The organism is Paenibacillus thalictri (assembly GCF_004307995.1).
GTDB classification, from domain to species: domain Bacteria; phylum Bacillota; class Bacilli; order Paenibacillales; family NBRC-103111; genus Paenibacillus_AF; species Paenibacillus_AF thalictri.
Genome location: NZ_SIRE01000004.1, coordinates 346,029 through 403,699 on the forward strand (window position 1 = coordinate 346,029; position 57,671 = coordinate 403,699).

Consider the following 57,671-nt stretch of genomic DNA (forward strand, 5'->3'; position numbering starts at 1 on the left):
AAGATGATCTGCAGTGAATGAAACGGAGCCGCTTCGGAGGGCTCCAGTAAGACGGCTTCCAGCCCTGCGCCCGCATATTCGTTTTGGCAAGCTTGCAGTATGGCCAACCATTCCGTAGACATCGTCACAGCTCCCGCCCGCTTAGTTTAGTTTTTTGGCAATCATGGACGGGGTCGGCGATTTGCCTTTCTCCCGTTTGAGACCGATATGTTGAATCAGATCCATGTAGTTTTCTTCATCTCCGACTACCCCTTTTTCGTAGATGATATTAGCAAGTTCCGTAATGATATGAACGTAGCATTGATCAACGGAGTTGAAACCGTTTTGCTGAAGTTTCCCATCCCGCTGTTTTTCCTTCTCTCCTTCAGGCACCTTGTCAAGTTTCAAATAACGGTCGACGACCTCGTGTTTGCGGGCCCGCTTCTTGTAAAACTTGTAGATCGCAACAGCTCCGGCAATCGCGCCGGCGGCGCCAAGCAGTATCCAGCCGATCGGACCTGAAGCGGTCAGCAGCAAGATGCCGCCGGTGAGCAAAGCCGCTCCCTTGACCGCAGTGCCGACGCCGACGTTACGGTTGATTTCCTGTGTGCGCACCCCAACGTCGGCAGCCCGCTCCAGAACGGCATCGCCTTGCGTATTCATGTTTTGCAGCGCATTTTTGCGCTGCTGGCTTTTGATCGCCGTGGCCGTGCCGCCGATCAAGTTGATCGCGCCGGTGGCGATAGCCGCCCCGCCTGCGGCCGCCGTCGCGGCCGAAGCCGCCGTATGGCCAAGTGCGGCACGCGCCGTTTCCACCGTTTGCGAGGTCGATTGGGCAATATCCGCCAGCCCTGCGCCGACGCCAACGCCAACGGTATGTGCTTTATCAAAAGTCGACATGCTGCTGTCATAGTTGTTCACTGCGTTGCCCACGCTGACCGCCGCACCCAAGGCGCTTAGTCCCGACGAGAACGGAGCCAGCACCAGCGCAGAGGCAGCCCCGCCGGAGTCTCCGGCCAGTTTGGCCACAGTGCTGCCAGCCCCCGCGGCGCTGACGGTTGCTCCGGTGCCGGTAATGCCGTAACCGGTGTAATCAATGTTGGTATCCTTGTTGTAATTGTCCATCTTCATGCCTTTAGCTTCACGGGCGGCCGTTGAGAAAACATCCCAGTCCACCCGTTTTTTAAGCCGGCTGCGGGTTGATATTTTTTCCGTAAACGCTTTGAAATCCGGCTTATCGGTTCCGGCCATCTTCTGAATGGCGACCTGCTTTTGCGGAAGCGACAATGTCTCGAAAAATTGCATCAGCCCGGCTTTGCCTTGCTTATTCGCTTTATAATTAAGCCACAGCACAATATCTTTGTACGGCACAAGCAGGCCGGAGACGTCGATTGCCGCGGCGCTCTGCGGAGCTTCGTCTTTTTCCCCGCCTTCTTCGTTCTGCGATTCGGCGGGCCCCGCTGCTTCCTCCAGTTTCACGGGCTCCACGGATGCAACGGAAGCCGTAAATCGGGTCCAGTCCACTCGTTTTTTAAAACCAAGCGTGCTTGTCGTCATCTTGTCTTTGACAAGCTGCTCCGAGAACTGTCCGGCTCCGCCCATCACCTGCAGCGCCGCTTTCTGCTGCTCGGTGGTCAAAGCGGCAAAGCGCTGATACAATGCGGTCTGTCCTTGATTTGCGGCCTGCGCCTCCAGCCAGCTTGCCGCCTGACCATACGCATCACCCAGCCCGGCCGAGGCGGGGCTTGCACTTTGTACCGGAGCAGCGGCGGCTCCTCCCGCTTCAGGCTCCGCTACGGCCGCTACCGACGCGTCCGCGCCTCCTCCTGCTTCCGGCTCCGCTGCAGACGTTACCGGCCCGGCGGCCCCTCCTGCTTCCGGCTCCGCTGCGACCGCTACTGGCGCGGCGGCTCCCCCTGCTTCAGGCTCCGCTGCGACCGCTACCGGCGCGGCGGCTCCCCCTGCTTCAGGCTCCGCTGCGACCGCTATCGGCGCGGCAGCAGCCCCTCCTGCTTCCGGCTCCGCTACGACCGCTATCGGCGCGGCGGCAGCTCCTCCTGCTCCTGGCCCTGCTGCGATCGCTACTGGCGCAGCAGCAGCTCCTCCTGCTTCCGGTCCCGCTGCGACCGCTACTGGCGCGGCGGCGGCTCCCCCTGCTTCCGGCCCTGCTGCGATCGCTACCGGCGCGGCAGCTCCTCCTGCTTCCGGTCCCGCTGCGACCGCTACTGGCGCGGCGGCTCCCCCTGCTTCCGGCCCCGAAACTGCCGCTACCGATGCGGCGACATCATCCGATGTCGGCTCCGCTACGGCCACGGCAGGAGCCGCAGCGCCTCCCTCTGCAACCGGCGCTGCGGCTCCTTCTGCCGCCAGCTCCGCTGCTACGGCAGCCGGAGCGGCCACGCCCTCTGCGCTTGGCTCCGCTACTGCGGCAAGCAGCGTAGAAGCAGCAGCGGCAGTATGCAATTGGTGCTGCTGTCGAATCGTTTCAACCAAATGCTGCACAGCCTCATTGCCGTGCGTCCGCTGCATCATGGCAATAACAGCCGATGTTTGCGGCGCTGCAGGCGCATGCGAAGCAGGAGCTGCAGCCGCGCTAGCCGGGGCAGCCGCTTCGGATTGATGGGTATCAGTTGACTTGGCCGCCATGCTTGATTTCCTAACAGGTAGCATCACGTACGCCTCCTTTGCTCATTTTCATGGTCTAAGCAATTGCGCATCCGAACGCTCGTAAACTTAAATCATGCTGACTGCAGCTTTATTCGGCGTCGCCATCGAGCTTTTTTAAATAAAGCAACTTGCCTTCTCCCGAATAATAATAATCCGGCAAGCGGCACATGAACACAAAACCGTTTCGTTCAAACAATGCCCGGGCGCTGGCATATTCCGGCAAATCGCAGGTGAAGGTCTCCACATAACGCCCTCCGTTGGTTAAACAGTGCTTGAACATTTCATCCAGCAGCCGCCAGCCCAGCTTGCGGTGCCGATAGTTGCGGTGCACGCCGAAATACTCCAGACGATATCCGCCGCTGCGGTGCTCGTTCTCAACGAAAATAATTGCCGAGATGACCTCACCTTGCTCTTCCGAATACCAGCAGCTGACATGCCCTTCCTGCAAGCTGCGAATCGGCAGCCATTGCAGCTGCTCGGTTTCGCCCGGCGTAAACCGCTGGTCGTCGAAACAGTGCTCTCCGAGCAGAAAGTCGGATACCCTTCCCGCTTCCGTAGCGCTTTTAACCGGCTTGATAACTACCGGCAATTGACTTGGTACCTCTTGCTTTGCCTGCTCATTCATAGCGGCCAACCTCCGCATTCAAGTTCACTTAAAGTGCGAGTTCAAAAAGTTCTTTAAGAAATTTTAAGCGCACTGCTCCAGCCTGTTGTTACCCCTTGTTGAAAATATTCGTCACAAGCAAAGAAATATAACTTAGCGGTCAGGTCGTAACGATTTTTCTTCACTACCGCGACGAACTGTTCCCTTGCATCATAGAACCTTCCATTTCGGTACAGCTCAACGGCCGTCTCAAACTGCTGCTTGGTCTCATGCTTCAGCTTGCGTATGTGCTCCGGATCGGCCTCGTACAGATCGTACAACTCGATGGTCTTGTGCTCGTTGTCAATTTGCAAGCCTCCCAGCTTACGATAGTTTCCGGGCAGCCGTCCGCCGCATTCGCGCACCGTTTCCTCCGTTAGCAGCACGGTAACGCCCAGCTTGGCGGATACTTTCTCCAAATCAAGAGCTATCTGCACTTCGCCCGATACGACACTGCCTTCCATCCGCTGCTCTTCCCCGATGATTCCAATCATGACATCGCCGGAATGGATCGAGATGCCGATGTCGATGGGCTCATAACCTGCACGGCTGCGTTCATCGTTATAATCCTGCAGCGTCGCCCGCATTTTGACAGCCGCTTTAATGGCGTAGTTCGATCCGTTTGGAAACATCGTCAGCATCCCCGGCCCGAGGTATCGGCTTGTAAAACCGTTGTACTCGCGAATGACCGGACCAAACTTTTTCAGAAAAGAATTAATAAACCGGAAGTTCTCCTCTGTCGTAAGCGTCCCGGAAAATTCCGGAAACTGCCGCATATTGCACACAAGAATGGTCATTGTGCGGTTCTGGTATTCTCCGAGGTTCACCTGGGTCATGTTATTGCGCCCCAGCACCTTCAGAAATTGCTGCGGCACAAACCGAAAATACGATTCGCTGAGCTTGGTCACTTCCTGTATATACCGGCGGATCGACTCCGCCATCATATTAAACCGGTCGCCAAGCTCGGCCACCTCATCCCGCGTGCGGATCTGCACCTTGACGTCCCATTCGCCGCTGGCGATCAAATTCACATTGCGGCGCAGCTTCTGTATCGAAGAAAGCAGATACACCGTCATCAGCGTAATGACGACCAGCAGGATCAAACCGATCAGCGAAATGATTTTCAGGACATTGGTCATGATCTGCACGTTCATCTTGTTGATGCCGGCCATATCTTTACCGGTCTCATAAATGCCGATGATCTCCCCTTTGCTGTTAAACAAAGGCCCCAGCGCAAACATCCATTGTCCGCTTGAATCCTCCCATTCGCCCGATACGACAGCTCCTTGTTCGAGAACGCGCCGGTTGTCGCTGCTCAAAGCGAAAGGCTGGAACATCGTGACGCTGTCGTCATCATCCATCACAATATATAAACTGCCGTTCATATAACGGTAAACAGTACTGTACAAACCGCTGCGATCGCTGCCGGCATGCGAGAACAACTCGTTAATGCGCTGTTTGATCGCCTGATAATCGCCGCTCATATAATCCCGCGGAGACATCAGCCGCTCCAGATTGTCGCCGTTCACCAAATATTTGCCGTTGCCTGCAAGCAGTTCCAACTGCCTTTGCGTATCGTTGCGCATCTCGCCTGCAAAAGAAGAATAGACGGAATACGATAAACCGATCATGGACATCAGCACCACCGGGATGATGACGGCCAATTGCTTCACAAGCAGCGAAACCTTCCGTTTCAGTAAGTGCACATAGACGAAACGGATATCGAGCAGCAAAAGCAGGAGCATCAAGGCCATTAAACCCCAGTAACCAACTTTAAATCCGAGCAATTTCCACGAATAATAAAAACTGCTATGGACCGTTGAGATGCTGCCGTCCGGCAGCAGTTGAACCAGATTGTCGGCGGTCGTAATTGTAATCAGACCGTTCGCCACCGTCACATCGGTAAAATCTCCCCATTCCAAATCGGCATATTTGGAACGCAATGTCTGCAGCGTCAGCAGCGACTGCGGCGGCTCATCCGGCTGTTCGGCGTTCAGGCGCATGATCGCCCCGCTATGGTGATCGATATAATATACATTTGCATGGTCACGTGTGTAGATAGCTATAGGGAAATTAAGCGAATTTTGAGAACCAAGCGGATAGATCTGCTTGGCTTGCCCGTTTGTAACGGAAAACAACGAGCCCTTCTTGGTGGTAAAAAAGAACCTCCCCTGCTCATTGCCCGTTAACTCGTTCAAATAACGATTCTCCGGCATGGAGATGGTTGTTACCGTCTGCGGTTCGGCTCCCGTTTCTGCTTCTGCAGCCGACGGCAAGCGCAGCAAAGAGGCCGAATTGTGATCTTTCAGGAAAAAGTACAAGCTGCCGTCCTTAATTGATAGAGACTGGATATTGCCTACGCGCAGCAGGCGATCCTTTTGCGCCGTGGCGGAAGTGTACAAAGTGCTGGTACTTGAACCGTCTGCGGAAATGCGCAGTATCCGCTCCCCTGCAACATTCAGACCAAACGAGTCCAAAGTGGTCACCAGCACATAAGCGTTGCCCGCATCGTCGGCGGCGATGCTGTTGAACATCTGCACGGTGTTCGGGCCCGCATCGGTGTTGCTTGAGATCGAATACACGAGATCGCCGGATGACGTCATCTTCTGCAGCGTATTTTTGGACTTCGTCACCATATATACAGATCCCTGCGGATCCGTAATGGCTCTGGAAATATTCGTGTAGGCCGCTTCACGCTGCAGCGGATTTGCCGACCATGCGTCGCTGTAGACAAACAGGAGAACGCCAACGAGTATCGTGGCTGCGAGCAAAAAGGAAAATTTGGTTTTCACGGATACTCTCTCCTTACTTCCAATAAGGCATCATGATTCCTTGCCGAAGTTCCTCGTTCCAATACGTCTCGACCCCCATAATTTGGCTGAAGAAGGATAACGGTACATAGGTAACTTGCTGATAAGCAAAAGGAGCGGACGCCAGCTCCAAGGCTTGTCCGCCCATGACGAACTTGCCTCCGGGTTCCAGCCAGCCCGTTTCTCCATCGCCTTTTCTCAGCCCTGCCACAGAAGCGGCTGCGTCCCACTCCACCGTATAACCTAAGCTTTCGGCATACGGACGAAGCGGCAGGTATACTTCGCCGCCACCCGCCCAAACCGGCGGCTGCGGCAGCGAAATCGACGGTTGCGGCACATAGACCACCGCCGTCACGGACAGGCTTTCTATTTTGCGGCCATCCGGAAGCGTATCGGACGGCAAAACCGCCGATGGAGCCGGCGTTCCAGCCCCTTGTTTGACGGCGTAATCCTGCCAGCCCGCAAGCCATTCCTGCAGCAGACTCGCGCTTCCGGCGGATAAATGCTGTATTGCTTTGGTCATATGTATGATATCAATGGGTTTTCCATTGCCTTGTTGATATGTATCTATCAGAGAGCGGCAAAACGTTTCCTTCGCCTCTATTAAACGCAAGCCCGCCTCCAAATCAGTCGCCTGAGCCGCTGCGAGCCCATCTGCTCCCGCAAGACCGAACCGCTGCTGGAGTTTTGCGGATTGCACCGCTTGCTTCGTTAGGGCTTCGGCCTCGGCGGCCGGCTGCACCGTTTGAACCCATAAACGGCCAAGCTCATCCATCCACGCGGACTCATCCACAGCAGCTGCTGCCGGGTCCGACGCATGTTCCGGCCCTTCTCCGGGACCAGCCTTCATCATTGTCGAAAAATAACCGGACAACTGCGCATATGACGCCTCTTTGCTTTCAACGGCCTGTTTCAAGCGTTCGGCCGATGTCCGCTGCCTTTCACTCATGCTTGCGGCTGCGTCGCTTGTCGCCAGTCCGAATTGAGCCAACTGCCCGGCTTCCGTGGTGAGGCGCGTCATTTCCGCCACATAAGGCTTGATTCGTTCGACTCGTTGAGAAGCAAACATATAGGAGACAAAAAGCCCACTTCCGCTCTGCGCCGGCGCCGCCGCTTCGCTAGCCGCAATATCCTTCCCCGTATCGGCGGACTGCGCGGCAAAAGCAAACCGTTCTCCGCCGCCAAACAGGGCATACAGCACGATCACAAGCAAGAGCGGTCTAACAGCCAGCTTTCGACAACTCATCGGCTCTTCACTCCCTTTAGGAAAAAAATCCAACTAAACCCTATAATACTATAAAACTAGCGATTTGTGTTTTTTCGCTGCAGTTTATTGCCGGATGTTTGTCCAAATAGTAGAATAAAGTAACAATAATTCGACAATGTAAAGGAGTCGCTTATGGGTCAGATGGTATGTATGGGGGCAACCCTTCAGTGCAGTTTTGGCGCAGCACCAAGCACTCTTGTGGTTTTGCCGGCGAATCGGGTCACGACGGCAACGCCAATTGCCAATATTATGGATAACAAACCGCTAGTTAATATTTTGCCCTTCGGCATGTGTAGTTCAATGGCCAATCCGACTGTCGCTTCCGCAACTGCGGCTGCGCTTGGCGTTCTTACACCTATGCCCTGCATTCCCGTCACTGCGGCGCCTTGGGTACCCGGAGCCCCCACCGTGCTTGTGGGTAATATGCCGGCACTGAACAACTCTTCCAAATGCTTATGCAATTGGGGAGGCACCATTCAAATCGTCAATCCCGGACAAATGACGATCCAGATTCCTTAACTTCATGCGATATGTCCTGATATGCGATTGGTATCAATCACAATGAAGGAGCTGTGCCTGTGATAGCGAAAATTGTCATGCCGTTTATTAACCCGATCCAAAAAAGAATTATCCGGCCTCTTAAACAGGCGAAAGGCTGGCCCAAGCTGCTGGCCAAATGGGTCAAGCAAAAATTCAAGGAAATATTGGGGCAGAAGGAAATTACCAAGGCCAGCTATGTAGCTGTCGGCAATTATTATATTGCCAAAAAGCTGATCGTCATTGTGCTGATTGTTATTCTTGCACTTTACTTTTTTATTTTTATCAAACCACCCGAATTCGTGAACAAGCTGCTGCAAAGAAAAGCGTCCATTACCGCGGGCGCGGGCGACCCCGCTTTCACGGGCAAGGCGCAAATGCTCGCGGCTGACGGAGCCCTGCTGTTCGACGGCGACCTGGTCGACGGCAAGTTCTCGGGTATAGGCAAGCTGTATGCCAAGGACGGCTCGTTGTTATACGAAGGCGGATTTGCCGGCGGGCTGTATGAAGGAGAAGGCAAGCTGTATCGGCCGGACGGCTCGGTACTCAAGCAAGGTACCTTCGCCAAAGGCAATCTGCAGACGGGCAGCGCGTACGGTGAAAACGGGGCCGTACTTTATACCGGCGCTTTTGTCGGCGACAAATACGACGGACAAGGCACGCTTTTTTTTCCGAGCGGCGCCATGCAATACCAGGGCGATTTCAAGGCGGGCATCGCCAACGGAAAAGGACGCCTGTATACCGAAGCGGGGGCACTGGCTTATGAAGGCGGGTTCAGCAACGGGCAATACAACGGCGACGGCATGGAATACGACAAAGAAGGGAAGCTGCTATACCAAGGCCAATATCTCGCCGGGCAATACAACGGCAAAGGTAAAAAAATGTTCCCCGGCGGGGTCATGCAATATGACGGAGAGTTCAGCAACGGGCAATTTGCCGGGGCCGGAACGGAATATTACAGCAGCGGCATAGTCAAATATAAAGGTGTGCTGCTTGCGGGCACCTATCAAGGCGACGGCGCCTTATTCGCCGCCAGCGGCGCCCCCCTCTATCAGGGAGGTTTCCAAGGAGGCTTATATCAGGGGCAGGGCCGTCTGTACAACAGCAACGGGTTGCTGGAATACGAAGGCCAGTTCGTAGGGGGCCAGCTAAACGGGCCGGGAACCTGGTACCGCGAAGACGGCACCGTCATTTTCAAGGGCTTTTTGGTCAACGGCGAACCTTCATTTGCGTCTTTCCTCGGCATGGCTCCGGTGAAGCTGGAGGCCACGCTTGGCAAGTCGAGCGGCGTGGAGCCGATTGCCGCCCCTTCATTGCCGGCTAAGGACACGGCCGCGGCGGAAGCGGATAAAACAGCCCCTCCCGCTGCAGCAAATGCAAGTGGCGGACCAACATCGCCGGCGGTTACCGCCGATCCGGCAGCAAACGCCGCTTTGCGCATGAAGTTCCAAGACCTGCGCCTCGCTTTTGTCGTCGCGATGGATGCCGGCGGCTCCGGGGAAGCAGCCGTACGCGAGGTGCAGTTGAGCAGCGGCACGGCGCTGGATAGGCTTTCCGCTTGGCTCGAAGACAACCGCAAGACGGATAAGAGCATTGTTTATGTCGGGGATAACACGTTCCACCTGTATATGTGGAAGGGCATCTCTTATACCATCTATCTGAACGGGCAAGGACAAGCAACGAGGGGTACTGTGACGGCGGACAGCCCGTAAGAGGCTGTCCGCGGGATTGCGGCGGAACGCTCCATTTCACGAGGGACGGACATGAGCGCCGTAATTCAAACAAAATCAGAGCTTTGCCGATTGTAATGGACACCCACGCTCTTATTCGGCCTAACATCACGATTTCCCTGACTTTTTTGAGCAAATAAGCGCGACCCTGTCCGTTGAAAAGGCAAATCTCGATTTTTTTGCCAAATAAGTGCGTTCCCGACCGTTAGCGTTGGAGCATGACGTTTCGTATGTCAGTGGTCTTCAGAACCGCCACTCGGCGGCCGCCTCATATGGTCCGCTTGAAATCGACAGGCACTGGGGAATTCGGCCCGGAGAGATATGTCCCATTACGTTGAACCTGCGGATTTCCGCAGGTTGTTCCTTTTGGACGAAAAGGACTATAATAGGACAATAAAGCTTCTTACACTAAATATTTGGAGCGCGAACCATATGCGCTTATACCAGAAGGAGTATGGACCCGTGACTATGGATCGCACAGCCGCTAACCCGGCTTCTCCGGCGATGGAGCAAAGCCGCGCTGGCGGACACAACTACGAGGCGCCGCATGCACGCGGGCGCAGCGGCTCCGAAGCGCAGCAGCGCCGGGCGGAGCTGCCCGGGAGCGAGCGGGGCGCAGCCGGGCGGAGCGGCGGCGGCCATAGCGCGCCGGGCGCAGCGGCGCAGCACGCCGACGGCAGCAGCGCGGCCGGGCGGCGGCGCGTGCTCGTCGTCGTCGCGGTCGACGCCGAGAAGGACGCGGTGGCGCGCGGCCTTGGCGGCGACAGCCGCTTCGACGTAATCGCCGCAGGCGTCGGCCCCGTCGAGGCCGCGGTCAGCGCGACCGCGGCGCTTGCCGCGGCGACGCCGCACCGCTACGGCGTCGTCGTCAGCGCCGGCATCGGCGGCGGCTTTCCCGGCCGCGCCGCGGTCGGCTCGCTGGTCGTCGCCAGCGAAGCCGTCGCCGCCGATCTCGGCGCGGAGACGCCGGACGGCTTCAGCGGCCTCGACAAGCTCGGCTTCGGCGCGAACCGCCTGCCGGTGGACAAGCAGCTCGCCGGCGAGCTGCTTGCCGCGCTCCGCGCAGCGGGACTTGCCGCTCACAGCGGGCCGGCGCTCACCTTGTCGACGGTGACCGGCACGGCGGCAACCGCTTCGGAGCTGGCCGAGCGCATTCCCGGCGCCGCCAGCGAAGGCATGGAAGGCTACGGCGTCGCCGCTGCCGCCAGCCGTTACGGCCTGTCTTTTCTAGAAATCCGCGCCATCTCCAATGCCGTAGGTCCTCGCGACCGCTCTGCTTGGCGAATCGGCGACGCCTTGCAGGCGCTTGAAGCCGCAAGCGCAGTTTTAAAGGAGGTTATACGATGAACATCGCTTTTTCACCTTGTCCCAATGATACGTTTGTATTTCATGCCTGGGTTCACGGGCTCGTGCCCGGCGCGCCGAAGCTGGACGTCATGTACGCCGATATCGATATTACCAACAACCTCGCGGCCAACGGCACAGGACCGGAGGTATTAAAAATTTCCTACGCGGCGCTGCCTTGGGTGCTTAACGATTATGCGCTGCTGCCGTGCGGAGGCGCTTTGGGCCGGGGCTGCGGCCCGCTTGTCTTGACGCGTGGCGGATTGACCGCGGCACAGGACCCGGGTGTACTGTCCGGCCGCAGAGTGGCCGTTCCAAGCGAACGCTCGACCGCTTATCTGTTGTTCCGGCTGTGGGCGGCCGAACAAGTGCCAGGCGGCGTCGGCGAAATCGTCGTCATGCCGTTCCATGAAATTATGCCAGCCGTGCGTGACGGCAAAATCGACGCCGGCCTCGTCATTCACGAAGCGCGTTTCACCTATCCTTCATACGGGCTTTCCCTGCTGACCGATCTCGGCAGCTGGTGGGAATCCAGCACAGGCCTGCCGATCCCGCTTGGAGCCATCATCGCCCGCCGTTCTCTCGACCTAAGCGCCATCGCCGCATGGACAAAAGCATCGGTCGACTACGCTTGGGCTCATCCGGAAGCGTCCCGCGATTATGTGATGAGCCATGCCCAGGAGATGGACCCAACGGTCGCGAAAGCGCACATCGACTTGTACGTCAACGAGTTTACCGGAAATCTGGGCGAAAGCGGATATGGCGCAGTGACCGCTCTGCTCAGCCGGGCCGCTCAGGAAGGGCTTACTCCCGAATTCGATTTATCGCTGCTGAAGTAGCGATCCAGAGGAACGCAAAAACCCGCCTTCGTGTTGAAGGAGGTCACTGAAAAAGCAGCTTAAGTGAGCGAAATCATGCTGGAGAAGCGCCAGCGTTCGCTTTTGTCCCCGAATTTCACCTGCCGCATGCAGGTCCAATCAGGAAATTCGGGGACAATTGGCGATCGTAAGCATCATTCGCTCATACAGCGTTCACTTTTTCAGTGGTCTCCGTTTGAAGTGCGGGTTTTTCGTTTTTACTGGATTCAGAAGCGATTGTAATTCATCCGCTCGAACGGCAGCAGCCAGTCTTCGCTGATCTTGTTCCGCTCCTGCTCTTTGAGCAAGGTGACCATCACAATCATCGGATACCCGGAATCCAAGTCGAAAGGATCGTACTCCTTCCCCTTGAATTCCATGTTATAGTCTCCTCCCAGACAATCCTCAGCCGCTTACCTTTTATTTCTCTTCCCAATATCTCGGCATCGTCATTCTGCCTTCCGGCTGATGTTCCTGCTGGTATTCGACGCGATCCCCGCCTTCCAGACGAAGCCAAGTATCGAAGCTGCGCTCTCCTTCGCGAAGACGAATGACACGCGCTCCTTTGCCGAATTCGTAGCCATAACCTCCGGTAGCACGGCCGTAACACAAACGGATGCCGTGAAGTTCGCCGCAGAAATCGTTGAGGTGATCATGTCCGCAGAAAACACCCGCCACATCGCGCATTTCAACCATTGCCGCAAACAGCCCTGTATTAATCCGAGGACAACACACGTCTTCATATTTTGCGCCCAAACATATCTGTTCGTCCCATACTTCATTGTATTCCGGCAGCGGAATATGGAGGAAGGCAAGCGCCGGAAGCACGCTGCCGTCCGGCAATCTGCGGCCCATGGCTTCCCGTTCGTACCAGCCGATCTGGCTGCGCTTGACATAGTCCCAGCCGCCAAACGGCGAGCGGTTGCCGGAGTCGAAGCCGTACAGCAGCGCCGCAGGCTGATCCGACGCCGCACCCAGTATCTCCAGCACATAATTGCCGACGCCGGCAACATCCTCAGGCCCCGCCTTCATCAGACATCCGTCAACTTCCTGCAGCGTCTGGACCAGCTCGCTGTTCGATGCCGGTCCTTCGCCGTCATGGTTACCGAATATGGCCGTCCACAATAGCTGTCTGCTTAGGGCAGGCGCAACGCACTCGCGGATCAGCGAATAAACCTTTTCCTTGGCTTGCCCCTTCAATTTGTCTCCCGACACCAGGTCCCCGGAATACATGACCAGATCCGGCTTCTCTTCGTCCAATACACGCTCCATTAACTGAATCGCATCCCGGTCACGCTCGGAACCATCCAGATGCACGTCGGTAAATTGCACGATCTTAAACGTGCCGTCACTGCAAAATTTCAACGGTGCAGTACGCATACACTCATCCTTTCAAGACGCCCTCCATGGCGCCCGGACAATAAAATTATGAATCAAACCGTTCAACAACCGGAATCTTCATGACGGCTGACCCGTCCGCAGTGTCTCACCTGTCAGCACGCCACGCCGCCACACGGTTATTTCACTCTGCTTAATGCCGCATTATAAATACTTTCGATTTGTTCGGCACCCTTTTCCCTGCACTGTTTTACGAAATTATCCCATTCCTTCTCGATCGCGCCGTCGGACATAATGAACTTATCCATCGTTTGCGCCATGTAAGCGTCCAACTGCGTGCGCAGCTGCTTCAGCTTCTCCCGCTCATCCTTCGTAAATACCGGGTCATAGGCAAACCGGAAAGCTTGGCCGTCTTTGATCGCCTGTAAGTTTTTATCCGACCACTCGGTTGCTTCTTTCTGCATATAAGGAATTGCCGGCGTTTCGTCGGCATACAAAGCCAGCCCGGAGTACCCGGATCCAAGCATCGACTTGATGGCGCTATAGGGATCATTTTTGTCCTTGAACTGGTTATATAACTCGTCCTTCAGCTTCGCTTTGCCGTTTTCCATCGTATAATGCTCGCCTTCCACACCCCATGAGGTCAGACGAATGCCTTCCTCCGAGTACATCCAATCGATAAATTCAACGATCTTTTCGGGATTTTTCACCTTGGCGCTGACAACATACGATTCGGCCAGGTGGTCCAACTGGTACATTAAACCGCGCTTTACGCCTTTATCGCTGGCAAGAATCGGCAGCAAATCGAATTTTGCATCTTTATCGACCTTTTGCAAAGCCTGATTAAAGTTAGCTCCAAATCCGGTATTGTCCTGATAATAGAACGATTTGCCCGAACTCAGCTTCTCTTGCCAAATTTGCGATGTGGCGGTCGTGTAGTCGGGATCCAGCAGCTTTTCCTTATACAGCTTATGCAGATAAGTAATCGCATCTTTGAATTCCGGCGAGAACGGGCCAAACTTGTATTTATTGTCCTTCGGTTCAAAATATACCTTGGTTCCGTTAATGTTAGTGTATCCGCTTCCAAAGGCAAAGGCAACCGCGTTCACCAGGTTTTCCGTGCCGGTCAAACCGTTGGCGGCGCGGCTCGTAAACGGGTAGGAGTTGGGATACGCCTCCTTGAGTTTTTTCATCGCTTGATACAGCTCTTCATACGTGGCAGGCGTCGGGATATTCAGCTTTTTCAGCAGATCGACGCGAATCACCGGCACAAGCCCCGATTGCGAGGTTGCTACCCGCTGAGCCAGCGGGAAACCGTACAGCTTGCCCTCCACCTTGGTTTTGTTGATTTCCGGGTTATCGGCGATCGCCTTTTTGAAATTCGGCATCTTGTCCAAATAAGGAGTCAAGTCCAGAAAAATCCCGGTATCGGCAAAATTCGTAATATCGTCCTGCTTGACCAGCAAGACATCCGGAAGCGTATTGGTTGCGATCAGCGTCTTCTTCTTGTCGTCGTAGTTGCTTTGCGGCGTACTTTGCAGCTCCAGCTTCACATTTTTCCGCTTAAGCACCTCTTTCACGACCACAGAATCGGAAAGCAGCGCTTGCGTAGGATGCTCGAAACGCATCCAAGTAATGGAGAGCGGCTTCTCGGCTTGCGCTCCTCCCGCCGCTTTATTCCCTGCAGCCGGTTTATCGCTTGAAGTCCCGCCCCCGCAGCCCGCCAGCGTCGTGCCAAGCAGCATGACGGCACAGCCGGCGCTGATGTAACCTCCTTTGTTCCGTTGCATAAACGTCCTCCTCGAAAATGTTTTCTTCCTACAAACCTCAGTGTATGTTCGGGAGACGGCAATGAATATAAGCAGAACAGAGAGTGGCGATACACATTTCCCTCTTGCCTTTTATGATGCGTTTATCCACCCTGATGCAAAAAACGGCCTTTTTGCCTATATTCGCGCCATGGATTCAGGCCCCTATTGCTGGTCAGCCGGGCCTTGTTCTTGTTTATCGCGCGCATTCCGGTAATGAATGGGCGATACGCCTTCATATTTTTTGAACAGCCGCAAAAAGGTCGTACGGTTGTTGATGCCGATCTGGTCTGCGATATCGCTGATCTTCAGATCGGTGCCAAGCAGCAGCTCCTTCGCCTTGGCAATTCGGATCATACTGATATAGTCGGTGATGCTGGTGCCCGTCGTTTCCTTGAACATCCGCGAGATGTATTTGGCCGACAGCCCAATTTCGCCTGCAATACTTTCCAAATAAATATCTTCATGATAATGGGTTTCGATAAACTGGGTGATTAGCGAAACGACCGTGCCGGAACGCTTCTCCTCCTTGGTGGCGGTCTCGGAAATGATCGTTTCGTAGAACCTGAGCAGCATCTCCACCCGTTCGTTAAATTCACTAGGAGGAATGTTTTTATCCGCCAGCAAGGCATATTCATCATCATCCATCACATTTTGCACGCTTAGCTGCTTTTCCTGCAGGAAGCGGACCCCGGTATTCACGAATTCGGCCAGCAGCGCGCCCAGATGGGTAAAAGAAACCCCGTTGTTTTTGTTCGTTTGGATAATCCGCTCCACTTCCGTGCGCAGAGCGTCCGTGCTGCCGACTTTTAACCCGTTGACCACTTTATTCTCATCCATAAACGAATAATAAAATGTTTGTTGAATATCCAGCTCGGCCGCATCCATTACCGGAAGCACATGTCTGTCTCCCCGCATATCCAGCGCGGTAAGCGCGTCACTGTACGATTTGGAGATATCGCCTACCTTGGAGTATGTTTTGCCGATGCCAATGGCCAATTCGCAAAACACCATATCGTAATCAAACGTATTACGGATGCTGTCGATGCCCCGGTCCAGATTATCGCGGTCATTGTCCTTTTCCAAGCTCACGACGCAGACGTAGAAGTCGGTCTCATATTCCATCAGATAGCAGTTTACATGCTGCTTCATAATGCCCCACAGCACATTTTTCATCTTCTCTTGGATCAAAAGACGGTCCGGCTCGGCGATTTCACGATAGAACTTGTCGTTAAACCGGAACAAGAAGCAGCAGCACATATAATACTCCGCTTGAAACTCGATCTCCGACAATATTTCCGACACCCGGTGCTGCTGCGTCCATGGAGTGCCTCTGAACAAGCTCGTAAAAAACTGGTCCGCCAACGCGCTGGAATATTGGTTCAGCTTGCGCAAGGAAACCTCGTGCTGCTCAATCAGCCGGTTCACGCGGCTTCCGATCATATTCCATTCATCGCCTTTGCGGTGCTCGTCGTGAACGGGACCTCCCTGATCTCCGGAAAGCAAGATATCGCGAATATTTTTGATTGGGTTGTACAAATTGATGCTGAACATAAAAGAAAACGCGATACCGATTACAAACAAGGCGATGCAAATCCATACCGTCAAGCTGATGATGCCTTGAGGGTCGTTGCTTACAACATCAAGCGGCGTAATCGAATAATAGTCCCAGCCAAACGCTTCGGACGTTTGCCGCGCCACAAGCGCATGTTCATTAGGGTTGAGCGAGATATCCAGCGCTTGGCCTCGCCCCAGACCGCTTATTTTCTCTATAAATTGAGAGCCGACTCCGTTTGTATCAAGCACGGTATTACGGTTGGAATCCAGAATCATATAAGAGGTGGAAGGAAACAAGGAATTGCTTTTTAAAGAGGACGAAATCGCAGATACGGATAAGCAGGTCACCATCGCCGCCAATTGTCCGTTGACATATTGAGTCGTAACGCTAGGAATGACATCCCTTGCCGCGGATCTGTCGTAGCTGTATATTTTGCTTGGCGGCAGCAAGTCAAAAAAACTGCTTCGCCCATTCAGCTTCTGTTCCCAGTAAACCTTGTTGTAACTGTCCAATTTGTAAAACGTGCCGAAAAAATAATCGAAATCAACCATTTCTTGACTGGTGTATACCCGATCCGTGTCGGCGTACACAAAAATATTGTCGATGAAAGGGCTCAGCGTGTTTTTGTTTTCCCAAATCTCTTTTACAATCAAGGTCAAGTTGATCCTGTCTTCATCGGTCAGCGTGTTGTAAGGCTTCAGATTTTGCTGAATCGTGTGGCTGAATATAAGGTTGTTGTTGGTCGCCTGCACCATGCCCAAATAAATATCGACGGTATGCATCGAAGAAGCCAGATTCTCCGACAATTTGCGCGAGATATCTTCCTGCACCTGCTGCCGTTCATTGATATATACGATAAGCCCGATTACCGCAATGGGAATCAGGAGAGAAAAAAAGTACAGCAGCATTTTTACAAACAGCTTGTTTCCCGTGAATAACTTAAAGGATGGTCTGCCTTTCATCTTCATGCTGTCCTCCCGAAATCGATAACGCTTATTCACACTCGTAGCACCATTATAATGTAACCGTTGCCAACCGTAAAGAAATGAGACTATCAGCAAATATAGCGCGGATTATATCAAAAGGGAATGATTTATAGTATACTGTGGACGCCAACCAGATGCCGCATGGTGATGTTTATGACTATTTCATAATGGAGTGAGTCACATCATGTCATTTATTGTGTATTTCGTTCGACACTGTCAGCCTGACGACGAGAACCATCGCCACTACCCCATCCCCAATCCTCCGCTCACCGAGACCGGAATGCTGCAAACCTCCCATGTCGGCAGGCAAATTGCGGCTTGGGGCATTGACGAATTGTATTCAAGTCCGATGATCCGGGCTGTGCAAACCGCGGCGGCCATTCACGCCGAAACTGCGGCGCCGTGGCATGTATGGCCGTCCGTCAGCGAAACCGACCGCCGCGCTTGGACCAAGCTGAGAAGCGGGGAGCCCGGCAAAACCTTGCAGGCCGACGCCGAATACGCGGCGGTCTCCTCGCATGAGGGCTTGACGCTGCATTATCCGCATATCCGGTGGAATCCGGCCGAGATCGGACGGCCCGATTGGCGTATTCCGCTGCTGAATGAGACACGCGAGATGACCTATGAGCGGGCAGCCTCGTTTCTCTCTTATCTGGAGCAAACTTACGGCGGTTCACAGAAAACGGTGGCCGTTGTTTGCCACAATGCCTTTTTGTCTGTGCTGCTCACCGTGATTAGCGGGGGAACGCCAGCCGATCATAACCGCTTCCTTCATGCCCACGGAGCCATTGCCCGCGTGGACTGGTATCGTGAAAACAGCGGCGATAAGACATGGGCCACTTCGGTGCAGTTCACCGGTTATACCTCGCATTTCCCGACGGAGCTGGTTACAGGTCTTCAAGGCTTGCAAGCCTTGAAGTAATACGCTTGCTGCGGTAAACCAGACACGAAGCCCTGCGCACAAATGATAATGAATAAAAACGCGACCGGCTGATCCTATCTTGATCAAGCTGTCGCGTTTTTTTCGGGTAGCTCACTCATTTCAGCCCAAGCGCCGGCATACCTGCGCTCTCAGCCTTATATCCATCAGTTGCCGCAGCACTTCTTGAATTTCTTTCCGGTGCCGCATGGACAAGGGTCGTTACGCCCCACTTTGCGCCGCGTGGCAAAATCAATAACTTCGCCGGCTGTCCCGGAGGCGGTTATTGCGGAATCGGCACGGCGTGACATCTCGCTAGGCGCGTGGCCCTTAAGAAACCATTGCTTGGTGTTGTTATGCAGCATCACGATACGATCCATGAAGCTTGTCATTACATTCAATTCGTTAATTTCCAGCTGTGTCTGTAAAAATTGCAGGATCTGCCCCGGACTTTCACCGATTTGGATGGCATAGACACATTCCCCGACAAGCTGTTCGGCTTCTTTCAAAGGAATCTCATAATTCTTTCTTATAAATTCGACAAAAGCGGTAAAACTTGGATTGCGGTCGACGAAATCCGGCTCGCCGGCCTTGATCAGTTCAGCCGTAGTAAACGGGAAAAACGGCAGATCTTTTCTTGAGCGATGCTCATCCTTCACCTTCTCCGGATCCCATACTCTGCCCGACGAATATCCTTCCGCTCCCAGCCTTGCCTGCTGATGGAACTTCTCGGCCCCTTCCAGAAGATAAATGATCTCGCCAGTCAATTGCTCATCTGTTCCCAAATGCAGGTGTATCTGCCGGCACAGTTCTTTGAGACTCAAAGTGCCGTAATAAAACAGCAAGCCGTGGACAAGCTTGATCCGCTCCGTGTTGCTCCGGATTTGCTGCCGATACTCGGCGTTGTCAATGGCTTTAAAGCACTCAAGCACCTCCGGAGGGATACATAAGACCTTCTTCCCGTTCACCATCCCGGGGAACAAAATACCGCGGCTTTGAAAATACTCAAGCTGCCGGGATTCCAGCGGCACGTATGCGCATCCGCCCTTGTCCGCTATTTTTTTAACGATATCGTATCTCGCTTTATCGAATAAATCGAAAACGGCTGGAAGCTTCTCCGCCAGCTGCAAGGTCAATACGTCGATCAAATCCTGCTTTTTCAGCGCGCTTGCCCCGGAAACTCCCCAGTTGGTCCGAATATCGGACAGGTCGTTTTTCGACAACCTGGCAAGAATATTAGCGAAGTCAGTCGGCAGCTCCAATTCGCTCCAACGTTTCTGCTCGCTGCGTTCTTCCATTTTACGCGTCATTTCTTTTGCTTTTTCCAGCGCGTTTAATAATACCTTTTGATCTTTGCTGCTTAATTTGGTATCCATTCTCTATTCCTCACTAACATCTTTAATTCCCGGAAACTGCTTTTCCATGCAATCAATCAGGCTGCCGTAAGCATCCCTTACATCCTTTATCGTGATCAGCTCCGGCGTACGCTCGATCTCCTCGCTGGTATGAGCTTTCAGCACCCCGTCAAGCCCTTCATAATTGAACTTCAGTTCCTTATAGGTTTGGGCCAGCTTTTCCAGTACAACGCCGATCAACGGCTGGTATTGCTCCACGAATGCCACCTGCTTCCAGCTTGCTTGTCCCGCGTAAATTCCGGTTGGTCTACCCCATTTTACTACAAGCCGTTTGCGAATTATACTATATAGACCAATCAAATGCTGCCATTTGATATAAAAGGAGCGTCCATGTGATGAAGCAAATGTTTAAAAAAGCGTTACTTCCGGCTGCCATGCTCAGCCTGATGTTTGTTGTTCCGGCCGCAGCGCTGGACCCGGCCGGGGACACTGCGCAGACAGCGCCGGCGGCGCCCGCCGTATCCGCCCTGCCCGCCGCGCCGAGCGAGATGTCGTTTCAGATTCCGATGCACGATTATTGCAGCTCGGATAATCCGTTTGATTTTGGTTTCCAGCTGTCCAACGCGGCGGAGACGCCGGCCAATGTTACCGTTTATTTTTACGATAAAGACGGGGCTACCCTCAAGGACGCGGGCATTGCTTACAGCGGCATGGAATCCACCTTTGTTCCTGCGCAGCCTATCACTATGAAAGGGCATGCCACCGAGCTGTACCATATCAACTTCGGCAATAACAAAAAATGCGACGCGCGCATTTATTCAGGCAAAATCGTCGTCAACTCCGGTCAGGCTTCGCTGCTCGCCAAGGGTTGGGTCAGCCGGAGAATCGGCATAGAAACCAAACAGTTCGAGAATATTACCATTAACGACAATAAGTCGTTTGAATTGATTAAACAGCCCTAATCCTATTTATGTTAAATAAAACCGTCCGCTGTGCAGTAGTTGCATGTGCGGGCGGTTATTTGTTCATTTCCCTCAACTCATCAAGCAGCATAAGCCAAATCGCAGCATCACGAGTTTCTTGAATCGACTGTTCCTCATTATTGCCAAGCGTCATTTCGTAAGTACCGCCGTATTTTTTCATCATCCGGGAAATCTCATCAACAAGCGCATCTCGTTGTTCCTGCAAATCCAGTTCTACCGTTTCATGCTCCTGATTCTGAGTTTCATAGGTTGCAACCACTTCACGGACCGACATGACTTGTCCGGTTCTTAATGCAAACTGAATCGTTTCCGGAATTCGGTTATGCCGATTGTTCCCTTCTCTTTTAAATCCGAGAAAACGCCCTTCATCTATCCATTTATTGACGGCTTGCACAGAAACCCCGAAAGTTCGCGCCAACTCGCCGGTTGTATATACTTTGACAGGCTGGGCGTGGGTTACAACTTCTGCCATCATTTTAATCATTTCAGGCAGTTCCTTTTGAAAACCTATATTTTTGCGGGGGCTGGTCACAACAATGTAGTCATGAAGCATATTGCTGAATGCGCGATAAAATTCCGGATCGACTTGCTTAATCGTGTGTTTCAGTATTTGCTCGCTTTTTTCAACGACCAACTGCCGTTCCTTCTGTGTAGACATAAACATCACCTCCTACCTCCATCCTATCTGACTTCAACCAAAAATTTAACTAAAGTTAAACTAAAACTTCAACTCATTCTATGCGTGAGTATCTCCAACAAACACCCCGGTATTCATTTTGATACCAAAAAAGCGGCCTGGCTGGTCGAGTCCCTCCAGAGAAAGCGTCTAAAGAGTGACAATTCCATACCCTAATAGAGGCAGCCGCCCTTAAAAAGTAAGAGGCGGCTGCCTTCGGCAAGTTTATTTGATCAGCAAGTTTACTCTATCAACATGCCTACTTATCCCCCGGAACCGGTAAACCAAGTCCCTCCGCAATCCGTGTCCCGTATTCAGGATCCGCTTTGTAAAAGTGCCCTATCTGCCGGAGTTTGATGTCGTCCCGCTCGACGGGCCGCATGGCCCCTACGATCGTTTGCACCAGCCGTGTGCGCTCGTCTTCGCTTAACAAACGGTACAGGTCGCCGGCCTGCGTAAAGTGATCGTGGTGATCGTAAGCGACGCTATCGGCGTTGCCGGAAACCTCAAACGCCGCCGGTTTATCGGACGGCGATTCTTTTGGCCCGCCGAAGCTGTTTGGCTCATAATAGACGGAACCGCCGCCATTGTCGTCAAAACGCATTTGTCCGTCCCGCTGGTAATTGCTCACTTCATTTTGCGCACGGTTGATCGGCAGCGCCTGATGATTTGCTCCTACGCGATACCGGTGTGCGTCATGGTAAGCAAACAGCCGGCCCTGGAGCATTTTGTCCGGCGAAACGTCGATGCCCGGCACCAGCGTTCCCGGCGAGAAGGTGGCCTGCTCCACCTCGGCAAAATAATTTTCCGGATTGCGGTCCAGCACCATCCGCCCCACTTCAATCAGCGGATAATCTTTCTGCGACCACACTTTGGTTACGTCAAACGGATCAAACCGGTACGTATTCGCATCCTCCAGCGGCATAATCTGCACGTACAGCCGCCAAGACGGATAATCGCCCTGCGCGATCGCGTTAAACAAGTCTTCCGTATGATAATCGGCATTTTCTCCGGCAAGTTGCGCGGCGACATCGGCACTAAGGTTTTGGATGCCCTGCTCGGTTTTAAAATGATATTTGATCCATACGCCCTTACCTTCCGCATTAACCCATTTGAAGGTGTGGCTCCCGTACCCGTTCATGTGCCGGTACGTCGCCGGAATGCCGCGGTCGGACATGAGAATCGTCACCTGATGCAGCGATTCGGGCGATAACGACCAGAAGTCCCATACGGCGTTCGGATTTTTCAGATGTGTTTGCGGATGGCGCTTCTGTGTATGGATGAAGTCGGGAAACTTGATCGCATCCCGGATAAAAAATACCGGCGTGTTGTTTCCGACCAAATCGTAGTTTCCGTCCTCCGTGTAAAATTTCACGGCAAATCCGCGCGGATCGCGTACCGTATCGGCGGAGCCGCTTTCTCCGGCAACGGTTGAGAATCTGATGAATAACGGAGTTCGTTTACCTACTTCGGATAAAAATTTTGCTTTAGTGTACTGCGTAACATCGGCGGTCACTTCCAAATAACCGTGCGCTCCCGCGCCTTTGGCATGAACGACCCGTTCGGGCACACGCTCCCTGTTGAAATGGGCCAGTTTCTCCAACAGATGCACGTCTTGAATTAATGTGGGGCCGCGGGAGCCCGCCGTGACGGAGTTTTGGTTATCCCCTACCGGGGCTCCCCAACTGGTAGTCAGCTTGTTTTCCGTACCCATGAACCGGATTCACCTCTTTTGGCAAATTTCTGTTTCCTTCAGACCTGATTCCGTCCGTAAACGATAATAATTTTCAAGTGAAGCTTATTCTATTTGTATTCGGACAACGTGGCGTTCATTCTATCGCCGCGCACAAATTCCCCGGAAAATGGCAATCCCCGCACAAACAAACAGCATCTCGACTACAGGCCCCAAAAAGAGTTACAATAATACTAAACTTTAGTTCATTTAAGGAGAGGTTATGAAATACATCAGCACAAGGGGACAAGTCTCCCCCATAGGATTTATCGACGCGATTTTGATGGGACTGGCCGATGACGGCGGCTTGCTTGTTCCGCAGCACATTCCGCAAGTATCGGAAGCTACGCTGCAGAAGTGGCAGGAGCTTTCTTATCCGGAGCTTGCTTTGGAGATTTTCTCCTTATACGTAAACGATGAAATTCCGCGCGCGGATTTGAAAAAGCTGGTTGACGACAGTTACGCCACGTTCCGCGACGAAGCGGTAACGCCGGTGCGCAAGCTGGATGACAGCCGGTATATATTGGAGTTGTTCCACGGCCCGACCTTTGCTTTTAAAGACGTCGCATTGCAATTCCTGGGCAATCTGTATTCCTACGTTTCCGCCAAAACCAACTCGGTCATCCACATTCTCGGCGCAACTTCCGGCGACACCGGCGCTTCTGCGATTGAAGGCGTGCGCGGCAAGGAAGGCATCCGCATCTGCATCTTGCATCCGCATCAGAAGGTCAGCAAAGTGCAGGAATTGCAAATGACGACCATCAACGATGCCAACGTGCTTAACCTTGCGGTGGAAGGCACTTTTGACGATTGCCAGCGGATTATTAAAGATTTGTTCGCCGATGTCGATTTCAAAGTGAAATACCATCTGCGTGCGATCAATTCCATCAATATTGCCCGTATTCTCGCGCAAACCGTTTATTACTTCTACGCTTATTTCCAGCTGGCGAAGCAAGGACACAGCGGCAAAGTCAGCTTCAGCGTGCCGACAGGCAACTTCGGCGACATTTTTGCCGGTTATCTCGCGAAAAAAATGGGACTTTCCGTCGACAAGCTCGTTTTGGCTACCAACGAAAACAACATTTTGGCGCGTTTCGTAAGCGAAGGCGTCTACGAGCCGGGCGCTTTCCGCGGCACGCACAGCCCGTCCATGGATATTCAAGTGGCCAGCAACTTTGAGCGGTACTTGTTCTACTTGTACGGAGAGGACCCGCAAACCGTGACCCAACTTATGGCGCAGTTTAAGGCGGACTCCCGCATTGTCGTAACCGGCGACGCGCTGAAGCAGGTGCAGGCCGACTTTGCCGCCTACAGTGTAGGCAACGAGGAATGTTTGGACACCATTAGCGAATACTATCAAAAATACGGCTATCTGCTTGACCCGCATACCGCATGCGGTGCGGCGGCTTCCGACAAGCTGGCCGCTGAGGGCGAAACGGCGATCGTGCTTTCGACGGCGCATCCGGCGAAGTTCGACGAGGCGATTCGTCTGCGCAGCATCAGCCAAACGTATCCTGAGCAAATCCAGCAGTTGTTCGACAAACCGCAGTTTGTGACCGTAGTTGGCGGCACCAACGAGGAGATCAAGAACAGACTGGTTTCGTTTTTTTGATCGAATGTAAGCAAGCAGCAAACGATAACCCCCAGTTTCGTCCGAAGACGGCACTGGGGGCTTATTTTAATCGAACGCATGTGTGAAATTAATATCAATCCGAAATACCTCATACTGCAAAAGGACCTTAAACTCCACTTCAACATAGCAGTGGAATTAAGGTCCTTTACGTGTTAATCATGAGGTTCTCGCAAAATATTGGGGACAACCCCGATTTCGCTATCTCGATTATTTCGCAGTCAGCGTGAGGTTATTCGCCGCAACGGCCCAATCGCCTACTGGCTGAGCAATGTAAGTCACACCCGAAGCCAGCTTCGCGCCGTTTTGCAGTGCGAACGTGCCGTTCACGCCTTTGCGGGTTTGGATCGTGTACTGAGCCGTTAGCTCCGAACCGTCGGAACCGGTCAGCTTAACTTCACGCAGCACGAAAATCTCATCGCCAGGATCCTGCGTCAAAGTCACATTTAATGTCGCCGGATCCACCTGCGTTACGGATGCAATTTGCAGCGGCGCAGTTTCTTTGGCCACAAAAGTCGGATTTTTCACCGTCAGCCAATCCGAGCTCACCGTATATTTTGTGCCCGGCTGGAATTTCGCACCGCCCGGCAGCCGGAACTTCGGTTCCTGCCTGCCGTCGGTCGACTGGGTGAACGGCAGATATGCGGCTGTCATCGGTGCGCCGCCTTCCGGCGTAATTGTGACGCTGCGGCTGCGCAATGAAGAAATGATTTGGAACGGCTGGCCGTTATACATATTGTTCTCGTCCAAAATAAAGGCGTTTTTGCCGCGGCCCGGCGCATAAGCGGAAATCACGTAACCGTAGTCCGTCACTCCGTCCGTTTTCAGCACTTCGATCTCAAACGAGTCGTTGTCGACTTGTCTTGCCTCGTTCGTACGGATGATTTCGTCGTTGGAAGCCACCGTTACACTTTGGCGTCCTTTGTAGTTCAGTGTGTAGGTCGTTCCAGGCTTCTGCGTTTGCGTTGGCACGATATAAGTGGACATCGCTCCTGTTTTCAGCCGCGGCTGGTTGACGATCGCAAGACCGTTATCAAACACGAAATTTTTCATCGAAATATCGAGGCTTTCGTCATCCAAGGTCAGCGTCCGGTCAAAAACAACTTCCATCGTCACTTTATTCAGCGCGCGAATGCTAACGATTTGTGCCGCCTCGGAACGGATCGACTTCTCCGCGGTCAGCAGCAGCTGGCCGGTTTCGCCGCGGGTTGCAAGTTTATCGGCCGAATACGAGCCGGTCATCCACGATTGCACGGACAAAGCATCGCGTTCAAGCGCCTTGGCGATCACCTGGGTCAATTCCGCTTGAGTGACCGATTCATTAGGTTTAAACTGGCCTCCGTCAGCCGAAATGACACCAAGCCCAGCGGCCGTATTGGCATAACTTTGGAACCAATCCTGCGCACTCACATCTTGCAGCCCCGCGGTACCGCCCTTCTTGTTCTCCAGTTGAAGCGCCAGCACGACCATTTTCGCCAGCTCGGCACGGGTCACATTTTGCCCGGGCTTCATAACTCCATCGCCGTAACCTTGCAGCACGCCTTGCCCGACGAGCTTGTCAATCGAATCGGCATATACGCCATAATCGGCCTGTACCGCTGAGGTATTCCCTGCGGCCGATACATTCGCGTTCCCCGCTAGAGTTCCTGTCCCCACAGCCGCTACCACAGCAAAAGCAATAAATGCAGAAATACGTTTGTTCATCGTGTATGTTCCTCCCTGAATTAGATTCGCTGCTCTACAAATACTATGGTACAGGCTGAATCTAAACGGGCGAGAAACAAAACCTTAATAAATTCTAAACGGAATCGAAAATGTTTTTAAACCAGCACTTTTTCCCCATCTTCCGGTACAATCACCTGATGCTGCAAATGTTCTTCGGCTAATCTTTTGCGTAAATCCACTTTGGTTACCAGACAATGATTAATCGAATCCATATGAACGGCAACCATTTGGGTATACGGAGCATGTTTGCTCACAGCGACGACATCGTCGGCATCCATCGTAATCGGATCTCCGACGGTAAACCGCGCTCCTCCGGCGTTGACAATCGTTATATCCGGCCGGTGCGCATCCAGCGCCTCTAACACGTCGCTGCACCATATCGTATCCCCTGCGAGATATAACGTCGGCTCGCCTTCCTTTTTGAAAACAAATCCCGAAACTTGACCCATCTTCTCTCCGATTTCACCCGTACCGTGCTGTCCGTTCGTACGGATCAGCGTTACGCCTTTAAACTCCAGCTGCTTGTTAATCGAGGTCACGGAAGAAAAACCATCCAACGCCAGCGGTATCTCATCCCTCGGCTGGCATAACACCGGCGTCGCCTTGTCCAAAAGAGCCGCAGCCGCTTCATCCCAATGATCTTTGTGCAGATGCGTTACGATAACGGCATCCGGTTTCTGCAGCCGGACCGCATCAAAAGGCAGCGGAACAAGCGGATTTCTCCGATCGTTCGGAGAATTGATAATCGGCGGATTCGCCCCCTGATCGCTGAACATCGGATCGATCAAAAATTGCACTCCCCCATAATGAAGCCAAAGCGTAGCGTGACGAATCAATTGAAGTTCCACTATAATTCCACCCCTTATCCTTATTGTTGTCTCCTGGTACAATTATAGTAGCTGTCTCAAAGCCAATCTATAACATGGCGAAACAAATATCGGATATCCACTTTCACCGTGAAAGGAATTTTTCAAAGTTGAACCATCATATCATCGATGAAATTGATTTGAGCATTTTGCGGCATTTACTGAAGGACGCAACCTTGTCGCATAAAGAAATCGGGCGGATCGTCCATATGACCGGCCAGGCGGTAGGCGCACGCGTGCGCAAGCTGCAGGATAGCGGGGTTATTGAAGGGTATACATTGCGATGGAATCCTGAAAAAATCGGGATGAGCGTGCATGCTTTTATTACTGTTTTTTTAAAATCAAACACCGCCCACCCGTTATTCCAAACTTTCGTCAGTAACAACGAGCAGGTAGTTGAAGCGCACCGCGTAAGCGGCGAAGGCTGCTATTGGATACGCGTGAGGGTACAATCATCCCAGCAGTTGAACGGCTTTCTTGACGAACTGCTCCAATTCGGAAACTATAAAGTAAGTCTGTCGCTCGATCAGTTAAAATAACCGCTTTATACAGCAAAGAAAACAGCCCGCACAAACTGGAGGCCGCCGAAAAAGCAGCGCAGTGAGCGAAATCATACTGGAAAAGCGCCAGCGTTCGCCTTTGTCTCCGAATTTCACCCGCCTTAAGCGGGGATAATCCAAGAAGTTCGGGGACAATTGGCGATTGGAAGTATGATTCGCACATGCAGCATTCACTTTTTCAGCGGCCTCCACAAACTGCAGGCTGTCCTTATACCGTAAAGCGGTAACCCGCTCCCCATATGGTCTCGATAAATTGCGGGTTGGACGGATCCGCTTCGATCTTCTCCCGCAGGCGCCGCACATGAACGGTTACCGTTGCGATGTCGCCGGTCGATTCGAGCCCCCATATCCGTTCAAACAAATCTTCCTTGCTGAACACCCGGTTCGGATGCACCGCGAAAAATACGAGCAGGTCGAACTCCCTTGTCGTAAACGATACTTCTTTACCGTGAACATAAACACGGCGCGACGCCTTGTCAATCGTCAGCTCGCGAATGCGAATCTCGTCCGGCGCTGCCTTTTTGCCGCTGCCTACGAGGCGCTCATACCGCGTCAAATGCGCCTTCACCCGGGCTACCAGCTCGCTTGGGCTGAACGGCTTGGTCACAAAATCGTCGGCCCCGAGACCGAAGCCGCGAATTTTGTCGACCTCTTCTTTTTTGGCCGACACGATCAGAATCGGCACATCGCACATTTCGCGAATCCGCCTGCACAACTCAAAACCGTCGACGCCGGGCAGCTGCAAATCGAGAATGATCAGATTGTAGCCGCCATCCTGAGCACGCCGTAAGCCTTCCGTTCCGGTCACGCATATATCGGCCTGAAAACCGTGGAGCGCCAAATAATCCCGCTGCAGCTCCGCGATCTCCAGCTCGTCCTCCACGATGAGTATGTTTGTCGTCATGATTCGTCACCGCCACATTTTTTTAATGTAAAAAAGACGGAGACGCCTTCTCCCCATTCGCTTTCCGCCCATATGCCGCCGCCATGCCCCTCGACCAGCTGCCTGGCGATTGCCAGGCCAAGTCCGCTGCCGCTTTTGCCGCTTTCTCGCGATTCGGCCCGGTAAAATTTTTCGAAAATGTACGGAAGCTGCTCCGGCCGGATACCCGGACCGTTGTCGCGAATTTCGACCGTCGCTTTATCCGCATGTTCCGTCAGCTTTACCACGATACGTTTCTCCGGCTTGTCCATATATTTGACGCAATTGTCGATCAGGTTCAGCACAATCCGCCGCAGCTTCTCGCGGTCTGCCAACACTTGAATTTCGCGCCGCGGGAACTCCCCTGCGATGTGAACGCCTCTGAGTTCGAGATCGAACTGGAGATCCTGAATCACATCCTCCAGAAACCGGCTCGCTTCTACCGTCTCAAACGAATAAGGCAGCTTTTTCAAATCCAGCTTGGAGTATAAAAACAGCTCGTCCACAAGCCGGTCCAGCCCAACGACCTTGGTATGGATCGTGTTTAAATATTTGTCCATCTTCTCTTGGGTATCCGCCACCCCGTCTTGAATGCCTTCGACATATCCTTTAATCGTAGTGATCGGGGTCCGCAAATCGTGAGATATGCTGGACAACAGCTCTTTGCGGTTCTCCTCGTATTGCAGTTGAAGCTGAACAGAGTTCGTCAAACGCCGTCGCATATCTTCAAACGCCATGCAGAGCTGGCCGATTTCGTCATTACCTTGTGCCTTCACTTCAAACTGCAAATCGCCTTCCTTAATCCGTTCCGCGGAATGGCGCAGCCCGTTTAGCGGTTTGATAATCGAACGGGTAATAAATCTGAACAGCAGCACCCCGGTCAGCAGCAAAACAGCAAGCAGCACACCAATCAGGATGGGCAGCAGCTTGCGGATCATCTCGGCGAAAGGACTGCGTTCCCGCAAAACAAAGATGCTGCCGCGTTCTTTATCCGGGAACGTAAAGTCGTACTTAGCATAAGAAAAAAAACGGTTCCCGACGTTAAATGTATTGCGGATCGCGTTATTGCCCATCTCGTAATTGGGCAGCGCGGCTCCCAACTCCGGCGCATGCAGCGACGGAGAAATGAACAGCAGCTTCGACTCCTTGCGCAAATACAAGCCGGCCTGCACCATCCGCAGCTGGAAATCGTAATCCGCAAGCAGCTCATTGTTCATCAATTTGCCCGGATCTGTTTTGACAAGGGTCTTCAATTCGAGAAAGATCCGCTCCTCCGCTTCGGTCAACGGGTTCAGCTTGTAATGAGTTTTATAAAAATCGCTGAAGCTCCGCACGTCGCCCGTGATCGCCACAGTGATTAAATAGCCGGTCAGCGCAAAAAGCAGGACGGTGACGATTAGCGCGCCCGTAAACGAAAAAAGCAGTCTCAAACGTATGGACAGCGTAATCCCCCCTTGTCCTTTGCTGATTCCTATTATTTTCATATCCGAGATGAACTATGTCGATTTCTGTTATCGCGTTCCCGCTTTCTCCAATATACGCACGATCTCGTGAAATCCCCGATTTTTCGCATGGGTAAGCGGAGAAATGCCGTCTTTATCCGGGATGTTCACATCCGCTCCATATTCGACCAGCAGTTGTACGATTTGCTGATGTTCCTTGCCCCCGCGGCCAAGCACGACGGCTTCCATTAAGGCGGTCCAGCCCAAGTTGTTAATATGGTTTACGTTAACTTTCGATCTTTTCAGCAGTTCTTCGACGACCGCTACATGGCCCCGCTCCGAAGCTGGAATCAGCGCCGTGCCTCCGTAACGATTGGTCAGCGTCGGGTCCGCTCCGGCATCAATCATCAGTTTGACAATATCGAGTAGCCCTTCCGCCCCGGCATACAGCAGCGGATTATCCGAAATGCGGTCCCGCTGATTGATATCCGCCCCGGCTTCAATAAGCGCTTTCACCGTATCTGCACGGTTATTGCGCGCAGCCGCCATGATCGGCGTCCTGCCGTTTTCATCTTGAATATTGATCGCGGCTCCTTCGTTCAGCAAACGTTTTACGGCAGCGGTATCGCCGCTAGCCGCCGCTTCCAGCAGCTTTGTATTTTTATTCATCGTATCGTCCGTGTTAGCTTGCATAACGGTCACTTCTTTCGGTTCATATTGGCATCCCGTGACAGCTGAAAATAGTAGCAAAACGATGCCTGTCACATAAAAACAATCAAGAAACCGGAGCGTCCGCATACCGAATCGCCACTCCTTTTGTGTGCATATACGTTTATGCTACCATGAGATATACTATATGGATAATATTAGTTTCATTCGATTTGTATACGTATTGCGTATAGGAAAGGGGATTTCCTTACATGGATATACGGCAGCTCCGTTACTTTATCGCTATCGCCGAAGAACGGAAAATTACCGCCGCCGCCCGCAGGCTGCATATGGCTCAGCCGCCGCTCAGCCAGCAGCTCAGACTGATGGAGCAGGAGCTCGGCACGGCGCTGGTCGGACGTACGGGTAAATATTTGGAGCTGACCGAAGCCGGGCAGCTGCTTTATACACGAGCTGTCGCAATCGTTAAGCAGCTTGACGAAACCATCGAAGAGGTTAAGGAAACAGGCAGCGGACACAGTGGCAAGCTGCGGATCGGCGTGAACACGCTGTCTGACGACCGGCTTCCGCAGATGCTGAGCGTTTTTCGCCGGCAGTTTCCAAAAATCGTCTACGCCATCCGTCAAAACGAGTCCGGCCAGTTGTGCAAAATGCTGCGGGAACGGGCCATCGAGCTGGCTATTGTGCGCGTACCGATTGATTTGTCCGATTTCTCCTTCCTGCAGCTGCAGTCGGAGCCTTATTGTTTCGTGACAGCTGAAAAAGGCAATGTTTTTGCCGGTCGAACCGATATTGCGCTGACGGATATCCGCGACACACCGCTTATTTTACCCAGCATAGAAGGCATGGGCGTATACCGGCTTGTGCTCGACGCTTTCTCGCGCTCCGGTTTATATCCGAATCTGATCTGCGAATGTTCGGACATTACGACACTATTTGAACTGGTCGCCTCCGGCTTTGGTTCTACTGTCGTGCCGAAATCCGTGCTCCGGTTCCACAAAGCGCTTCCGCTGCAATCGTACGAACTCACGGATGCAAGTTTGTCCACCTCATCGGCGCTGATCTGGCTGAAAGACCATCATCTCTCGAAAGCTGCGCAAAACTTCGCCGCGCTTTGCGCGGATTGGGGTAACCGCCAAACTTCCGATTAACCCGCCCGTATTGTTTCCAAAACGCCAAAAACGGCTTTACATGAAGGAAACGGGGGACGATCGGCTGAACTGCCATGCGATATCCGATTTCGGAAATCGCCGCATTGCCGGTACATCGCCCGTCTGGCTCCATGTCAAACCGCAGCATCGCTGTTTTACGTTAAGAGATTATCCCAACCAGTGGAATATGGCATTTTTCGCCGTTTCAACCGCACGGCTCGTTTCAGAAGGGGAAAGCCCTTCCGGATTCCATAAGGCGGAAGCGGCGTTCGGTTGGGTCTGAATACGATCGCCGATAAATACTTGGGTTCCTTTAGGAACAAAAGGATACAGCTCTTCCATATCCTCGTTCGTCATACGGATGCAGCCCAAAGACAGATTTTTTCCGATCGAATCGGGAGCATTGGTGCCGTGTACAGCTAAACTTCCCATGCCAAGGGCGGCACTTCCATAAACATTCGGCTGCTTGCCTCGGGGTTCCTTTACCCGATCCACAACGGTAAAAACTCCTTCCGGCGTTAAGTCATCTGCCCCGAGCCCAACTTGCTTCTCCGCGAGCAGCGTGGAGCCCGACAATAGTTGAAGCATATGGTCGCTTTTGCCCACCACTAACCGAAAGGGCTCGAAATCCGCCATCTGCGAATTGGGGGGGCCTGTAACGTTAGGATAAAACATATCGCTAATCTGCTTAGTAGACGAGTCGAACACCCACCCGCCAAGACCGTCGTATTTCTTGACGATTTGATTGGAGCCTGATTGAATTTCTTTCGGGATGAAGCTTAAATAATTGTGCGGATAATCCGCTGCCAGCTTGTCCAGCGTATCCGGCGGGGCGCCGTTATCGGATATATAAGCCTCGAGCGCAGTACGGACGAGATTCGCCCCTGCTTCCGTCAGCGGTTTTAACCTTTGGAAATCCGCTTGGAGATAGCGGATTTTTACGTTTTGGTCATGGGCCGCATTATACTCCGCAACGACAAAAGCTTTCGTTTTCCACGTCTGATCCGCCATAGGAACCGTATTTTGTTCGGGATTGGGGCCATTATAAGCAATTCCGTAAATCTGGACATTTTGCCCGAGATTCGCTTTTGCCAATTCCAAAGCTTTGTTGTATATGTCATATTCAATGTCTTTTTGCGGCTTGTTATTGGAAAGATACATAATAAAGGGCACATCCACGCTTTCGAAAGTGATTTCTCTTCCTATGCCCCACAGCTTAAGTGCAGAGACCGTTTTGGAAACCGTACCCTTCGCCAAATACAGCCCTAACAACATAAGATTCAGCAGCAAAAGAGAGACTAGTACTATTTTCCAAAATGGCGTTAACGAAGCGCCGCCCTTATGAAAGACCGGCGGCTCGGAAACCGCCTTGGGCGAATTTTTCCTTCCCAGCTTGCGAATGGCGCTTGCCGAATCGTAATAATAAGGCGAAGGATATGTCTTCATACACTCGTTGTAATGAAACAGCGCTTTGTCCATATTGCCTCGCTGTTCATATTTTTGACCTAGTCTGTAATGCGCTTCCGTTGATTTAGGGTCCATGTAACGGATAACCTTTTCATAATACATAGGATCGTTGCGGTTGATATGCAGATTTTTTTGAAGATGCTCCAGCCCGTCAACCAAGTGACTTTTAAAACGCTTCTTAATTGGATTCACCGTGAACACCCCATTTTCTAAAATGATACATTTAGTATCAAGTAGGACATGTTTATCATAGGAGATTTTCTAAAACTCGCTATTACCTCTAGTCGACAAGTCGTTTACATATAATCTTACGATACGTTTTGTATCTAGTCAATAAGAACAATTGAAAAAACTTCTATCGAAATAACTCGAGGGTATGCGGGGTATTGGTAAATAGCGGGTCGTGAACCACAATTGGTAAATTGCATATTCATTCACACTCCTTTATAATTTTCCAGGGTTCATGCCATATTACAAGTTAGGAGAGAAACAGGTTGAACAAAGTTTACCGTCGTACGGCTCTTTTGTTGTTGATGATGATTGTGCTGCTGGCCGGTTTTCCCGTAATGACCGCATATGGAGCCGACAGCCAACGTCAGAAAACTGTTGTGCTCGGTACCAGCGCCGAGTTTGCGCCGTATGAATTTCATAAAACGATAGACGGCAAAGACCAGATTGTAGGTTTCGATATCGATATTGCGCGTGAGATCGCCAAAGACATGGGAGTGAAGCTTGTTATCGAAGATATGAGCTTTGATGCCCTGCTGCCCGCCTTGCAGAGCGGCCGGGTGGATCTGGTCATATCCGGCATGACGCCAACGGACGAACGCAAGCAAAGCATCGATTTCTCGAACAACTATTACCAATCCAAGCAAGTTGTCATGGTTCGTTCCGAAGACAAGGAGCTCTATAGGACGATAGACAACCTCAAGGGAGATAAGATCGGCGCGCAAAAAGGCTCCATTCAAGAGGAAATTGCGCAGTCCATTCCCGGGATTGTTATTACGTCTTTGGACCGCATACCGGACCTTGTTCTGCAATTGCAGACCAAACGGGTAAATGCCGTCATTTTGGAAGATACCGTAGCTATCGGTTACTTACAGGACAGGACGGTTACGCTTGCAGATGCCGTTCCTGACGATGCGCCCGTACAAGCGGCCATCGGCATTCGCAAAGGCAACAAGGAACTGCTGGCCCAAGTCAACTCGACGATCGCCCGGCTGAAAAGCGAGAACCGTATTGCGGAGATGGTAAAACAGGCGAGCCAGCTTTCTGTCGAAAAGCAGCAAGCGCCCAGCAATATATTCACAACGTTCTGGGAATACCGCAGCTATTATGCGCTTGGCCTCAGCTACACCTTGCTGTTGTCGGCTCTTGGCGTCCTGTTCGGTTTCATTATCGGCCTGCTCATCAGCCTGCTGCGGATGTCGGGCATCCGTTCCATAACCTGGCTGGGCACAACGTATGTCGAGATATTGCGCGGAACGCCGATGCTGGTGCAGCTTATGATTATCCACTACGGGCTCGCGTTAACCTTGGGCATCAATTTTACCCCGCTGCAGTCGGGGATTATTACACTGTCCTTAAACAGCTCGGCTTATTTGGCGGAAATTTTCCGTGCGGGCATTCAAGGCGTGGACCGCGGACAGATGGAAGCGGCCCGTTCGTTGGGGATGGGCAGGGGGCTGGCGATGCGCCATATTATTTTACCGCAGGCGTTCAAAACCGTGCTTCCCGCGATCGGGAACGAGTTTATTACGATTATTAAAGAATCGTCCATTATATCCGTAATTGGGATGGCGGACATTATGTACCAGGCGGGGATCGTGAAAAATATCACCTACAAGGGACTTAGCCCGTTCATTATTGCCGCGGCGATTTATTTCGTATTGACGTTCCTGCTGTCCAAGCTGCTTGGCGTATGGGAAAGGAGGCTCGGAGCAAGTGATCACCGTTAAACATTTGCGCAAATCGTACGGGAAAACGGAAATTCTCAAAGGAATCGACATCAGCATCACAAGCGGCCAAGTTGTTGTTGTCATCGGGCCAAGCGGCTCGGGAAAAAGCACCTTTCTGCGCTGTATCAACCTGCTGGAGCAGCCGAGCGGCGGTGAAATTCGATTTGAGAACGAGTCCATCACCGCCCGCGGCCACAACATTAACGCCACCCGCGAGAAAATGGGCATGGTGTTCCAGCATTTCAATCTGTTTCCGCATAAAACCGTTTTGCAAAATCTGACCCTTGCCCCCATTAAGGTGAAAGGCATGTCCACCGCCGAAGCGGAGAAAACCGCGATGGAGCTGCTGCATACCGTCGGATTGGCAGACAAAAAGAATCTGTACCCGTCCCAGCTTTCCGGCGGGCAAAAGCAGCGGATTGCCATTGCGCGCGCCTTGGCGATGCAGCCGCATGTGATGCTGTTTGACGAGCCGACCTCTGCGCTTGATCCGGAGATGGTCGGCGAGGTGCTGGATGTCATGAAGAAGCTGGCTAAAGGCGGCATGACCATGATCATCGTGACTCATGAGATGGGTTTTGCCCGAGAAGTCGGCGACAGGATCGTGTTTATGGATAAAGGTGTGATTGTGGAGGAAGGGACGCCTGAGCAGGTGTTCGGAAATCCTTCCAACGCGCGCACGAAGGATTTTTTGGCGAAGGTTTTATAGTAAGAACTTTTATAGCAAGGTTTTCCCGCCTAAAGATTGGGGCCGTTCCCGCAGGTCTGAAAAGACCCGCGCGACGGCCCCACTTTACTTCTCGCTTTGCTTTTACTACTTGCCCGCTATGCTTTTACTCTAGCCCAAAAAATTCCTTAGCCGTTGCTGTCGTCGCCTGAGCCGCTTCTTCAGCCGTAATTCCCAAGCAAAACGCCGCCGCTTGCGTTATATGCGGCAAAAAGGCGGGTTCGTTGCGCCCGTCCTGCGGCTTCACCTGCAAATCTCGCGGCGTCAAAAACGGCGCGTCCGTCTCGATCATCAGCCGGTTCAAAGGGATCTTTTTAACCAGCTCCCGCAAATGCTTGCCCCGGCGTTCGTCGCAAATCCAGCCCGTGATACCGATATAAAATCCCATATTCAAGTACACTTCCAGCTCTTGAGCGGTCCCGGTAAAACAATGCACAACGGCTTTATGAATGCGTCCTGAATACGGTTTGAGCATGTGGACAAAATCGCCATGGGCCTCCCGTTCGTGCAGAAAAAGCGGCATCCGCAGTTCGCACGCCAGCTCGATCTGCGCTTCGAACCACTTCCTCTGCACCTCGCGCGGCGAAAAATCCCGGTTATAATCAAGCCCGCATTCGCCGACAGCAACCACTTGAGGGAGCGATGCCAGACGGCGCAGCTTCTGTATCGTCTGATCCGTGCAGTTGCGCGCGTCATGAGGATGGATCCCCGCTGTCGCATACATTTTGCCGGGAAAACGAGCGGCATAACGAGCCGCTTCTTCGCTGTTTCGCTCATGCGTCCCTGTCAGGATCAGCGGTGTTACTCCTGCCGCCTCTGCCCTGGCAACAACCAAGTCGCGGTCCTGGTGAAAGGAGCGGTGCATCAGATTAATTCCAATATCAATTGTTTGCTGATTCATATTTTTAAGTTCCTCCGTTGTTATGGTCGAATACGCGGCAGCATACGGCGGGAATTTCGTCGGCAAGCCAAACCTCGTTGCCCGCGACGTAAAAAACAACTCCCATCTGCACCGCTTTGGCCGTATCAACCGCCAATATGACAAGCTCCCCTCTTCTGCGGCCGGCAAGCTCGGCAAAATGAAGCCCTTCCGACAAATGCACATACTGCCGGTTCATCGGCCGGATGCCTTCCGTCAATATGCGCGGGGCGGCTTTGACGTTTGTTCCGTGATACAGCGTCACAGGCGGATTTGCAGCCGGATAGCTGATTTTGCCATGGCTGTGCCCGTAACGTGCGCGGATTCGACTGTCCGTTATTTCATAACGCTGCTTCTCGCAATGACGGACAGTCCGCTCGATGTCTTCGATCGTAAGCCCGGACCATCTGGCCTCCTTGCGCAAAGCCTCCAGCAGCTCCTCCAGCGTACTGGACCCGTCCGAAGCGTCGAGTCTGAGGCCGAATGGCTCCGGCGAATGCCGCAGCATTTTGCTCATCAGCTTGCTTAAGCTTGTTTCCTGTCTTTCGTTTAACATAATAATCACTTCCTATATTTCTGTCCTGAAAACAACTCGGACCGGGCGGGTGCGAGGCGAATTTCATTCGTCAGCGATACCGTTATGCAGCGCGACTGTCTTTAATCACATTTTTCCATCTCGTGCGAACTCCAAATGCGCGTTCCGACGCTGCACCGTGGCCTATCGCCTCTACACACATCTCGCGGTTCAAGTCGCGATAAACCCGACTCTTGTTTCCGAAGTTTCCTTCATCCATGTTTGGGTCTGGCCTTTGTGCAGATCGGCTTTCATCGTTTTGACTAGCTTCTCCACATTTGTTGTCCGCTCATAATGCCATTCCAGCGCAGCGGATACGTACAGCTCGTTTAACTGAGCGAACGTAAATCCGCCGGTCAGCCTCGCGGTTTCTCTGAGCATATCTTCGGTCAGCAGCTTACCAAGCCCTGTCTGCCGCAAATAAGTGAATCTGAGCTCCGCATCCGGCAGCTTAATCTCATAGGCACGGTCAAACCTTCCCGCCCGGTTCATTAACGCCGGATCGATTTTTTCCGGATAATTCGTCGTCCCGATCAAAAAGATCCCTTCCCGTGAAGTCGCTCCGTCGAGCAAGTTCAAAAAATACGACCGCGACCGTTCCGGCATCGAATCGATGTCTTCAATAACCAGGATCATCGGAGCCATATTGGCCGCAGCCTGGAACACCTCTTGAATCGAATCGCTGTTTGTATATTCGGTTATTTGCCAATAAGCGACTGGAGCCTTCACACTGCCGGCGATCGATTTGACCAAGGTTGTTTTACCGTTGCCGGGTTTGCCGTAAAGCAAAATCCCTCTTCTATAGGGAATAGCGTATTCATGAAAAAACTGCCGGTCCTGAGCAAAAAACTGATCGATCGAACGGTATATTTCCTTTTTGACATCGTCACCCATGACAACGTCCGTGCGCTCCACCATTTTGGTAATCGGGGAAAGCTCCTTCTCCACCCCGTCCGGTCCGTCCGTAAACACGGTCACCTGACTGCGGTCCAAGTCCCGGCGGCGCTTGCGGGAATGGTCCAGGAAGCTTTTCAGGCTGGCGTCGCCCGCCGCCCACATCATATCACTCCAACCGATCCCATGAGCTCGAAACATCGGCACTCGCGCCAAAGCGACGCCCCAGCCCGGGTAAGCAAAAACATGGTTCATCAGCACAGGATAGATCTCGTAGCTTGCATCTTTACGACCCTCTTCCAGACTAAATGCTGTTGATTCGATATAATCGAAAATACGGGTGACAAGCTGCACGGCGGGATCGCAAGATTTTACGTCCATCTCCAGCAGATCCCAGTAATCCTCTCTCCCGCCGTCGCTTGCATACAGCTTGAACGACATGTTGTAATTCTCCTCCAGCACCGTCTGGATTCGCATCAACACATGCGCGTAATCGTGATAAGCAGTCAACGTGCAGCCGTCGGTTACGGCCGGGGAGACAAGGGCCATTTCATTTTTCAATATCGGTTTTCGTTTATTTTGCATCATTGTATTTGCTTTGTTTGTCATCATTTATTTTGCACCCTTCACCGCCGCCATCGGCTTGCATTTGGCTACGACCCGGGCCAAGCCCGCCCCTACGACGCTTTCGATAATTTGATCTACATCTTTGTACGCTTGGGGCGATTCATCCAAAATCGACTCCAGCGTTTTCTGGTTGACTACAATTTCTTCGTCCGTCCCCACCTTCATCGCCGAGGCGAACTCGTTTAATGTGATGAGTCGCTTGGTCGCGCTGCGTGAGCGGATTCTTCCCGCACCGTGACAGATGGAATGGAAGTTGGCCCTTCCCCCCGGGGAGCCGACCATGATATATGAGGCTGTTCCCATGGAGCCGGGAATAAGTGCCGGATGGCCGGTAGCTAGATATGGCTCCGGATTGGCCGGATGACCGGCCGGCAGCGCTCTGGTAGCCCCTTTACGGTGGATAAAATAGGCCTGCCCTTCGTGCTCCTCCTCCCACGCATAGTTATGCATGAGATCGTACAACGTTGTCATCTCGAATTTGGACCCGAATACGTCCTTGCCCGCTTCCCGGATCGCATAAGCGATAAGATGCCGGTTGACGACCGCATAATTTAATGCGGAATACATCAGATTCACGTACATCCGGGCCAGCGGATGGTCGAGCGGAGCGAAAAGCAAATGCGGATCGGCTGCACCAAGCCCCTCGGCACGCATCATTTTGGCCAGCAGACTCCCGCAATATTGGCTGACGGAGCCGCCCCAGGCCCGCGAACCCGAGTGAATCATAACCGCAACTTGGCCGTCGAACAGCCCCCATGCTTCGGCTATTTCCCGCTGGTCCTCGGCAATTTCGATGAATTGAACTTCGGCGAAATGGTTGCCGTTGCCTAGCGTCCCCAGCTGGCGGTGCGAACGATGCCATACTTTCTCCGGAAACAAATCCAGCGCCGCTTCGTCCAAAGCAAGTTTGCTGCTCTCCACATGGGTAAGCGAAGTCGCCTTGCGTGGCGTGTACCCGTCGGGAATGTATTTTTTCGGCAAGCCGTGCAGCCCTTTCTTCACCACATGCTCCAGCCGAATATCGGAGAAATGCCCCCTCGCATGATCTTCGACCGGCAAATATTTTTCGATTGCTTTGACGAGTTTGCGCCGCAGCTTCACTTCCTTCAAGTCATCCTTGTGCAGATTCGTCAAATGAACCCTCATACCGCAGCCGATATCGCTTCCGACGATCGAAGGCGATACGTAGCCGTCGGCGGCGTTCCATACCGCAGTTGTTCCGATACACGTTCCTACACCCACATGCACGTCCGGGGTATAGCTCATATACACTTGGTGCGGAATTTGCAAATTGTTGTTAGCCATCTCAAATATTTTATAATCCAACCCCTTAAACAGGGTATCCCCTGCATATACGTGCACCACTCCGGATGGGAGCTGCACCTGCCGATAATAGTTTTCGTTCATAAATCTTGTTCTTCCCTTTCTTCGTACCCCAAACCCGTTTCCTTAATTTCCGGAATACTCCGTGCCTTACGGCAACAGATGTTTTCTCGGGGGACATGGCTTGTCGGGCCGCTTTTTCGTAAATAGTTGTTTGTCGAATTGCCTCTTCTTTGCCGATATATTCATGTAAACCAGCTTGCATTGGAATCACCCTTTCGTTTCGCACACGTTTTTTTGAACGCAAAAAAGCCATAGACCCTCACCGTCTATGGCCGCACATGTTAACTTTCAAGAAACGGGAATATGAAAAATACCCCTATTTCACCGTCACAAGTCCGCTGAAGACCGATGGAATGAAGCTGTTTGCAGTTGTCAAAAGATTGTTATGAATGCGAATCATAGCCATCGGCCTCCTTTCGATTGATTTACCGTATCTTACCATCCATTTTCTATTAACGTCAATATGCCGGCTGCGGAAAGAATGGTTATAGCGGTGTTTTCCTATCTGCCTTAATTAAGCAATGAACGCGGACATAATTGTGCTAGTGTCATAAGGTGTGATTCCATTGTCTGTTGCAAACAAGCCTCCACTTTAATGATTTTCAGATAAGTGTAGAAGGAAGGACGGCAATAGCCTGAAGAATGCTTTGACCAATGTTCTTAGATAGTATCATCCCATATGTGACAGTTCCCGAACATGGTGAACGTATTACGACAATAGAATTTTTAAAGTAAAACCCCCATATCAAATAAAATAAACCCCATTAATCCTTATACGGATCAAACTCATCCGCCCCGGCCATACATACGCCAATCGGCTTCAGCACATGCAGCACTTCAATCGTTTCCGCGTGCGCATCCAATACGTCCTGCAGCTTGCGATACACAAACGGGCTTTCGTCGGTTCCCGCGCCGCGCAGCTCGACGCCGAAATCGCGTACCGCCTCCAGCATTTGCGCCGCGGGGATTTGACCGCCGCTGCGCGAGCGGGTTTTCCAATTCATCTTCCCGGCCGCCTGCGTCCGGCTCATGATGCGTCCCGCGCCATGAACGGTGCTGTAGCAGGCGTCGCGGTTTTCCTCCGTATCCTTGCCTTTGACGATAACGGAGATATCACCCATGCTGCCGCCGATAAATCCGATCTGGCCGGGAGCGGAAGGTGTAGCTCCTTTACGCACGACGACCGTTTCCTTGCCTTCGTGCTGTTCGATCCAGGCAAAATTGTGATGGTTATGCACTTCAAAATCAGCCGTTGTTCCCAAGATCGCCAGCACTTGCCTGATCACGTAATCGCGTCCGGCATAAGCATAACGTCCGGCCAGTTTCATCGCCCGATTATACATGTCGCCAAGCTCGCTGTTCAGATCAAACAACACCGGTGGCTGATCCATTTTCTCGCCGGGAGCGTTCCCCAGAAACTCTCTTCCCGCGGCCAAATTCAGAAAGCCGCTGGCCGTCTTATGACCAAAACCCCGGCTGCCGAAATGGTTGCCAACCCAGATGCAGCCCGTGCTTTCTTCTGCGAACACATCGACAAAATGGTTGCCGCTGCCGACCGTACCTAGCTGGTCACGGGCCAGCGTCTTCAGCTTATCGTGCTCCTGCTTGCCGACAGCGGAGTATACCGCCCAATCTGGATCGTCGAACAAATCATGATCGACTTTCTCGCTGTTGACCCGTCCTATGCCAAACGAAATTTTTCGAGCAATCTCATCCATCAGCCGGGAAATGTGAGGTTTCACATCTTCCAGCCGCAAATGCGTCCTTACCGCTTTATTGCCGCAAGCAATATCGTATCCGACACCGGAAGGGGAGATTTGGCCGTCATATACGACCACCCCGCCGATCGGCTGACTGTAACCTTTATGATGATCCGCCATGAGCAGGCTCTGAACCACATTGCCCGTTTCCGCGCACATTTTTGCTTGAACAAGCGCTCCTTCGTCGGGTTTCCCCCACACGCGAACGCCGTCAATCACTTGATAAGCCACTTTATTTCACTCCTTTTTCAAAACCAAAACTCGCTGGCAAAACAATTCCCTTTCTCCACCATCCTTTTCCGGGAAGTGCTTTGGCTCAACTTATTCAATTCGGTTTATTACTTCAACCATACTTCCTTCAGCGCCGATTGAAACAATGGGTCCAGCCAACTGTCCTGACTTTTCCCAGCGGCCGGGATGCCCGATACTACACGATCATAGGAAACCAATTGCTTTTCCAAATAATCGTTGATCACGTTGATTTTCGGCTCATAATCCAATTCTTCGCCCGCCTTCTTGCGGGTTAACAAGTCGTCGATCGCTTGGCTCAACTCGCTTTCTTGCGGCACCAAGGCATCGACCAAGCGTTGAAACTCGATCGGCGGCATCGTTGTATATGTCTCGATCCACTTACAGGCCAAAACCGGCCTCAATACATAAAAATACTTTTTGATCTTCACCTGTTCCCCTTGCAAATACTCCCGATAGTTGCCCTTGGCCATATGCAAATAATGATGCATGCACGATTTTGGCGAGAAGGCACGAGGGGCAAAGCCGCAGATTTGTTCACCTACCGAATAGTTTTCCATATAAACAATCGGGGACTGCAGCCATTCCAGAAGCGGCGGGTTCGACTTGCGGAACAGCTTTAACGCTTTCTGCAAATCCCAACCATTGATATCCAGCTTATCGCTGATCGGCCGCTCGATGACGTCCCGCTTTTCCCATACCGATAAAGTACCACTCCACCGGCCTGATATATATGAATCTTACGTCATAATCGCTGTCTCTGGAAGGGAACCCCCACGCCCGGCTGCCCGATTCGCAGGCATACAATATCCGCACGCCCTCCTCCTGCTCGATTGCGGTTAACTCCTCTAAGATTTGACTCCTGACATCGGACATCGCTGGTTCCCCCTTTATTTTGCTGATTTCTTGCTGCATTCAAGCTACCTCATTGCCGCCTTGCTATTGCTCTCTGCTAACTGCACTGCGGCCGCTTTTGGCAAAAGCCACAAACGTCGCGTCCGGGGAATTCATGGGTCGATTAGCTCGAAGTATCCCTTCCAGGCGCCTCGATAATCGATGTTGGCTTTCACTTTTGCTTTCGCTTTCACGTATCGGCCTTCTGGTATCATCTTCGCTTATTTTTGTACATACGAACATGGCGAAAGTATTACGACGCCAGAGAAAGTTTCCCATTTCGTCCAAATCCATCCCCTGTTACAATGGAAGGGAGCAGCTTTACAGCGAACGGAGGGTTAAGGTGGCCAGAGAAAGCTTCGATAAAGAAATTCAGTTTCTGCGCATGCTTGTGCTGACAAGCGGCGCCTACAGCAGACAGCAGTTTGCTGACCGGCTCGGCATCTCCGTACATACCTTTGACAAGACAACCCGGCGCCTCAAGGACATCGCCGGCACGTTATCCCAGCAGCTGCCGCAGGAGCAAAGCAAGCAATTTGCGCAGACGCTGCGCTACAGCTATTACGAATCCGCCGATCCGGCGCTGCTCCTGTTGTTCCGCGCCAAATCGCTCAAGGAATCGGAATCGCAGCGGGTTTCGCTCATATTGGCGTCCTTAAACGAACAAGCTTTGACTGCTATGGAATTGATGGACGTAATCTGCGGCGGTCTGCCGTCCAATGCCCTGCTCCCCGATGAAAAAACGATCCGGTCGGATCTTAAATATTTGGAAGAAGTCGGAGTCATCCGTAAAGAACCAGGCCCTCGACCTTACCGCTACCGCATTCAAAACGATTTTGTCCGGGAGCTGTCGGAGGAGGAGCTTTATGACTTATACGATTTTGTCGATGTGATGGCGAACACTCAGGTTCCTTCGGTACAGGGATACTTGCTGCGCGATGGCCTAAAAAAACATTTGCTGCGAAACCGCGCTGAAAAACACGCCATCGAACCTTTTTTGTACAAATACCACTACTACTCGCGAATTTTGGATGAAGCGCATTTATTTACGTTGCTTGCATCCATCCGCAGCCGCCGCAAGGTGAAGTTTATGTATTTTTCACCAAAAACCGAAAAAAGTTATGCCGCCAAAAACACCAACCCTTTATTCGAGCGCGATGCGGAGGGCAAGGCGGAAAAGGTGCTGCCGCTCAAGGTCGTTTACGACCATCAGTACGGCAGATGGTATTTGCTGGCCAGCGGCCGAGAAGGAATCCGCAAATACCGCATGGAGGGAATTACCCAAATCGAAGATGCCGAGCTTGTTCCGGATGAGCTGTTCGCACGGAAAATCGCGGAGTTGGAGCAGAAAATGAAGTTCAGCTGGCTGATCGACACGGGAGGACCGGTTAAAGTGCGGGCGCGTTTTTTTAGCCCCGAGAGCCCCCAGCCTAACTTCGTCAAAGAAAGGGTGCTGCTGCAGGGGCAGTGGGGCGAAATCGTGCATGAAGATGAGCAATCGTTTATATATGAAATTACGGTTAACGGCACAACCGAAATCAGGCCGTGGCTGCGCAGCTTCGGGTCCAGCTGTGTCGTGTTGGCTCCCGCCTGGCTGCGCAAAGAAATGATCGATGAGTGGAAGGAGATTCAGAGCTATTATGAATCTGTTTGAAAAAATTTTTAACTACCAGATCATTTCGCGGCTCGAGGATTCGGGCACGTTTATGGCTACCTCGCACGAAAGAGCCTGGCTGAAAACGATGCTGGAGCACCCTGCGGCGTCCGAAGCGTTTACGGCGGAGACGCTCAAGAAGCTGCGAGCGATCTTGAGCGGGGATCAGACGATGGATACCGCGAACCATTTTATCGAGAAGGCCCGGAGTATGGAGAGGCAAGTATACCACCCGCTCCTCCGCGGCTTGCGACGATATATTATGCAAAAAAGTGCCGTTCGGATGACGTATGAGATCAGGAGCGGGCAAATCAATTACGATCACTCGGGGCTGCCCTACAAACTGGAGTATTCGATGGTCAAGCGCGAATGGTACCTCCTATGGTACCATCTCAGGCATCACGCCCTGATGACCACACGGCTGAGTAAAATTATCTCCATTGCTCCCGAGCCCATTTCTCCTGCCGGAGCGGACCGGATTCTGCGCCATTTCGCCGAGACGCTGGAATCACGAAAAATCGAGACCGTCATTCAGGTGGTCCAAGGTTATAACAAGGAGCTGTCGCGTATTCTTTACGCCTTCTCCTGCTTCGAGAAAGACGTCGAATACGACGAAGCAAGCGATTGTTACCATGTCAAAGTGCGGCTGCTTGGGGATGAAGCGGAATATCTGCTTTCCAAGATCCGTTTTCTTGGCAAACGGGTTCGGGTCATCGAAGGCGATTATTTAAAAAAGCGGATGCTGGAAGCCTCCACCAAAGCGTTGGAGCGTTACCAGGCTATGGAGGATAGCGAGGAGCTGACATCGTAGGCATGGGGCAAATAACTGTTATTTTTTGGGCGCTAGTGCTCAACTTATTGGAAACTATATAAATTGAACACAAGAACTTCCAGGAAGAACTTAGTGGAGAAAGGGAATTGTTTTGCCGGCGAGTTTTGGCTTTGAATTCCTGCAATTCGCAGGCCTATTCAATAAAAGGAATTCAAAACAAGCTGTCCGAAACGGCAAAATAATCCCTTTCGGAACGGAACGGGCTTCCAAGTCATTTATTCAATTTATATACATACTTCATTAACGTTTGAAAGCACACTATTCGGAATGGGGCTACCCTTATTTTCCCAGCATACTCATTGACACTCACATCACGTATGTTATGATAAAAGCAAGTATAAAATAAAAAGAGAGTCATGCGCCAACATGACCCTCTTTGACAAGCGGTGAACAACCGCGGCGCGCGTAAGTTTTACAACTACACGAAAACCACCGTAGGTCGGTCAACCCTTGAACGGTGGTTTTCTCTTTGCGCGTTTACGTATCCACCTATGTAGCTTCCGCAAACTGAACCATAGGCTGAGTAATGTGGCTACTACTTTGATGAAAAAGTAAAGCGTATCGAGCGTGTCCGAGACAATCACCCCCTTGTGAGAGGCAACGCCGCGGACCTATCCACCGTACTTGTCTACCATATTGTACCATAAGCTGCCGAAGGGCGGCTTTTTATTTTGAACTTTCAATAGTTTCTGCCGTTGCTTTGCTGCCTTTCGGCAGCGGCATCGTAAGGGTACGTCACCGGCATGGCGCTTGCCTGATCAAGCTGCGCGATTTGCTCCGCGGTCAGCGACCAGCCGCTTCCTCCCAGATTGCTCTCCAGCTGCGCCAACGTGCGGGCGCCGATAATCGGCGCGGTTACGCCCGGCTTCTGCAGCAGCCAGTTGAGCGCGGTTTGGGCCGGCGTTTTCTCCGCCTGCTCGGCTACGCTGAACAGCGCATCCAACACGTTCCACGTGTGCTCGTTGTTGTAGGTGCTCCACTTCTCGCCCCAGCCTTTTTCCTCGGCGATTGCGACACGGCTGTCTTGAGGCGGCTCAGCCATCCCCCGCTTGAATTTGCCGCTGAGCCAGCCTCCGCGGAGCGGACTCCACGGGATGACCCCGAGGCCTTCGCTTTCGCACACCGGGATCAGCTCATATTCCGTCGCCCGGCACAGCAGGTTATATTGAGGCTGAAGGCATGTGAACGCCTCCCATCCGTGCCGTTTGCTCAAATCGATCGCTTTTTGCAGCTGCCAGCCTCGGAAGTTGCTTGCCCCGATATAACGCACGACTCCTCGCCTTACCAGATCGTTGAGCGTGCTTAATGTCTCTTCCAGCGGAGTCTTCGGATCCCAGGCATGCACTTGAAATAGGTCGATATAATCCGTCCCCAAGCGGCGCAGGCTTGCTTCCACACCTGCCAATATGTGCTTCCGGCTCAGTCCGACGTCGTTGGGTCCGCTGCCCATCGCAAAACGCACCTTGGTGGCAATGACGACATCGTCGCGTTTTTGACCCTTCAGCCATCTGCCGACGATCTCCTCCGAGGAGCCCTGCGTATACACATCGGCGGTGTCGATGAAATTGCCTCCCGATGCGACAAACCGGTCCATAATCCGGAAGCTGTCTTCTTCGCTTGTTTCACGGCCAAACGTCATGGCGCCTAAGCATAAATCACTGACCCTCAGACCTGTTTTCCCCAAATGGCGATAGTTCATTATAAATACCTCCCCAAAAAGTTTTACATCGGCCAAGCAAGCGGCCTTCCAAGCTTGGATTTACTCCGGCAGCCCCGGACAATTCGCTCGAATTACCAAAGCGGCACAAATCCGTCGATTTGCTTCAAAATATGTTCGATTCGGATGAATACTTCCTCCGGCACTGCCAAGTCGGACGCCGCCGCATTCTCCTCCACCTGCGATACCCGGCTGGCCCCAATGATCGCCGAGCTGACTCCCGGTTGTCTGAGAACCCAAGCTAATGCAAGCTGGGACAACTTGATGTCCAGTTCTTTGGCGATACCTTCCAGCTGTTCCACACATCCCAGCACATCGTCGCGCAGGTATGTTTTGATCCAGCGGTTCGTCTCTTCGTTTGTAGCCCGACTATCCGCAGGAACGGCCGCCCCGCGCTTATATTTCCCTGTCAGAATGCCCTGCGCAAGCGGCGAAAACACAACTTGCCCCAATCCAAAACGCTCGCTTGTCGGAATCACTTCTTTTTCAATATAGCGCACGAGCATGTTGTAGATAGGCTGGTTGGAAACAAGCGGATGCAGATGGAGCTGTTTGGACAGCTGCGCCGCATCGGTAATTTGCGCTGCGCTCCATTCGCTCACACCGGCGTAGAGGATTTTGCCCTGCTGGACCAGATCGTCCAGTGCACGCAGCGTTTCCTCGACAGGTACTTCCGCATCGTAGCGGTGACACTGGTACAAATCGATATAGTCGACCCCAAGTCGCTTCAAGCTGGCATCGCATTGCTCCATAATGTGCTTGCGGGAAAGCCCCTTGTCATTAGGCCCGTCTCCCATCGGAAAATACACTTTGGTCGCAAGCATATAACTGCTTCTGGAGAAGGGAGCCAGCGCTTCGCCAAGCACAATTTCGGCCTCTCCGCGATTGTAAGCGTTAGCGGTGTCGAAAAAGTTGATGCCCAGCTCATACGCTTTATGTACGCATTCCACCGCGCTTTGCTTATCGACGGCGGTGCCGTAGGTTAGCCAGCTGCCAAGCCCAATTTCGCTGACCTTCACGCCGCTGTTTCCCAAACGTCTGTATTTCATCGTTCATCCGTCCTCCGTTTATATAAAATGATACCGCACCCACGGTTTATGCCTACTTGCCGTCCCCGGCAGGAACATAATTACGCCAGGAGTGGATCGGCTGCCATTGCAGCAGCTTTTTCGCTTTTGCATTGCTGAACAACGTCTCGTAACCTTCAAGCGAGCCGCGCAGATCCTGCACATCCGGATATGCCGCTTTCATCAGATCGCGGCTTTGGATATCCATGCTGGTCTCATCGGCGGCGATATTCAGCGCAACCGCGCCAAGCCCGTCCGCTTCGACCGCCAGACGGCATGCCGCCGCCGCGTCGCGGGTGTCGATGTAACTCCACAGAATCCGCTTGCGCTGCTCGGGATCGTGAATGAAGCCGGGAAAGTTCTGATACATCTCGGGAGAGATGACATTCCCCAAGCGGAAAGACACCACCTGCATGCCGGTCCGCTCATGAAACATTTTTGCAGTCTGCTCGTTTACGATTTTCGAAAGCCCATACGAGTCCTGAGGCTGCTGCGGGTGCTCCTCATCAAGCGGCACATAGTTGGGGGCAAACGGCTTGACGGCAAATACGAGTCCGTACGAGGATTCGCTGGATGCGATAACCGCCTTTTGAATGCCCAAACCTGCCGCCGCCTCAAGTATATTGTATGTGGACATGACATTATTCTGAAAAGTCACTTCATTCGGATGCGAATAGGCCACCGGGATTGCCGCCAGATGGACAACGGCATCCGCTCCGGCCAAAACTCCGTATACCTCGCCCAAATTTTTCAGATCGGCGATCACCGTTTTGCAAAGTTTCTCCTGTGGCAGTTGAACGTCGGCATTAACGACCTCATACCCGTGTTCGAGAAATTCTTTGACGACCCATTTTCCAAGGCGGCCTGTCCCGCCGGTAACTACAACTTTCTTCAACATGCTTCCTCCTCTTAGCACTCGTCCGGCGGCTTAAGCCGGTTTTTTCGACCGGTGCACATAGCCATTATAGGGGCATTCCAATGGATGCGAAAGTAGTGACTTTTTCTTGATATAATCAACTTTTTGAATCTTACTCACCTTTAGGTTAGTGCATTTGGGGGCCGCTCTCCACGTATCGATAATAAAGTGCATGCCAAAAAAGCCCGTCCCAAAAAAACAAGGAGGCTACTAAAAAAGTAGCTTAAGTGAGCGAAATCATGCTGGAGAAGCGCCAGCGTTCGCTTTTGTCCCCGAATTTCACCTGCCGCAAACAGGTATCATTTAAGAAATTCGGGGGCAATTGGCGATCGTAAGCATGATTCGCTCATACAGCGTTCACTTTTTCAGCGGCCTCACAAGCAAGAAGGGACTTTTTTGAACGACCGTCAATTGGACCCAGCCTGTTTCAGTTTGCGCCCGAGCAAGGTGACCAGACCAAGCAGAACCAGCGGTAAACCGACGGAGATGGAGAGTGCGATTTGCGGCCAATAATGCTCCAAATAATGCATCGCCCGGAAATGATCTTCGATGATCCAATAACCAAATAGTCCAAGTACAATACCGGCTGGAAAAATCATGGTCTTGCTGTTTTTTTGCCCGAAAATTTGCGCGGCGCTGACCGATGTTCCGTACAAACAGATCATCACCTCAAACAAAACCGATAACGAATACAACGCGATCATAATCATCTCATACCGCTGCAAGAACGTGCCGATGTGGGCGTTGCGGGCGAGTTTCATACAGGATACCGTATATTGACTGGTTACCTCTGCCGAGAGGACGGCCCCCTCCAGGATGGACCAGATGACAACCAATGTCCCGCTGAGCAAAATACCGAGCATGCCCAGTTGTCCGCCGCGCTGCGCCGTATTTTTTAACATGGGCATAATGAGTGCCGCCGACATCGTTGCCAGCGCCCAATCCGCATCGTAATGAAAACTCGCCTCAAAGGTACGAGGCAGTCCGGACTCCAGCACAGGAAGCAGGTTGCGGATATCGAACTCCTGAGTGGAGCCCAAAATGATCAGCGCATTCAGCAGGAATATAAACAGCAGCCCGATCACCGCGATCCGCGCCATCACCTCCAACCCGTAATAACAGCCCAATGCGCCGACCAGCAGAGACGATACTATAAACAACGTGATAGGGGCTTCCGGCAAAAAATATTCCTGCAAATGATATACAAATGTAATCATAATCGGGCCAAAAGCCGCTAGGAAAAATATGAAGATCAAAGCGGCCACGACTTTGGCAAACCATCCGCCGAGCAAAGTTTGAGCGACCGTGATAAAATCGAGATTCGGCGCTTTTCGAATAACCAGATACGTTATATACATCACAAGCACGCCCTGCAATGTGGCAAGAAGCGTGGCAATCCACATATCCTGGCCAACGGCCCGCGCCATCACCCCTTGTGTGACTCCAATCGCCTTGGCAAAAATCACGTTGACGATCATTGCAATAAACATGCCGTTAGTGATCTGAATTTTCATTTGATACCCGACCCCGCAGCTTTGAGCACTGTGTTTTTGATAGCGGCCTGGACTTGAACCGTCATCTCCGCCTCAGAGAAAGTAACATCCCAAGTTTTTCCTATCCGATGCCATTCCACCGGGTATTTATTGCGAAAAACGTCTCCCAGCTTCAAGAAATCGGAGTGATACTGCCGCTGCGCCTTATTCAGGACGTCTTCGATTTTGGATTTCAGACGCTGCTCCACTTGCTCTTCAATATGTGTGCGAATTCCTTCCAAAGGCACGTCGCAGCCGCTCTCCACAACATCCGCACGGGCAGTCAGCCGGATTTGAAATTGCGGTTTTTGATTGCGGTATAACGGTGTGACCTTCAAGTCGGCATTGTTAAATTCAACCGTCAATTTCTCTTTGCTGTTCGAGCACGATACAACCTCGACCCCTCGATCCAGCTTTTCCAGAAAGAACAACAACCCGCGGGTTTCCTTGGGGGAAAGCCAGCCGATCATCTTATCTCTTTTGAAAGCGGCCGCCCCCGCCAATTCGACTTGTTTGATCGATCCATGCTCCTCCGGCTTCTTATTGGATATACCTCTATCTTTAAGCTGAAGCCTGGCGATCACCGGTTCGGTAGACAAACTTAAAAATGCTTCCTCCAAGTTCATCATGTTGGTGCCCGGTGCGAGTCCTACCACGTGGTTATCCCGAAACAGCCGATCCACCGCTTCACCCGGAACAACCTCCAGTCCGGTTACTGTAGATATCAGCTCTTCGGGCTTATCCGAAGTCACCGCTACCCAAGTGTTCATACGCAGCTCATGATTGCGGGTAAAAAAATCGACCATATCCGCAATGCCTCTTCGGGCATAGTCTTCATGCATAACGATGAGAAAGTTGTGCGCCCAGTACACACGACGTGAGGTAAAACGTCCCAGATTGCGGATCGCTTCGAAAATGGTCTTTCCTTCGGCACTGACCGAATAGATCGGCTCGCCGGTCCCGCCAGCGGGAGCGCCGGTTTGACCGCGGGCGTCCGCCGGACGTACGATTTGCACAGACAGTTTGACGCTTCCGGGCTGCTCGCCGACATCCAATCCCACAGCGGTCACGATAGCCAGTTGATTGATCTGCCGCAACCCGGTACAAGCGGTTAACAGCCAAGCGGCCAGCAAAATGACTACCAGTACCGTATGCCGTTTCATGATCCGCCGTCCTTGGGGGATTCCGGCTTTAGCTGATTGCCCATACGCTGTTGATCTTGTGCGAACTCCGGCCGGTAATCCAGCATCCACAGCGGCAGCCGCATTATCATGTCGCGATGATCGGATGGGCGGAATGGGCTAAGCGGCGTCAAATAAGATTCGCCAAACGACCGGATCGAAAGCGCATGAAGCAATAGCGCAAAAAAGATCACGGAAAATCCCAACAAGCCGGCCGAGCCCGAAGCGATCAATAAAGGGAACCTGAAAATCCGTATCGCCAACGAAGACGAATAGCTGGGAATGGCGAAGGAAGAAATACCCGTAATGGCCACGACAATAACCATAAAAGGTGACACCAGGCCTGCCTGAACGGCGGCTTGTCCAATAATCAGCGAACCGACGATACTGACCGCTTGTCCGATCGGCTTGGGCATACGTAGCCCCGCTTCGCGCATTAACTCAAAAGCCAGTTCCATTAATACGGCTTCAAGCAGCACCGGAAACGGCACGACATCGCGCCCGGAAGCAATCGTCAGCGCCAGCGACGTCGGAATCATTTCATGATGGAACGAGACCAGCATCACGTACACGGACGGCAGCGTTAAGCTGATGAGAAAAGCCAAATAACGCACACAGCGAAAAAACGTGCCGACCCAATAACGATTATAATAATCGTCGGGCGCCTGAATGAATTGCCAGAAAAAAGTCGGCACAATCAGGACAACCGGTGTCGTATCGCAGAAGATGGCGACCCTGCCTTCGAGTAAAGCGGAAGCCACCTTATCCGGCCGCTCCGTGCTTTGTACCGTATTAAACGGGGAAAAAGGCGCATCTTCGATCAACTCTTCGAGATAGCCGCTCTCCAGAATAGCGTCAATTTTGATGCGGCCAAGCCGGCGTTTGACCTCTTCGACAAGCCCTTCTTTGACCAGGTCCTGAATATAGGCGATGTTGATGTCCGTTTGCGACCGCGTGCCGATCACCATAGCGTCGAAACGCAGTTGCGGGTCTTTAATCCGTCTGCGGACATGGGCGGTATTGATGCGGATACTTTCCGTGAAGCCGTCTCTTGGCCCGCGCACGTTGTTTTCCGAGGAGGGCTCTTCGACGCTTCTTTCCTTCCAGCCCCTTGTACCGACAACAAGGGCTTGTTGAATGCCTTCGATTACAATCAGCGTATCTCCGGATAAAACGCCTTTTACGCCTTCGTTCAGGCTGGAACACGCGGTCACAGAGGCTTGAAACAACAAGCTCTTTTGGATTAAATCGGCCGTCTCCAGCAATTCCGGGTCCTGACTCATATTGTTGCAGACAAGCGTTTTTAATACGGAGTCCACAATCGCCGTATCCGCCATCCCGTCTACATAACAGCAAATTCCGGGGTATGCGGCGTTACCGCAGTACAAAAAGTCACGCTTCTGCACATCAGCGCTTTGCCCCATTATTTCATCGAGAACTGTCTTGTTTTCAGATAAGCATGAGCTGAAAGCCTTTTGCAGACGGTCTTGTACGGACGGCACCCTCCGCCCCCCTTTCCCTATATGGTATAAAATGTAAATTCCCTGTTTAAAATAACCACAAGCTGATTTGACCGCATCGGCAAGAAAGGAGCCGCAACATATGGATTTCTATCACTCCTGGTTGTATCAACAGGTGATTAATACCGAATGGTTTATGTGGTCGGTTGTCTGGCTTGTTCTGATCGTCAATCTTCTGCTGCCGGGCATTGTCTGGTATGCCATGAACGGGAAACGAATCATTCAAAATTACCGGATGTTAAAAAAGCAGCGCTAGCCTGCGAAAGTTGAGTGCGCGTCCCAGCGTCGCATAGCGTTAGTTGAGCCCCACGCAAGTCATTTTGGGAATATTCATTTTATTTGGAATTTACAAGAAAATTTACACTGTAGTTTGCCTCGTTGCTGAAGCGATTATTCAGGTATGCAATAAGGCGTGTTGGCAACCGATGAGAGGAGTGCCGTCGGAATTCCTCATTAGGTTGCGGCAGCTTTCGATAAAAAAAGCGAAAAGCCCATGAGCAGATTGCGCTCATGGGCTTTGTCATGTAAGTTTAAGCGTTTGTGTATTGCTTAATGGCTAGGCACAACTTGGAGGCTGCCGTCGGGCAGCAGCTTCACGGTGCCGGAGGCTGACTCAATTTCCCGTACAGCCCAATGGTCTTTCGGTACATCCGGCCAGCTGGAAGCTTGCGCTTCAGCGGTCGGCCGCTCGAACAGCCGGTTCAGCACCTTCACCGCTTCGGCACGATTGAGCTTCGTATCCGGTTGGAAGCTGCCATCCGGATAACCTTGCAAAATGCCTGCCTGCGAAGCCCGCTTGACCTCATCGGACGCCCAATGCCCTTGTGTATCGGCGTATTCGCCGGAAGCCGACGCATCGGTTGCTGCCGACTGAAGCAGTCTGGCCGCGATGCTGGCCATCTCGCTGCGGCTGACGGCATCATCGGGACGGAACAGCCCATTGTTATCGCCAAGCATCAATCCCGCGCTTTGCACATGGGCGATCGCTTCCGCCGCCCAATGTCCTGCCGCTACATCGGGATAACCAGCCGCTTGGGCCGAAGCCGATTCACCGGATGCGCTTCGTGCTCCTGCGCGATCCAGAATGGTCGCCAGCTCCGCGCGCGTGATCGCTTGCGCCGGACGGAATGTGCCGTCCGGATAACCGGATAAGTAAGGCGCGAGCACCTTGGACGCCTCCGGTCCACTTTTTTGAATAAGAGTAAACGTACTGAATTTATCGATCTCAATTGCCAGCCCGGACGGCTTGCCCGCTGAATCATAGCGGATTTCTCCCTGCAGCAGCTCATTTTCGCCGTCGCTGTGTTCGATATAAACGGCTAGCTGGGACAACATTTGTTTGGCCGCCGCCTCATCTGCCGGCAAGTTCAGATTATTCAGCGGGAACAAAATTTCCGTTTTGTAACCGGAGTAATTCGTTTCAATTTTAACCGGTTGTCCGATTACGATGACAGGTTTGCCGCCTGCCGCTTGCTGCACCAGATCGGCAGACAGCACACGCGACGAAACCTCGCTGCGCTCATCCGCGGCGCGAACCGGAACAATCCGGAAATAAGCGTCTTTGCCGTCTTTATTAAGCTGCGCCAGCGACGCCGCCGATATCGTTAGCTGCGCGTCAGGAAGCATAATTTGCAACGACATGCGGCCATCGCCAAGCGCGCTTACAAAGTCGGCGCTTAACGTTACAACCCGCTCGTTAGCAGGCGCGTCAGGCAAGTCCGTCACATAGATGCGGGCAACGTTGTCCTTGCTGCTGGACGCCTTATCCAAAATATCGCGTGCTTTCGCCGCATCCAGCTTCACGGTATCCGTAATGACGCCGCTCACCACGGATCGAACAATCGAAGTTTGATCCGTCCAGCCGGTGCCTCCTGAAATCGGGGTTTGACGCACATCCTCGGCCGGTCTGGATTGACTGTTTGCTAATCGCTTTACATCGACGGAATATGTTTGCGAAGAAGCCAAATCGGCGGCTTCGACATTTACGATGACGGTGTTCTCACCGATAGCAAGTATAGGAGAGAAGCTGCCTCCACCTTTCAAAGACACTCCTTTTACCGTTACGGTTGCCTGCGGGTCACTTGCAACCGCAGTAATCGGTGCGACGCTTGTGATGGTCGATGCTGTTGTACCGTACCTTAGCTTGTAAGGATCAAACGCGCTGTCCAATCCCGGAGTCGCCTGCAAGCTTTTCAGTAAAGGCGGCTGTGCAGGCTGCGATTGTTTACGCAGCACGGATACGTTATACGTGCTCACCGTTCCATCCTGCGCCTTTACCTCGATGGCAAACGACTGTGCAGTCTTCGTAAATGGCAGCGAAATAGCTGAACTAGTTACCGTCTGACCATCAATGCGGATCGTTGCATCGGATTGGTCCGCAACAGGCAACAGGGTAAAGGTGTCTGTCGAATAAGGAACAAGCACCTGATAGCTGGATTTAGCCGGATTAAATGCGGACGTCAGTACCGCTCCATTCGTGGCCAATCCCAACTGCTTCAGCAGTGCATTGCCGCTTTGCGCCCGCCAGACGGATACGTCATAGGTACGTGTTGCCGATCTGTCCGGCGAAGTGACGATGACAGGAATCTTATTTTCGCCCACTTGCAGTTGAATATTTTGGGAAGCCTGACCGCTTAACACCGGCTGTCCTTTCACCGTAATGCCGGATCCATCCTTCAACGCCCCCGGCGTTAATGTCACTTTCTCCACCGTGTTGTCCACAGAAACGGAGTAGGATGCTTCCGCTCCCGTAAATGGCTGTTTTGCTGCGAGCTCTTCACCCGGTTGCGCAGCCGTTACGTTTTTAAGCTTCAGTGTGCTCAGCGCTGCCACACTTGAGCCCATACCGCCGATTTGCAGTGTATAAGTTTTATCCGCCCCACTGGACGGATGAACCAGTACTTGAACCGAACGGCCTGCAGCAGGCACCGTAACTTCCGCATAGCCGCCTGACGAAAGCGGCTGTCCGTCTACAGTCACCACAGAAGATGCAACCATCGGAATGGCGTAGACACGAACTTTGTCCGCATAAGCCGATGCTTGGTAAGCGATCGTGCCAAATACATAAGGCGAGTTCATCTTGGCGCCGCCTGTCGTCAGAGACGCTAGGTCGCCAGGATATGTCGGAGGAGCTGCAGCTACACCACGCAGCAATTCAAAACCATACTCCGTCTTATTGCCGACTTCATCGGATGCCGTTATTTTGACCGCCGTACGGTCCGGTTGAGCGGACCAGTCGACCGGAATGTAATATACGAAGCGGCCTTGATCATCAAGAGGAATGGTTGTGCCATTCACATCCAGCTTCGCTCCGGGATCCGTCTGGCCGGTAATATATGCTTTGCCGTCGTCAACAATCGTACCGTTAAGGGAAATCGGCTTGCCTTGCGCATCATTGCCGCCGGATGCAATAAGCATCGGCCCCGTACGATCGATAAACAGCTTGCGGTATGCCATCGTGCGGTCGCCTCGGCCGTTCGTCGCTTCAATAGAAAGGTTGTATTCGCGTTCTTTCAGCACACTTACGTTTAACAGTTCATTCAGCGCAAACGTATACGTCCCGCCTGCCGCCACTTGTCCGGTGCCAAGCTGCTGTCCATTCGCGGAAAGCGTCAGCGACGCATTCTGATCTGCGGCTACTTTC

The 57,671-nt window shown here is 52.5% G+C and carries 46 protein-coding genes and 1 pseudogene (2 of these 47 cut by a window edge); 15 read left to right on the plus strand and 32 right to left on the minus strand.

Annotation, left to right across the window (positions count from 1 at the left end):
- From EYB31_RS06060 to EYB31_RS06080, 5 genes are all read right to left on the minus strand, one after another.
- A protein-coding gene (locus tag EYB31_RS06060; RefSeq protein WP_131012385.1) for a hypothetical protein crosses the window boundary here: on the minus strand, positions 1–122 show its 5' end (the start). It extends 403 nt beyond the left edge of the window; 122 of the gene's 525 nt are visible here — the first part of the coding sequence; it begins with the start codon at positions 120–122; its stop codon lies beyond the left edge, outside the window.
- Between the two features lie 19 nt (positions 123–141).
- Positions 142–2,649: a hypothetical protein gene (locus tag EYB31_RS06065; RefSeq protein ID WP_131012386.1), complete on the minus strand. Its 2,508-nt coding sequence runs from the start codon at positions 2,647–2,649 to the stop codon at positions 142–144.
- An 85-nt stretch (positions 2,650–2,734) separates the two neighbouring features.
- Entirely contained in the window at positions 2,735–3,271 is a 537-nt protein-coding gene (locus tag EYB31_RS06070) for a GNAT family N-acetyltransferase (protein ID WP_165452247.1), read from the minus strand.
- Between the two features lie 53 nt (positions 3,272–3,324).
- The gene (locus tag EYB31_RS06075; protein ID WP_131012388.1) at positions 3,325–6,081 is read right to left on the minus strand and encodes an adenylate/guanylate cyclase domain-containing protein; all 2,757 of its coding nucleotides are present in this window, start codon (positions 6,079–6,081) and stop codon (positions 3,325–3,327) included.
- Between the two features lie 13 nt (positions 6,082–6,094).
- Complete coding sequence (locus tag EYB31_RS06080) at positions 6,095–7,345, minus strand: copper amine oxidase N-terminal domain-containing protein (protein ID WP_131012389.1); 1,251 nt, start codon at positions 7,343–7,345, stop codon at positions 6,095–6,097.
- A 153-nt stretch (positions 7,346–7,498) separates the two neighbouring features.
- Between EYB31_RS06080 and EYB31_RS06085 the strand changes: the two genes are divergently transcribed.
- The 5 genes from EYB31_RS06085 (at position 7,499) to EYB31_RS40085 (ending at position 12,077) form a co-directional block, all read left to right on the plus strand.
- Complete coding sequence (locus EYB31_RS06085; protein WP_131012390.1) at positions 7,499–7,885, plus strand: DUF4280 domain-containing protein; 387 nt, start codon at positions 7,499–7,501, stop codon at positions 7,883–7,885.
- Positions 7,886–7,944: 59 nt separating this feature from the next.
- Positions 7,945–9,615 (plus strand): MORN repeat-containing protein, encoded by a 1,671-nt coding sequence (locus tag EYB31_RS06090; protein WP_131012391.1) that lies wholly within the window; start codon positions 7,945–7,947, stop codon positions 9,613–9,615.
- Between the two features lie 522 nt (positions 9,616–10,137).
- The gene (locus tag EYB31_RS06095; protein WP_131012392.1) at positions 10,138–10,980 is read left to right on the plus strand and encodes a futalosine hydrolase; all 843 of its coding nucleotides are present in this window, start codon (positions 10,138–10,140) and stop codon (positions 10,978–10,980) included.
- Positions 10,977–11,816 carry a 1,4-dihydroxy-6-naphtoate synthase gene (locus EYB31_RS06100; protein ID WP_131012393.1) on the plus strand — a complete coding sequence of 280 codons (840 nt, stop codon included), beginning with the start codon at positions 10,977–10,979 and terminating at the stop codon, positions 11,814–11,816. The genes EYB31_RS06095 and EYB31_RS06100 overlap by 4 nt, the downstream gene beginning before the upstream one ends.
- A gap of 63 nt (positions 11,817–11,879) precedes the next feature.
- Positions 11,880–12,077 carry a hypothetical protein gene (locus EYB31_RS40085; protein ID WP_165452248.1) on the plus strand — a complete coding sequence of 66 codons (198 nt, stop codon included), beginning with the start codon at positions 11,880–11,882 and terminating at the stop codon, positions 12,075–12,077.
- Here the strand turns inward: EYB31_RS40085 and EYB31_RS40090 are convergent.
- The 4 genes from EYB31_RS40090 to EYB31_RS06115 form a co-directional block, all read right to left on the minus strand.
- Positions 12,062–12,214: a hypothetical protein gene (locus EYB31_RS40090; protein WP_165452249.1), complete on the minus strand. Its 153-nt coding sequence runs from the start codon at positions 12,212–12,214 to the stop codon at positions 12,062–12,064. The two genes, EYB31_RS40085 and EYB31_RS40090, sit on opposite strands and share 16 nt — an antisense overlap.
- A 40-nt stretch (positions 12,215–12,254) precedes the next feature.
- Positions 12,255–13,214 (minus strand): metallophosphoesterase family protein, encoded by a 960-nt coding sequence (locus tag EYB31_RS06105; protein WP_131012394.1) that lies wholly within the window; start codon positions 13,212–13,214, stop codon positions 12,255–12,257.
- Between the two features lie 137 nt (positions 13,215–13,351).
- Positions 13,352–14,962: an extracellular solute-binding protein gene (locus EYB31_RS06110; RefSeq protein WP_131012395.1), complete on the minus strand. Its 1,611-nt coding sequence runs from the start codon at positions 14,960–14,962 to the stop codon at positions 13,352–13,354.
- Between the two features lie 183 nt (positions 14,963–15,145).
- Positions 15,146–17,500, minus strand: a complete 2,355-nt coding sequence (locus EYB31_RS06115) for a helix-turn-helix domain-containing protein (protein ID WP_165452250.1) — start codon at positions 17,498–17,500, stop codon at positions 15,146–15,148.
- A 208-nt stretch (positions 17,501–17,708) separates the two neighbouring features.
- Between EYB31_RS06115 and EYB31_RS06120 the strand changes: the two genes are divergently transcribed.
- Positions 17,709–18,446 (plus strand): histidine phosphatase family protein, encoded by a 738-nt coding sequence (locus tag EYB31_RS06120; RefSeq protein WP_131012397.1) that lies wholly within the window; start codon positions 17,709–17,711, stop codon positions 18,444–18,446.
- 164 nt (positions 18,447–18,610) lie between these two features.
- Here EYB31_RS06120 and EYB31_RS06125 read toward each other — a convergent pair whose 3' ends face one another.
- Together EYB31_RS06125 and EYB31_RS06130 are read right to left on the minus strand one after the other, a co-directional pair.
- Complete coding sequence (locus tag EYB31_RS06125) at positions 18,611–19,819, minus strand: YecA family protein (RefSeq protein WP_131012398.1); 1,209 nt, start codon at positions 19,817–19,819, stop codon at positions 18,611–18,613.
- A gap of 3 nt (positions 19,820–19,822) precedes the next feature.
- Entirely contained in the window at positions 19,823–20,056 is a 234-nt protein-coding gene (locus EYB31_RS06130) for a hypothetical protein (protein ID WP_131012399.1), read from the minus strand.
- A 137-nt stretch (positions 20,057–20,193) separates the two neighbouring features.
- Here EYB31_RS06130 and EYB31_RS06135 point away from each other — a divergent pair, with 137 nt between their 5' ends.
- Positions 20,194–20,760: a hypothetical protein gene (locus EYB31_RS06135; RefSeq protein ID WP_165452251.1), complete on the plus strand. Its 567-nt coding sequence runs from the start codon at positions 20,194–20,196 to the stop codon at positions 20,758–20,760.
- Positions 20,761–20,815: 55 nt separating this feature from the next.
- On the opposite strand, the gene EYB31_RS06140 is transcribed toward EYB31_RS06135, so the two are convergent.
- Complete coding sequence (locus EYB31_RS06140) at positions 20,816–21,439, minus strand: helix-turn-helix domain-containing protein (protein WP_131012401.1); 624 nt, start codon at positions 21,437–21,439, stop codon at positions 20,816–20,818.
- A gap of 277 nt (positions 21,440–21,716) precedes the next feature.
- Complete coding sequence (gene katA / locus EYB31_RS06145; RefSeq protein ID WP_131012402.1) at positions 21,717–23,171, minus strand: catalase KatA; 1,455 nt, start codon at positions 23,169–23,171, stop codon at positions 21,717–21,719.
- Positions 23,172–23,412: 241 nt separating this feature from the next.
- Between katA and thrC the strand changes: the two genes are divergently transcribed.
- A complete protein-coding gene (thrC, locus tag EYB31_RS06150; protein WP_131012403.1) occupies positions 23,413–24,801 on the plus strand; it encodes a threonine synthase in 1,389 nt (462 codons plus the stop codon).
- Positions 24,802–25,029: 228 nt separating this feature from the next.
- Here the strand turns inward: thrC and EYB31_RS06155 are convergent, their stop codons facing one another.
- Positions 25,030–26,523, minus strand: coding sequence for an S-layer homology domain-containing protein (locus EYB31_RS06155; RefSeq protein ID WP_131012404.1), 1,494 nt, complete (start codon positions 26,521–26,523; stop codon positions 25,030–25,032).
- A gap of 116 nt (positions 26,524–26,639) precedes the next feature.
- The gene (locus EYB31_RS06160) at positions 26,640–27,392 is read right to left on the minus strand and encodes an MBL fold metallo-hydrolase (RefSeq protein ID WP_131012405.1); all 753 of its coding nucleotides are present in this window, start codon (positions 27,390–27,392) and stop codon (positions 26,640–26,642) included.
- A 128-nt stretch (positions 27,393–27,520) separates the two neighbouring features.
- Between EYB31_RS06160 and EYB31_RS06165 the strand changes: the two genes are divergently transcribed.
- Positions 27,521–27,949 carry an Lrp/AsnC family transcriptional regulator gene (locus EYB31_RS06165; protein ID WP_240762114.1) on the plus strand — a complete coding sequence of 143 codons (429 nt, stop codon included), beginning with the start codon at positions 27,521–27,523 and terminating at the stop codon, positions 27,947–27,949.
- Positions 27,950–28,178: 229 nt separating this feature from the next.
- Here EYB31_RS06165 and EYB31_RS06170 read toward each other — a convergent pair whose 3' ends face one another.
- The 3 genes from EYB31_RS06170 to EYB31_RS06180 all read right to left on the minus strand — a co-directional run bounded on the left by EYB31_RS06170 (position 28,179) and on the right by EYB31_RS06180 (position 31,027).
- Entirely contained in the window at positions 28,179–28,874 is a 696-nt protein-coding gene (locus EYB31_RS06170) for a response regulator transcription factor (RefSeq protein WP_131012407.1), read from the minus strand.
- Positions 28,871–30,334 carry a sensor histidine kinase gene (locus tag EYB31_RS06175; protein ID WP_131012501.1) on the minus strand — a complete coding sequence of 488 codons (1,464 nt, stop codon included), beginning with the start codon at positions 30,332–30,334 and terminating at the stop codon, positions 28,871–28,873. Before EYB31_RS06175 ends, EYB31_RS06170 begins: the two co-directional genes overlap by 4 nt.
- Positions 30,335–30,403: 69 nt before the next feature.
- On the minus strand, positions 30,404–31,027 hold the full coding sequence (locus tag EYB31_RS06180; protein WP_131012408.1) for an ankyrin repeat domain-containing protein: 624 nt from the start codon (positions 31,025–31,027) through the stop codon (positions 30,404–30,406).
- A gap of 227 nt (positions 31,028–31,254) precedes the next feature.
- Here EYB31_RS06180 and EYB31_RS06185 point away from each other — a divergent pair, with 227 nt between their 5' ends.
- Entirely contained in the window at positions 31,255–32,154 is a 900-nt protein-coding gene (locus tag EYB31_RS06185) for a LysR family transcriptional regulator (RefSeq protein WP_131012409.1), read from the plus strand.
- 168 nt (positions 32,155–32,322) lie between these two features.
- Here the strand turns inward: EYB31_RS06185 and EYB31_RS06190 are convergent, their stop codons facing one another.
- On the minus strand, positions 32,323–33,813 hold the full coding sequence (locus EYB31_RS06190; protein WP_131012410.1) for a L,D-transpeptidase family protein: 1,491 nt from the start codon (positions 33,811–33,813) through the stop codon (positions 32,323–32,325).
- Between the two features lie 302 nt (positions 33,814–34,115).
- Here EYB31_RS06190 and EYB31_RS06195 point away from each other — a divergent pair, with 302 nt between their 5' ends.
- Positions 34,116–35,579, plus strand: coding sequence for an ABC transporter substrate-binding protein/permease (locus EYB31_RS06195; protein WP_131012411.1), 1,464 nt, complete (start codon positions 34,116–34,118; stop codon positions 35,577–35,579).
- The gene (locus EYB31_RS06200; RefSeq protein ID WP_131012412.1) at positions 35,566–36,288 is read left to right on the plus strand and encodes an amino acid ABC transporter ATP-binding protein; all 723 of its coding nucleotides are present in this window, start codon (positions 35,566–35,568) and stop codon (positions 36,286–36,288) included. The genes EYB31_RS06195 and EYB31_RS06200 overlap by 14 nt, the downstream gene beginning before the upstream one ends.
- 124 nt (positions 36,289–36,412) lie before the next feature.
- Here EYB31_RS06200 and EYB31_RS06205 read toward each other — a convergent pair whose 3' ends face one another.
- The 6 genes and pseudogenes from EYB31_RS06205 to EYB31_RS06230 all read right to left on the minus strand — a co-directional run bounded on the left by EYB31_RS06205 (position 36,413) and on the right by EYB31_RS06230 (position 43,591).
- Positions 36,413–37,207, minus strand: a complete 795-nt coding sequence (locus EYB31_RS06205) for a TatD family hydrolase (RefSeq protein WP_131012413.1) — start codon at positions 37,205–37,207, stop codon at positions 36,413–36,415.
- A 4-nt stretch (positions 37,208–37,211) separates the two neighbouring features.
- Positions 37,212–37,781: an RNA 2'-phosphotransferase gene (locus EYB31_RS06210; protein ID WP_131012414.1), complete on the minus strand. Its 570-nt coding sequence runs from the start codon at positions 37,779–37,781 to the stop codon at positions 37,212–37,214.
- 189 nt (positions 37,782–37,970) lie between these two features.
- Positions 37,971–39,305, minus strand: a complete 1,335-nt coding sequence (locus EYB31_RS06215) for an AAA family ATPase (RefSeq protein ID WP_240762119.1) — start codon at positions 39,303–39,305, stop codon at positions 37,971–37,973.
- Positions 39,306–40,727, minus strand: coding sequence for an RtcB family protein (locus EYB31_RS06220; protein ID WP_131012415.1), 1,422 nt, complete (start codon positions 40,725–40,727; stop codon positions 39,306–39,308).
- A 743-nt stretch (positions 40,728–41,470) separates the two neighbouring features.
- Positions 41,471–42,697 carry an RtcB family protein gene (locus EYB31_RS06225; protein ID WP_131012416.1) on the minus strand — a complete coding sequence of 409 codons (1,227 nt, stop codon included), beginning with the start codon at positions 42,695–42,697 and terminating at the stop codon, positions 41,471–41,473.
- A gap of 107 nt (positions 42,698–42,804) precedes the next feature.
- A pseudogene (locus EYB31_RS06230) lies at positions 42,805–43,591 on the minus strand (nucleotidyltransferase domain-containing protein).
- Positions 43,592–43,952: 361 nt separating this feature from the next.
- Between EYB31_RS06230 and EYB31_RS06235 the strand changes: the two are divergent.
- On the plus strand, positions 43,953–45,263 hold the full coding sequence (locus EYB31_RS06235; protein ID WP_131012417.1) for a helix-turn-helix transcriptional regulator: 1,311 nt from the start codon (positions 43,953–43,955) through the stop codon (positions 45,261–45,263).
- Positions 45,250–46,074, plus strand: a complete 825-nt coding sequence (locus EYB31_RS06240; protein ID WP_131012418.1) for a WYL domain-containing protein — start codon at positions 45,250–45,252, stop codon at positions 46,072–46,074. The genes EYB31_RS06235 and EYB31_RS06240 overlap by 14 nt, the downstream gene beginning before the upstream one ends.
- A gap of 700 nt (positions 46,075–46,774) precedes the next feature.
- Here the strand turns inward: EYB31_RS06240 and EYB31_RS06245 are convergent.
- The 6 genes from EYB31_RS06245 to EYB31_RS06270 form a co-directional block, all read right to left on the minus strand.
- Positions 46,775–47,794, minus strand: coding sequence for an aldo/keto reductase (locus EYB31_RS06245; RefSeq protein WP_131012419.1), 1,020 nt, complete (start codon positions 47,792–47,794; stop codon positions 46,775–46,777).
- A gap of 92 nt (positions 47,795–47,886) precedes the next feature.
- Positions 47,887–48,861 (minus strand): aldo/keto reductase family protein, encoded by a 975-nt coding sequence (locus EYB31_RS06250; RefSeq protein ID WP_131012420.1) that lies wholly within the window; start codon positions 48,859–48,861, stop codon positions 47,887–47,889.
- Between the two features lie 52 nt (positions 48,862–48,913).
- The gene (locus EYB31_RS06255) at positions 48,914–49,774 is read right to left on the minus strand and encodes an NAD-dependent epimerase/dehydratase family protein (protein ID WP_131012503.1); all 861 of its coding nucleotides are present in this window, start codon (positions 49,772–49,774) and stop codon (positions 48,914–48,916) included.
- 428 nt (positions 49,775–50,202) lie between these two features.
- On the minus strand, positions 50,203–51,309 hold the full coding sequence (locus EYB31_RS06260) for a GerAB/ArcD/ProY family transporter (RefSeq protein ID WP_131012421.1): 1,107 nt from the start codon (positions 51,307–51,309) through the stop codon (positions 50,203–50,205).
- Entirely contained in the window at positions 51,306–52,490 is a 1,185-nt protein-coding gene (locus tag EYB31_RS06265; protein ID WP_131012422.1) for a Ger(x)C family spore germination protein, read from the minus strand. The genes EYB31_RS06260 and EYB31_RS06265 overlap by 4 nt, the downstream gene beginning before the upstream one ends.
- Entirely contained in the window at positions 52,487–53,932 is a 1,446-nt protein-coding gene (locus EYB31_RS06270) for a spore germination protein (protein WP_131012423.1), read from the minus strand. Before EYB31_RS06270 ends, EYB31_RS06265 begins: the two co-directional genes overlap by 4 nt.
- Before the next feature lie 178 nt (positions 53,933–54,110).
- On the opposite strand from EYB31_RS06270, the gene EYB31_RS40095 reads away from it, so the two are divergent.
- Positions 54,111–54,284 (plus strand): hypothetical protein, encoded by a 174-nt coding sequence (locus EYB31_RS40095; protein ID WP_165452253.1) that lies wholly within the window; start codon positions 54,111–54,113, stop codon positions 54,282–54,284.
- 293 nt (positions 54,285–54,577) lie between these two features.
- Here the strand turns inward: EYB31_RS40095 and EYB31_RS06275 are convergent, their stop codons facing one another.
- Positions 54,578–57,671, minus strand: partial view of a cadherin-like beta sandwich domain-containing protein gene (locus EYB31_RS06275; RefSeq protein ID WP_131012424.1) — the 3' portion only. 5,603 nt of this gene lie beyond the right edge of the window; 3,094 of the gene's 8,697 nt are visible here — the last part of the coding sequence; the start codon falls outside the window, past its right edge; the stop codon is at positions 54,578–54,580.

Bases quoted from the DNA above. Each gene is read 5' to 3' on its own strand.
- EYB31_RS06065 (WP_131012386.1), bottom strand. From the start codon at position 2,649: ATGCTACCTGTTAGGAAATCAAGCATGGCGGCCAAGTCAACTGATACC.
- EYB31_RS06070 (WP_165452247.1), bottom strand. From the start codon at position 3,271: ATGAATGAGCAGGCAAAGCAAGAGGTACCAAGTCAATTGCCGGTAGTT.
- EYB31_RS06080 (WP_131012389.1), bottom strand. From the start codon at position 7,345: ATGAGTTGTCGAAAGCTGGCTGTTAGACCGCTCTTGCTTGTGATCGTG.
- EYB31_RS06085 (WP_131012390.1), top strand. From the start codon at position 7,499: ATGGGTCAGATGGTATGTATGGGGGCAACCCTTCAGTGCAGTTTTGGC.
- EYB31_RS06095 (WP_131012392.1), top strand. From the start codon at position 10,138: ATGGAGCAAAGCCGCGCTGGCGGACACAACTACGAGGCGCCGCATGCA.
- EYB31_RS06100 (WP_131012393.1), top strand. From the start codon at position 10,977: ATGAACATCGCTTTTTCACCTTGTCCCAATGATACGTTTGTATTTCAT.
- EYB31_RS40090 (WP_165452249.1), bottom strand. From the start codon at position 12,214: ATGGAATTCAAGGGGAAGGAGTACGATCCTTTCGACTTGGATTCCGGG.
- EYB31_RS06105 (WP_131012394.1), bottom strand. From the start codon at position 13,214: ATGCGTACTGCACCGTTGAAATTTTGCAGTGACGGCACGTTTAAGATC.
- EYB31_RS06110 (WP_131012395.1), bottom strand. From the start codon at position 14,962: ATGCAACGGAACAAAGGAGGTTACATCAGCGCCGGCTGTGCCGTCATG.
- EYB31_RS06115 (WP_165452250.1), bottom strand. From the start codon at position 17,500: ATGAAAGGCAGACCATCCTTTAAGTTATTCACGGGAAACAAGCTGTTT.
- EYB31_RS06120 (WP_131012397.1), top strand. From the start codon at position 17,709: ATGTCATTTATTGTGTATTTCGTTCGACACTGTCAGCCTGACGACGAG.
- EYB31_RS06125 (WP_131012398.1), bottom strand. From the start codon at position 19,819: ATGGATACCAAATTAAGCAGCAAAGATCAAAAGGTATTATTAAACGCG.
- EYB31_RS06135 (WP_165452251.1), top strand. From the start codon at position 20,194: ATGAAGCAAATGTTTAAAAAAGCGTTACTTCCGGCTGCCATGCTCAGC.
- EYB31_RS06140 (WP_131012401.1), bottom strand. From the start codon at position 21,439: ATGTCTACACAGAAGGAACGGCAGTTGGTCGTTGAAAAAAGCGAGCAA.
- katA (WP_131012402.1), bottom strand. From the start codon at position 23,171: ATGGGTACGGAAAACAAGCTGACTACCAGTTGGGGAGCCCCGGTAGGG.
- thrC (WP_131012403.1), top strand. From the start codon at position 23,413: ATGAAATACATCAGCACAAGGGGACAAGTCTCCCCCATAGGATTTATC.
- EYB31_RS06155 (WP_131012404.1), bottom strand. From the start codon at position 26,523: ATGAACAAACGTATTTCTGCATTTATTGCTTTTGCTGTGGTAGCGGCT.
- EYB31_RS06170 (WP_131012407.1), bottom strand. From the start codon at position 28,874: ATGACGACAAACATACTCATCGTGGAGGACGAGCTGGAGATCGCGGAG.
- EYB31_RS06180 (WP_131012408.1), bottom strand. From the start codon at position 31,027: ATGCAAGCTAACACGGACGATACGATGAATAAAAATACAAAGCTGCTG.
- EYB31_RS06185 (WP_131012409.1), top strand. From the start codon at position 31,255: ATGGATATACGGCAGCTCCGTTACTTTATCGCTATCGCCGAAGAACGG.
- EYB31_RS06205 (WP_131012413.1), bottom strand. From the start codon at position 37,207: ATGAATCAGCAAACAATTGATATTGGAATTAATCTGATGCACCGCTCC.
- EYB31_RS06210 (WP_131012414.1), bottom strand. From the start codon at position 37,781: ATGTTAAACGAAAGACAGGAAACAAGCTTAAGCAAGCTGATGAGCAAA.
- EYB31_RS06215 (WP_240762119.1), bottom strand. From the start codon at position 39,305: ATGATGACAAACAAAGCAAATACAATGATGCAAAATAAACGAAAACCG.
- EYB31_RS06220 (WP_131012415.1), bottom strand. From the start codon at position 40,727: ATGAACGAAAACTATTATCGGCAGGTGCAGCTCCCATCCGGAGTGGTG.
- EYB31_RS06240 (WP_131012418.1), top strand. From the start codon at position 45,250: ATGAATCTGTTTGAAAAAATTTTTAACTACCAGATCATTTCGCGGCTC.
- EYB31_RS06245 (WP_131012419.1), bottom strand. From the start codon at position 47,794: ATGAACTATCGCCATTTGGGGAAAACAGGTCTGAGGGTCAGTGATTTA.
- EYB31_RS06250 (WP_131012420.1), bottom strand. From the start codon at position 48,861: ATGAAATACAGACGTTTGGGAAACAGCGGCGTGAAGGTCAGCGAAATT.
- EYB31_RS06260 (WP_131012421.1), bottom strand. From the start codon at position 51,309: ATGAAAATTCAGATCACTAACGGCATGTTTATTGCAATGATCGTCAAC.
- EYB31_RS06265 (WP_131012422.1), bottom strand. From the start codon at position 52,490: ATGAAACGGCATACGGTACTGGTAGTCATTTTGCTGGCCGCTTGGCTG.
- EYB31_RS06270 (WP_131012423.1), bottom strand. From the start codon at position 53,932: ATGGGGCAAAGCGCTGATGTGCAGAAGCGTGACTTTTTGTACTGCGGT.
- EYB31_RS40095 (WP_165452253.1), top strand. From the start codon at position 54,111: ATGGATTTCTATCACTCCTGGTTGTATCAACAGGTGATTAATACCGAA.